This window comes from Clostridioides sp. ZZV14-6345 (assembly GCF_020657775.1).
GTDB classification, from domain to species: domain Bacteria; phylum Bacillota; class Clostridia; order Peptostreptococcales; family Peptostreptococcaceae; genus Clostridioides; species Clostridioides difficile_D.
This window is the reverse complement of record NZ_JAGWCX010000004.1, coordinates 1-57,671: the sequence shown is the minus strand read 5'-3', so window position 1 is coordinate 57,671 and position 57,671 is coordinate 1. Positions and strand designations below refer to the sequence as shown.

General features: G+C 29.6%; 57 protein-coding genes, 1 tRNA gene, 2 pseudogenes and 1 riboswitch (1 of these 61 running past the window's edge). Of the genes and pseudogenes, 52 read left to right on the top strand and 8 right to left on the bottom strand.

The annotated features are described in order from the left end of the window. From KGF39_RS01825 to KGF39_RS01810, 4 genes are all read left to right on the top strand, one after another. Positions 1-793: the 3' portion of a nitroreductase family protein gene (locus KGF39_RS01825; RefSeq protein ID WP_227820962.1), read on the top strand. It extends 77 nt beyond the left edge of the window; the window shows 793 of its 870 coding nt (coding positions 78-870); the start codon falls outside the window, past its left edge; the stop codon is at positions 791-793. Positions 794-1,001: 208 nt separating this feature from the next. Further along, positions 1,002-1,868: an AraC family transcriptional regulator gene (locus KGF39_RS01820; RefSeq protein ID WP_227820961.1), complete on the top strand. Its 867-nt coding sequence runs from the start codon at positions 1,002-1,004 to the stop codon at positions 1,866-1,868. 154 nt (positions 1,869-2,022) lie between these two features. Then, positions 2,023-2,220, top strand: a complete 198-nt coding sequence (locus tag KGF39_RS01815) for a helix-turn-helix transcriptional regulator (protein ID WP_227820960.1) — start codon at positions 2,023-2,025, stop codon at positions 2,218-2,220. Between the two features lie 2 nt (positions 2,221-2,222). Further along, positions 2,223-2,666, top strand: coding sequence for a hypothetical protein (locus KGF39_RS01810; protein WP_227820959.1), 444 nt, complete (start codon positions 2,223-2,225; stop codon positions 2,664-2,666). 374 nt (positions 2,667-3,040) lie between these two features. Here the strand turns inward: KGF39_RS01810 and KGF39_RS01805 are convergent, their stop codons facing one another. The 4 genes from KGF39_RS01805 to KGF39_RS01790 form a co-directional block, all read right to left on the bottom strand. Continuing rightward, positions 3,041-4,111: a hypothetical protein gene (locus KGF39_RS01805; protein WP_227820958.1), complete on the bottom strand. Its 1,071-nt coding sequence runs from the start codon at positions 4,109-4,111 to the stop codon at positions 3,041-3,043. Positions 4,112-4,225: 114 nt separating this feature from the next. Continuing rightward, positions 4,226-5,419: an alginate O-acetyltransferase AlgX-related protein gene (locus tag KGF39_RS01800; protein WP_227820957.1), complete on the bottom strand. Its 1,194-nt coding sequence runs from the start codon at positions 5,417-5,419 to the stop codon at positions 4,226-4,228. A gap of 16 nt (positions 5,420-5,435) precedes the next feature. Further along, positions 5,436-6,845: an MBOAT family O-acyltransferase gene (locus tag KGF39_RS01795; RefSeq protein WP_227820956.1), complete on the bottom strand. Its 1,410-nt coding sequence runs from the start codon at positions 6,843-6,845 to the stop codon at positions 5,436-5,438. Between the two features lie 539 nt (positions 6,846-7,384). Continuing rightward, positions 7,385-7,467: transfer RNA gene (locus KGF39_RS01790), tRNA-Leu, on the bottom strand. 318 nt (positions 7,468-7,785) lie between these two features. On the opposite strand from KGF39_RS01790, the gene polA reads away from it, so the two are divergent. From polA to KGF39_RS01655, 27 genes and pseudogenes are all read left to right on the top strand, one after another. Next, positions 7,786-10,434: a DNA polymerase I gene (gene polA, locus KGF39_RS01785; protein WP_227820955.1), complete on the top strand. Its 2,649-nt coding sequence runs from the start codon at positions 7,786-7,788 to the stop codon at positions 10,432-10,434. Between the two features lie 8 nt (positions 10,435-10,442). Next, positions 10,443-11,045: a dephospho-CoA kinase gene (gene coaE / locus KGF39_RS01780; protein WP_054273152.1), complete on the top strand. Its 603-nt coding sequence runs from the start codon at positions 10,443-10,445 to the stop codon at positions 11,043-11,045. After that, a complete protein-coding gene (locus tag KGF39_RS01775) occupies positions 11,038-11,592 on the top strand; it encodes a lytic transglycosylase domain-containing protein (protein ID WP_054273153.1) in 555 nt (184 codons plus the stop codon). Before coaE ends, KGF39_RS01775 begins: the two co-directional genes overlap by 8 nt. Continuing rightward, positions 11,592-13,310: an ABC transporter substrate-binding protein gene (locus KGF39_RS01770; RefSeq protein WP_227820954.1), complete on the top strand. Its 1,719-nt coding sequence runs from the start codon at positions 11,592-11,594 to the stop codon at positions 13,308-13,310. The genes KGF39_RS01775 and KGF39_RS01770 overlap by 1 nt, the downstream gene beginning before the upstream one ends. 72 nt (positions 13,311-13,382) lie before the next feature. Next, positions 13,383-13,595 (top strand): cation transporter, encoded by a 213-nt coding sequence (locus KGF39_RS01765; protein ID WP_227820953.1) that lies wholly within the window; start codon positions 13,383-13,385, stop codon positions 13,593-13,595. 201 nt (positions 13,596-13,796) lie between these two features. Next, positions 13,797-14,396 carry a hypothetical protein gene (locus tag KGF39_RS01760; protein ID WP_054273156.1) on the top strand — a complete coding sequence of 200 codons (600 nt, stop codon included), beginning with the start codon at positions 13,797-13,799 and terminating at the stop codon, positions 14,394-14,396. 276 nt (positions 14,397-14,672) lie between these two features. After that, positions 14,673-15,044 (top strand): VOC family protein, encoded by a 372-nt coding sequence (locus tag KGF39_RS01755; RefSeq protein WP_107595051.1) that lies wholly within the window; start codon positions 14,673-14,675, stop codon positions 15,042-15,044. Positions 15,045-15,175: 131 nt separating this feature from the next. After that, the gene (locus KGF39_RS01750) at positions 15,176-16,456 is read left to right on the top strand and encodes a C40 family peptidase (RefSeq protein WP_227820952.1); all 1,281 of its coding nucleotides are present in this window, start codon (positions 15,176-15,178) and stop codon (positions 16,454-16,456) included. Positions 16,457-16,566: 110 nt separating this feature from the next. Then, complete coding sequence (locus KGF39_RS01745; protein WP_227820951.1) at positions 16,567-17,511, top strand: hypothetical protein; 945 nt, start codon at positions 16,567-16,569, stop codon at positions 17,509-17,511. 215 nt (positions 17,512-17,726) lie between these two features. Further along, entirely contained in the window at positions 17,727-19,064 is a 1,338-nt protein-coding gene (gene rsxC, locus KGF39_RS01740; RefSeq protein ID WP_227820950.1) for an electron transport complex subunit RsxC, read from the top strand. Between the two features lie 22 nt (positions 19,065-19,086). Further along, positions 19,087-20,064, top strand: a complete 978-nt coding sequence (locus KGF39_RS01735) for an RnfABCDGE type electron transport complex subunit D (RefSeq protein WP_227820949.1) — start codon at positions 19,087-19,089, stop codon at positions 20,062-20,064. Next, positions 20,064-20,633, top strand: a complete 570-nt coding sequence (locus KGF39_RS01730) for an RnfABCDGE type electron transport complex subunit G (RefSeq protein ID WP_003419043.1) — start codon at positions 20,064-20,066, stop codon at positions 20,631-20,633. Before KGF39_RS01735 ends, KGF39_RS01730 begins: the two co-directional genes overlap by 1 nt. 12 nt (positions 20,634-20,645) lie before the next feature. Beyond that, on the top strand, positions 20,646-21,239 hold the full coding sequence (locus KGF39_RS01725) for an RnfABCDGE type electron transport complex subunit E (protein WP_003419045.1): 594 nt from the start codon (positions 20,646-20,648) through the stop codon (positions 21,237-21,239). A gap of 14 nt (positions 21,240-21,253) precedes the next feature. Next, complete coding sequence (gene rsxA, locus KGF39_RS01720) at positions 21,254-21,829, top strand: electron transport complex subunit RsxA (protein ID WP_003419046.1); 576 nt, start codon at positions 21,254-21,256, stop codon at positions 21,827-21,829. 15 nt (positions 21,830-21,844) lie between these two features. Then, a complete protein-coding gene (locus tag KGF39_RS01715) occupies positions 21,845-22,816 on the top strand; it encodes an RnfABCDGE type electron transport complex subunit B (RefSeq protein WP_227820990.1) in 972 nt (323 codons plus the stop codon). Between the two features lie 219 nt (positions 22,817-23,035). Then, entirely contained in the window at positions 23,036-23,620 is a 585-nt protein-coding gene (locus KGF39_RS01710) for a Maf family protein (RefSeq protein WP_227820948.1), read from the top strand. Positions 23,621-23,664: 44 nt separating this feature from the next. Continuing rightward, the gene (gene radC, locus KGF39_RS01705) at positions 23,665-24,324 is read left to right on the top strand and encodes a RadC family protein (protein ID WP_227820989.1); all 660 of its coding nucleotides are present in this window, start codon (positions 23,665-23,667) and stop codon (positions 24,322-24,324) included. A 69-nt stretch (positions 24,325-24,393) separates the two neighbouring features. After that, entirely contained in the window at positions 24,394-25,455 is a 1,062-nt protein-coding gene (locus KGF39_RS01700; protein ID WP_285891573.1) for a rod shape-determining protein, read from the top strand. A 9-nt stretch (positions 25,456-25,464) separates the two neighbouring features. Next, a complete protein-coding gene (mreC, locus tag KGF39_RS01695) occupies positions 25,465-26,358 on the top strand; it encodes a rod shape-determining protein MreC (protein ID WP_227820987.1) in 894 nt (297 codons plus the stop codon). 14 nt (positions 26,359-26,372) lie between these two features. Continuing rightward, complete coding sequence (gene mreD, locus KGF39_RS01690; RefSeq protein WP_227820947.1) at positions 26,373-26,861, top strand: rod shape-determining protein MreD; 489 nt, start codon at positions 26,373-26,375, stop codon at positions 26,859-26,861. An 11-nt stretch (positions 26,862-26,872) separates the two neighbouring features. After that, positions 26,873-29,851 carry a penicillin-binding transpeptidase domain-containing protein gene (locus KGF39_RS01685; RefSeq protein WP_227820946.1) on the top strand — a complete coding sequence of 993 codons (2,979 nt, stop codon included), beginning with the start codon at positions 26,873-26,875 and terminating at the stop codon, positions 29,849-29,851. 97 nt (positions 29,852-29,948) lie between these two features. Continuing rightward, positions 29,949-30,632 carry a septum site-determining protein MinC gene (minC, locus tag KGF39_RS01680; RefSeq protein WP_227820945.1) on the top strand — a complete coding sequence of 228 codons (684 nt, stop codon included), beginning with the start codon at positions 29,949-29,951 and terminating at the stop codon, positions 30,630-30,632. A gap of 23 nt (positions 30,633-30,655) precedes the next feature. Further along, on the top strand, positions 30,656-31,453 hold the full coding sequence (gene minD, locus KGF39_RS01675) for a septum site-determining protein MinD (RefSeq protein ID WP_054273170.1): 798 nt from the start codon (positions 30,656-30,658) through the stop codon (positions 31,451-31,453). Between the two features lie 17 nt (positions 31,454-31,470). After that, positions 31,471-31,755, top strand: a complete 285-nt coding sequence (minE, locus tag KGF39_RS01670) for a cell division topological specificity factor MinE (protein WP_054273171.1) — start codon at positions 31,471-31,473, stop codon at positions 31,753-31,755. Between the two features lie 85 nt (positions 31,756-31,840). Continuing rightward, positions 31,841-32,971, top strand: coding sequence for a rod shape-determining protein RodA (rodA, locus tag KGF39_RS01665; RefSeq protein WP_227820944.1), 1,131 nt, complete (start codon positions 31,841-31,843; stop codon positions 32,969-32,971). A gap of 40 nt (positions 32,972-33,011) precedes the next feature. Continuing rightward, the gene (gene mgsA, locus KGF39_RS01660) at positions 33,012-33,425 is read left to right on the top strand and encodes a methylglyoxal synthase (RefSeq protein WP_227820943.1); all 414 of its coding nucleotides are present in this window, start codon (positions 33,012-33,014) and stop codon (positions 33,423-33,425) included. Between the two features lie 309 nt (positions 33,426-33,734). Then, positions 33,735-33,986 (top strand): annotated as a pseudogene (locus tag KGF39_RS01655) (transglutaminase domain-containing protein); the annotation flags it as partial. A 212-nt stretch (positions 33,987-34,198) separates the two neighbouring features. Here KGF39_RS01655 and KGF39_RS01650 read toward each other — a convergent pair. After that, a complete protein-coding gene (locus tag KGF39_RS01650) occupies positions 34,199-35,392 on the bottom strand; it encodes an FprA family A-type flavoprotein (protein ID WP_227820942.1) in 1,194 nt (397 codons plus the stop codon). Positions 35,393-35,710: 318 nt separating this feature from the next. On the opposite strand from KGF39_RS01650, the gene KGF39_RS01645 reads away from it, so the two are divergent. From KGF39_RS01645 to KGF39_RS01605, 9 genes are all read left to right on the top strand, one after another. Beyond that, positions 35,711-37,555, top strand: a complete 1,845-nt coding sequence (locus tag KGF39_RS01645) for a TIGR03960 family B12-binding radical SAM protein (RefSeq protein ID WP_227820941.1) — start codon at positions 35,711-35,713, stop codon at positions 37,553-37,555. A gap of 1 nt (position 37,556) precedes the next feature. Continuing rightward, entirely contained in the window at positions 37,557-38,258 is a 702-nt protein-coding gene (locus KGF39_RS01640) for a TIGR03936 family radical SAM-associated protein (protein WP_227820940.1), read from the top strand. Positions 38,259-38,275: 17 nt separating this feature from the next. Continuing rightward, entirely contained in the window at positions 38,276-39,697 is a 1,422-nt protein-coding gene (locus KGF39_RS01635) for an Rne/Rng family ribonuclease (RefSeq protein WP_227820939.1), read from the top strand. Positions 39,698-39,798: 101 nt separating this feature from the next. Next, entirely contained in the window at positions 39,799-40,110 is a 312-nt protein-coding gene (gene rplU / locus KGF39_RS01630; RefSeq protein ID WP_227820938.1) for a 50S ribosomal protein L21, read from the top strand. A gap of 14 nt (positions 40,111-40,124) precedes the next feature. Further along, on the top strand, positions 40,125-40,442 hold the full coding sequence (locus tag KGF39_RS01625) for a ribosomal-processing cysteine protease Prp (protein WP_054273178.1): 318 nt from the start codon (positions 40,125-40,127) through the stop codon (positions 40,440-40,442). Between the two features lie 13 nt (positions 40,443-40,455). Then, positions 40,456-40,746: a 50S ribosomal protein L27 gene (gene rpmA / locus KGF39_RS01620; RefSeq protein ID WP_003419086.1), complete on the top strand. Its 291-nt coding sequence runs from the start codon at positions 40,456-40,458 to the stop codon at positions 40,744-40,746. Positions 40,747-40,856: 110 nt separating this feature from the next. Then, positions 40,857-42,134 (top strand): GTPase ObgE, encoded by a 1,278-nt coding sequence (obgE, locus tag KGF39_RS01615; protein ID WP_227820937.1) that lies wholly within the window; start codon positions 40,857-40,859, stop codon positions 42,132-42,134. Between the two features lie 29 nt (positions 42,135-42,163). Then, on the top strand, positions 42,164-42,532 hold the full coding sequence (locus KGF39_RS01610; protein WP_003419089.1) for a YhbY family RNA-binding protein: 369 nt from the start codon (positions 42,164-42,166) through the stop codon (positions 42,530-42,532). A 91-nt stretch (positions 42,533-42,623) separates the two neighbouring features. Next, positions 42,624-42,730: riboswitch (SAM riboswitch) on the top strand. Between the two features lie 102 nt (positions 42,731-42,832). Beyond that, positions 42,833-44,035, top strand: coding sequence for a homoserine dehydrogenase (locus KGF39_RS01605; RefSeq protein WP_227820936.1), 1,203 nt, complete (start codon positions 42,833-42,835; stop codon positions 44,033-44,035). Between the two features lie 122 nt (positions 44,036-44,157). Here the strand turns inward: KGF39_RS01605 and KGF39_RS01600 are convergent, their stop codons facing one another. Both KGF39_RS01600 and KGF39_RS01595 read right to left on the bottom strand, forming a co-directional pair. Then, positions 44,158-44,724, bottom strand: coding sequence for a tyrosine-type recombinase/integrase (locus KGF39_RS01600; RefSeq protein WP_003419093.1), 567 nt, complete (start codon positions 44,722-44,724; stop codon positions 44,158-44,160). 267 nt (positions 44,725-44,991) lie between these two features. Further along, positions 44,992-46,251, bottom strand: a complete 1,260-nt coding sequence (locus KGF39_RS01595) for a sporulation integral membrane protein YlbJ (RefSeq protein ID WP_227820935.1) — start codon at positions 46,249-46,251, stop codon at positions 44,992-44,994. 124 nt (positions 46,252-46,375) lie between these two features. Here KGF39_RS01595 and KGF39_RS01590 point away from each other — a divergent pair. Beyond that, a pseudogene (locus KGF39_RS01590) lies at positions 46,376-46,586 on the top strand (FadR/GntR family transcriptional regulator); the annotation flags it as partial. A gap of 173 nt (positions 46,587-46,759) precedes the next feature. Here the strand turns inward: KGF39_RS01590 and KGF39_RS01585 are convergent. Next, a complete protein-coding gene (locus tag KGF39_RS01585; RefSeq protein WP_227820934.1) occupies positions 46,760-48,040 on the bottom strand; it encodes a nucleotidyltransferase in 1,281 nt (426 codons plus the stop codon). Positions 48,041-48,495: 455 nt separating this feature from the next. On the opposite strand from KGF39_RS01585, the gene KGF39_RS01580 reads away from it, so the two are divergent. From KGF39_RS01580 to fabF, 11 genes are all read left to right on the top strand, one after another. Further along, positions 48,496-49,692, top strand: coding sequence for an acetate/propionate family kinase (locus KGF39_RS01580; RefSeq protein WP_054273188.1), 1,197 nt, complete (start codon positions 48,496-48,498; stop codon positions 49,690-49,692). Positions 49,693-49,784: 92 nt separating this feature from the next. Beyond that, entirely contained in the window at positions 49,785-50,309 is a 525-nt protein-coding gene (locus KGF39_RS01575) for a YceD family protein (protein ID WP_054273189.1), read from the top strand. A gap of 23 nt (positions 50,310-50,332) precedes the next feature. Then, positions 50,333-50,509: a 50S ribosomal protein L32 gene (gene rpmF, locus KGF39_RS01570; protein ID WP_003419113.1), complete on the top strand. Its 177-nt coding sequence runs from the start codon at positions 50,333-50,335 to the stop codon at positions 50,507-50,509. Between the two features lie 204 nt (positions 50,510-50,713). After that, the gene (gene fapR, locus KGF39_RS01565; protein ID WP_003419115.1) at positions 50,714-51,271 is read left to right on the top strand and encodes a transcription factor FapR; all 558 of its coding nucleotides are present in this window, start codon (positions 50,714-50,716) and stop codon (positions 51,269-51,271) included. A gap of 10 nt (positions 51,272-51,281) precedes the next feature. Next, a complete protein-coding gene (plsX, locus tag KGF39_RS01560; protein ID WP_227451217.1) occupies positions 51,282-52,304 on the top strand; it encodes a phosphate acyltransferase PlsX in 1,023 nt (340 codons plus the stop codon). 25 nt (positions 52,305-52,329) lie between these two features. Then, the gene (locus tag KGF39_RS01555; protein WP_107594180.1) at positions 52,330-53,316 is read left to right on the top strand and encodes a beta-ketoacyl-ACP synthase III; all 987 of its coding nucleotides are present in this window, start codon (positions 52,330-52,332) and stop codon (positions 53,314-53,316) included. A 108-nt stretch (positions 53,317-53,424) separates the two neighbouring features. Next, positions 53,425-54,354, top strand: a complete 930-nt coding sequence (fabK, locus tag KGF39_RS01550; protein ID WP_054273192.1) for an enoyl-[acyl-carrier-protein] reductase FabK — start codon at positions 53,425-53,427, stop codon at positions 54,352-54,354. 15 nt (positions 54,355-54,369) lie between these two features. Further along, positions 54,370-55,320: an ACP S-malonyltransferase gene (fabD, locus tag KGF39_RS01545; RefSeq protein WP_227820933.1), complete on the top strand. Its 951-nt coding sequence runs from the start codon at positions 54,370-54,372 to the stop codon at positions 55,318-55,320. Further along, positions 55,320-56,069 (top strand): 3-oxoacyl-[acyl-carrier-protein] reductase, encoded by a 750-nt coding sequence (gene fabG, locus KGF39_RS01540; protein WP_227820932.1) that lies wholly within the window; start codon positions 55,320-55,322, stop codon positions 56,067-56,069. The genes fabD and fabG overlap by 1 nt, the downstream gene beginning before the upstream one ends. 63 nt (positions 56,070-56,132) lie before the next feature. Next, positions 56,133-56,357 carry an acyl carrier protein gene (gene acpP, locus KGF39_RS01535; RefSeq protein WP_003419132.1) on the top strand — a complete coding sequence of 75 codons (225 nt, stop codon included), beginning with the start codon at positions 56,133-56,135 and terminating at the stop codon, positions 56,355-56,357. Between the two features lie 29 nt (positions 56,358-56,386). Then, positions 56,387-57,625, top strand: a complete 1,239-nt coding sequence (fabF, locus tag KGF39_RS01530; RefSeq protein WP_227820931.1) for a beta-ketoacyl-ACP synthase II — start codon at positions 56,387-56,389, stop codon at positions 57,623-57,625. Positions 57,626-57,671 lie beyond the last annotated feature (46 nt).

Below are 57,671 nucleotides of genomic sequence, written 5' to 3'. Positions count from 1 at the left end.
TAGTGAAATTAAGAAATACTCAGAATCTTGCAAGAAACTAGTTCCAGAAATAGATGTTGATATAAGAGTTATGAATAGAAGTGATGTTTTTGACAATTTAGATAAAGTGGCAGGATATAAAGGGAATATGATAGATTCTCCAAGTTATATTATAATATTATCTGATGTAAAAGATAATTACATTGAAAATTCAGGGTACATAGGAGAAAATATAATCTTCAAAGTAACAGAACTTGGAATAGGTTCTTGTTGGGTTACTTTTGAAGATAGCAAAAAGGTAAGAGAAAAACTTGGAATTAATTCAGATAAAGAGGTAACAGGAATTATAGCTATTGGATATGGAGAAAATGTAAGTAGCACTAAAGTATTAAATGCTACAAAGACTGGGGGAAATTATTCAAAATCTGATATGCAAGTTGTAACAGATAATGGTTCTTCTAGACTAGGGGTAGAAGATGTTGTTTATATGAATGAATGGGGAAATAATGCAAATATAGAAATATTAGAAGAAAGAGCACTTCTTGATGCATTTCACTATGCAAGATTAGCTCCATCTACATTAAACAGACAACCATGGAGATTTATAGTTGATGGAGGTACTGTAGTTTTAGCAGTTCGAAAAGATGGTCATACTAATTTATATGAAGAAAAAATAGATGTAGGTATAGTTATGCTTTATTTTGCAACAATAATAAGTGCAACTATGTTTGAGTTAAAATGGAATTTAGGTACTCCAGATAAAGATTATAAAGTACCAGAAGACTATAAGATAGTTGGATATTGTAATATATAAGGTAATTTAATAATTAATTTAACTACACTTAAATTAATTTTTATAAAGAGTTCAATAGCATTCTATAATATAATGTTATTGAACTTTTTTATTTATTACATCTATGAATAAAAAAATACCTGTGAATTTAAATGCTTACAATTTTGTGCATGAATAGAGAGGTATATTATTTTATTAGACTGTATACTTTGCTTGGAGGTAATATCAAATGGAATGGATAAATAAATTAAATCAAGCTATTACTTATATTGAAGATAATCTTGAAAGTGGAGTAGATTATGCAGAAGCAGCAAAAATCGCATGTTGTTCAACCTTTCATTTTCAACGAATGTTTTCATATATTGCAGATGTGCCATTGTCTGAATATATTAGACGAAGACGTATGACTAAAGCGGCATTTGAACTACAGAATAGTAACATTAAAATTTTAGAACTATCCGAGAAATATGGTTATGATTCACCAACATCTTTTAATAGAGCTTTTCAAAATATACATAATATTTCCCCATCTGCAGCTAGGGCAAAGGGAGTTGTTTTAAAAGCATATCCTAAGATGACATTGAGTATTTATGTAAAAGGGAATGTAGAAATGCAATATCGTATTGTAGAAAAGAAAGGATTCCGTATTGTTGGTATAAAAGAAAGTATGAATATGATTGTAGAAGAGTGTTTTGATAAAGTTCCTAAGCTATGGGCTAAATCCATAAAAAATGGAACAATTGATAAACTTTCAGAGTTAATAAATAACGAACCTCATGGATTGCTTGGAGTTAGTGTATGCACAAATAGTAAAGGGTTAGATTATTATATTGCTGCTCCAACAGATAAGCCTGTATTAGAAAATACTCATGAATACTTAATACCATCAGGTACATGGGCAGTATTTGAATGTGTTTCTCCAATGCCAAATGCTTTGGCAATACAGGAATTGCAAAAAAGAATTATTACTGAGTGGTTACCAAGTTCTGGATATGTGTATGCTAATTTACCAGATATTGAACTTTATCCTAATGGCGATATCAATGCTCCTAATTATACTACAGAAGTTTGGATTCCAATTCAGAAGCAATGTTAAAATTAATAAATAACATGAAATTCTAAAATTACAGGCTTAAAATAGCCTGTTATTTTTTTGTAAATATGGAAAGCAAGCTTGACATAAATGGAATATAGTTGTATAATTATGGAAAGTAAACTTTCCATAATTAAGATATTAAAGGGGTACAGATGTGAAAAATAGATTAGAAGAAATAAGAAAAGAAAGAGGCATAAAACAAGAAGAACTTGCCTCTGCTTTGCAAGTATCAAGACAAACTATAGGTTCATTAGAAAATGGTAGATATAATCCTTCTATCATCTTAGCTTTTAAGATATCTAGATACTTTGATATGAGTATTGAGGAAATATTTATTTATGAGGAGGAGTAAAAATGAAAAAGAATATGTTATATGTTGGAATTGTATATTTTATTTGTGGAATTTTACTTGTTTTGTTGGCTACATTTACTGAGTTTTCATTTGAGGCTTTTATTTGGGGATTATCTGGAGCTGCTTTAGGTCCTGGGGTATGGATGATTTTTCAATATATGTATTGGAGTAAACCTGAAAAAGCAGTAGAGTATGAAGAAAAGATAAAAAATCAAAGGATAGAGATGAATGATGAAAGAAGAATTATGTTACGTGATAAATCTGGACGTATTACTAATCAAATCATGTCTTATGTTTTCGTAATTCTTATATTTATTGTTTCTATATTGAGTGTATTTTCTGTAGTGGTAATAAGCAATTGGGTTTTAGTTGTTCTTGGACTGCTTATTTTATTTCAATTTATTTGTGGTGTTGTTGTATATAATAAATTAGATAAAAAGTTGTAATAAAAAGTTTAAATTCATAATAAAAATGTTGGATTTTTAAACTTTAGATTCTTAAGGCAGTTTTTGAATGTATCTTTATATACAATTATATAAATTTATAAAAAGCCATAAGTATATATTGTATTTTGTGGCTTTTTGTGGTTAAAGATTATAGATTGCAGTAGAGAAAGAATTAAAAAGTAATGAATTAATTAAGATTCCATATCATACAAATTATAAAATTGTTTCTCAACTAATTTATCATAAAGATAAATGGTTGTCTAAGAATCTTTGTGATTTTATTTCTATTGTTAAACAGATGTGCTAAATTATCATATAGATTAGGGATTGTTGGGAGCTCCTTTTTTATACAAAAAAGGAGTTAATTCAAATTGTTATACTATTCCCTTGTCAATCATTTCTTGTATCATTCCAGCAAATCCAAAGCTATTATACATAAATAAAACTACATCCGTATTACTGTTTTTAATTATCTCATCATAAGTCATATCTATATTTTTAATATATCTAGGATCTAGTATTTCGAGTTCCTTAAAAGTATCAGCCAACATCCAGGTCATAGGTGCTTGATACGAATCTCTAAATATAAGGGCCTTTTTATTAGTTAAAGAGCTTGAATTTCTAATTTTAAGTATGTTACAATCACAACCTCTCATATAAGCTCCACCATAGTCCCATTCTTTTTTATCTTTTAATTTTGCTTTTATGATATTTTCATTAATCTCAGTGTCTTTAGTACCATTACTAATAAAATATTTGTACTTTGCATCACTTATTTCAACATAGCTTATAGACTCTTTTTTCTTAAGTGGATATCCCATCTTTTTGTTATAACTACCTATAAAGACCTTGTCATTTACATATCGAGTACTGTATCTTTTTAAATGGTTATCTATTTCTGATTTAGATAAGCCAAGGTCTAATTTATCAAGCATAAACTTATACTCTTCAAATGCACCTAACGAATTTCCGTGATGGTCTGTTTTTAAAAAGAAGTTTTCTCTTTCTTTTTCGGTAAAACTTCTATAAAAGTAATCATCTGTATCTAAGAAATTTATATCTGTTAACTGCTTTTCTAAGTTTTCTTTGTTAATATCTATATTATTTTTACCTTCTATATCACTTGGATATAAGTGCTTAAGCATATTTGTCTTATGAGGAAGTGAAACAAAGTAAAAATCCTTTTTACTATTTAAGTTACTCAAGTTATTAATGGCTTTGGAGTAAGATTTTATATGATAATCAGGTAATAATTTAGCAAATTTGCCTAATAGCCATCCATCCTCAGTTAGATAATATTTTTGTTTAATTTTTTTATTTTGACTCTGCGTAATATGAGCATTAAAAACTTCTTTCATTGTAATATAATTTTGTTTATTATTAAAGCTAATTAAGCCCATCAATAATATCACTGATACTATAAGTATATTATGTCTTTTATTCAATATTCTATATCTCCTTCCTTTTATTTTGATTAGCTTATTTTTACCAAAGCAATAAAAAAATAAACAATAAAAAGCCTCTATTAAATTTTGAATTTAATAGAGGCTTTTTATTGGCTACTTTATTCCTTTATCTATCATTGAATCTATCATTGAATCAAACCCAGAACTATTATACATAAACATTACAATATCTGCATTACTTTCTTCAATTATTTCTTTGTATGTTTTATTTATTGAGCTTATATTTCTAGGGTCTGCTATTTCTACTTCTTTAAACATATCAGCAAATAAAAGTGTTGTAGGAGCCTGATATGAATCTCTAAATATTAGTATTTTTTTATCTACTAATGCTTTAGGATTTTTTATAGTTAATATATTAGTTTTAGCTCCTCTAATGTATGCACCACCATAATCCCACTCTTTATCATCTCTTTTAGTTGCATAAACTTCTTTTTCTTCTTTTTCTTTCCCATTTATATCAAATTTATAATCTTGGTTGTCTTTTGTCATATAAACTATATATTCATTTTCTTTAATTAGCATATCTATATTTTGATTATAACTTCCTACAAACTTCTTATCAGTAACTATAGACTTTTTATAGCTGTTAAAATGCTTGTCCAAATCTTGCTTAGATAGACCTAAGTCCATATTTGATGCTATCATCTTGAAGCCTTCAAATGCTCCATATCCAGTCCAGTGATGGTCAGTTTTAAAATATAAATTTTCTCTTTCTTTATCTGAATAGTTACTTAAAAAATACTCATCCATGTCTATATATTTAATTAAATCTGGATTTAATGTATTTTTAAAATTCTTTAAATTTGTATCTATATTATCCATATTATCAGTATACTTAGGATATAAATGCTTTAGCATATTAGATTTATGTGGCATCATTGTAAAATACACATCTTTTCCCATATCTTTACTTAGGCCAGATAAGTAATTAATAGACTTTTTATATCTACTCAATTGGTTTTGGTCTAAAGTTTTTGGAAACATACCTAATATCCAGTTATCTTTTCCTAAATAATAGTTACCTACCTTAGTTTTATTTAAACTAGCTTGAGATTTTGTATTTATTGATATCATTTCATCTCTAAATGGAAAATGGTCATTAAAATACTCTTCAAATTTAGCTATGTAGTTACCTTTTTTTAAATTTTCTATGGTCGGTAATTTTGCAAGATTTCTATTTTCAGTTATACTTAATTTTTTCTTTGGAAGTGTAAAGCTTAATATAAAAAATCCAAATATTATAATTAAAAATGAAATGGCAACAACCCTTGGTTTATTTTTATTCATGTCTATACCTCCAAAATTAGAATCTAAAGTATAAGAATGGATTATAAGTTGAGCTACTTAACATTACCATTACAATAAACATACAAGCAACAATGAAAGCCATATTAGCAACTTGACACACTATGCCATTTAGTGTATTTTCATTATTTTTAGTTACTAATGACTTTATAACTTCTACAATAGGAGTTGATAGAAGGATTGCCCCAACAATTACATACCAATATTCAATCATAAATACATTGAATGCATTGCTGATAGCTGGATAATTTCCAGCACCAAACATAATGCCTATAAATTTAATAGCTTTTGGTAAATCATCTACTCTAAAGAATACCCATCCAATCATGACTATAAGAAGTAAATATATGTGTCTTATAATTCTTGGCATCTTATATAGAAACTTTTCTAAGAATGCTTTTTCTACTGATATTAATATTCCATAATATAGACCCCATATAATAAAAGACCAACTAGCTCCATGCCACATACCAGTTAAACACCATACTACAAATAGATTTCTATATAGTTTTGCCCTAGAAACTCTACTTCCACCTAATGGGAAGTACACATAGTCTTTAAACCAAGTACCTAAAGATATATGCCATCTTCTCCAAAACTCAGATACTGTTTGAGATATATATGGATAGTTGAAGTTTTCTAAAAACTCAAATCCAAACATCTTACCTAGACCAATAGCCATATCACTATAGCCACTAAAGTCATAGAATATTTGAAATGTATAACAAACTATACCTAGCCATGCCTCAAGTCTTGATAAATCTCCAGCTGACTTATTAAATACACCATCTGCGATTATACCTAATTGATTTGCTAGAATTACCTTTTTTCCAAGACCAGCAACAAATCTGTTTACGCCTTGAGTAAATTTGTCCCAATTGTGTTCTCTATGCTCAATGCTATCTGCCACAGTCTGATATCTAACAATAGGACCTGCCACAAGTTGAGGGAATAAACTTATGTATAATGCTAGATTAGTTAATTTTCTTTGTACTTTAGCATCATTTCTATATACATCTATTACATAGCTCATTATCTGGAATGTAAAAAATGAGATACCTAAAGGTAATTTAATCTCAGATATAGTTATATTTGTATTGAATAAAAAATTAATATTATCTACAAAGAAATTGCTGTACTTGAATACACCAAGAATAGATATATTGTAAATCACAGAGAGTATAACCCATATTTTTTTATCTTTACTGTCAGAAACTTTAATACCAAATATATAATTAACTATTATTGATAGCGTCATTAAAAGTATATATTTTGGTTCTCCCCATGCATAGAATGCAATACTTGCTAGAAGTAACATAGCATTTTTATACTTAGGATTCACCAAATAATAGCAAATGAGTGTGACTGGAAAGAATAAAAATAAAAATATTAAACTACTGAATATCATATTAGACTCCTTATTTTTTATATTTACCACTTCTTTTCTTAACCAAATAAATTATATCTTTATTTAAAATATATAGCAAAGGAAGTATTTTCAAGTTTTAAGTAGTTAATTGTACAAATTTAACTGTGTTTTTGCAATTTTAATTAATATATATGTAAATTTTGATTTTTTACATAATTTTTTTAAAATGATATAATATTATAATGAATTAATAAAGCTCTTATAATAAAACAATAAAGAAAAATCAAGGATATATTACTTAACTATATGTGTTTGCCTTTGGTTGTGGCTCTATACAGTTCATTAAGATAGATATTGTTTATATCTATAATTTCAAAAAGAACTCTTTATTAAGTATTGGGGTCAGAATACTTTCAGATATGCTTTATTACAAGTTTGTTTTAAATGACAAATACTTTAAAATAATATCGAATCGTTATACTGAATAATGATGATTGATATGCAAGGCTAGAAAACAAAGATGAAAAAATATTACAATAAAAAAACTCTTTAGTATATACTAAAGAGTTTTAATTTATTGGTGCCGCTGATGGGACTCGAACCCATATGGTTTCCCGTACGATTTTGAGTCGTATGCGTATGCCAGTTCCGCCACAGCGGCTTATATTTTAAATCCGAGTTACTTGTATATCCTACCAAATTTTCCAAGAATATGCAAGAGGAATATTGAATACAAAATACTCATCAAACTGTAAAACATTATAAAAACTTATGAATCAACAGAGTTGATTTTGAGTCCTTTGTATTTATCAATTCCACCACTCGGGCATGTCATGTATATTATTATAGCAAAAAAATATATTATTTGCAACATATTTAATTTTAATATACTATTATTATTATGGGAATATTAAATAACAGTATATTGGTATATAATATATATGTTACAAAAATAGATAATTTTTAGGAGTGATACAATTTGGAAAAAAAATTAATTATAATAGATGGAAATTCAATAATAAATAGAGCTTTTTATGCTCTACCAGAGATGAATAATAAAGAAGGGTTAAAGACCAATGCTATATATGGATTTACAACAATGCTATTTAAAATGATAGATATATATAAACCAACACATATAAGTGTAGCTTTTGACAGGAAAGCACCTACATTTAGACATTTAGAATATAAAGAGTATAAGGCTGGAAGAAAGGGAATGCCAGATGAATTGGCAGAACAATTACAGCCATTAAAGGACCTTTTAGATAAATTTAAAATAAACAGGTTAGAAATAGATGGCTATGAGGCAGATGATATTATAGGAACTGTTTCTAAAAAAGCAGAAGATAATGGATATCAGGTATACATAGTAACTGGAGACAAAGATGCTATTCAACTTGCCTCAGATAATACAACTACTCTTATAACAAAAAAAGGAGTTGGAGAAGTAGAAGAATATAACTTTAATTCTGTGATTGAAAAATATGAGATGACCCCAACACAGTTTATTGATTTAAAAGGTCTTATGGGAGATAAGTCGGACAATATACCTGGAGTACCTGGAATAGGTGAAAAAACAGGTATAAAGCTTATAAAAGAGTTTTCTAGTATAGAGAACTTAATAGAGAATACAGATAAGCTTAAAGGTAGTGTAAAAAAGAAAATAGAAGAAAATAAAGAAATAGCTATTCAAAGTAAAAGACTTGCAACTATTATAAGAGATGTACCAATAGAAGTAAATTTAGATAGTATGATTTTTGGTGATTATGATAAAGATGAACTTTTAGATAAATTTAGATATTTTGGATTTACAAGTCTATTATCAAGACTAGTTGATTTAGTAGATTCAGATGATACAAAACAAGTAGAAGAAAAAATAGAAATATTAAAATTAAAAGACATAGAAAAATTTATAGATGAAGTAAATAAAAAAGGACAAGTTATTTTAAAAACTGTTAGAGGACAAGGTAATATACTTGAAAAAAATATAATATATATTTTTATAAGTGTAGATGGAGAAAAAATATATTATATAAATTCAGATGAAATAACAAAATTAGATAGCGTACTTTCAAATAACGAAATCAAAAAATATGGATATAATTTAAAAGATGATTATATATCTTTAAAACCATATAATATAAATTTAGAAAATATGTATTTTGATATAACAATAGCTGAGTATTTAATAGATTCAACTTCATCTACTTCATATGATTGTAGTGCAATAGCTATGAAGTATTTATCAAAAAAGGTTAAATCAAAAGAAGAATTATTAGGAAAAGGTGTTAAATCTAAAAACTATGAAGATTTAGAATTTGAGGATTTAGCTGAGTATATGGGTCAAATAATATGCACAGTTAAAGAAACAGTTCCTATGATGGAAAGAAGTCTAATAGATATGAGTATGGATGGTCTTTTTTATCATGTAGAGATGCCTTTAGTAGAAGTTTTAGGGCATATGGAGTATGAAGGTATAAAAGTAGACAAAAGTATATTGAATGAATTGAGTGTAGAGTTTAAAGAAATAATAGCTACACTAGAAAAGGAAATTTATGAATTATCAAAAGAGCCATTCAATATAAATTCACCAAAACAATTGGGTGTTATATTATTTGAAAAATTAGAGCTTCCAATAATTAAAAAAACTAAAACTGGATACTCAACTAATGCAGATGTTCTAGAAAAATTAAGAGATAAACATCCAATAATAGATAAGATAACTGAGTATAGACAAATAGTAAAGTTGAATTCTACTTACGTTGAAGGGCTTTTGAATATAATAAATCCAGAAAGCAATAGAATTCATTCATCATTCAATCAAACTATAACAACTACAGGAAGAATTTCATCTACAGAACCAAATCTTCAAAATATACCTATAAAAATGGAAATGGGTAGAAAAATAAGAAAAGTGTTTATTGCAGATGATAACTGTAAGTTGGTTGATGCCGATTACTCACAAGTAGAGCTAAGAGTTCTTGCACATATGAGTCAGGATGAAAATATGATAGAAGCATTTAAACATCATGAAGATATTCATACCAAAACAGCTTCGCAAGTTTTTAATGTTCCTATGGAAGATGTTACTAGTGAATTGAGAGGTGCAGCTAAAGCTGTAAACTTTGGTATTATATATGGTAAAAGTGACTTTGGCCTAGCTGATGATTTAAATATACCTGTTCCAAAGGCGAAAGAATATATCGAAAGTTATTTTGCTAAATACCATAAAATAAAAGAGTTTATGGACACAACAGTAGAAAAGGCTAGTGAGGATGGATATGCTGTAACAATTTTAAACAGAAGAAGATATATACCAGAAATAAAGTCAAGTAATTTTATGGAAAGAAATAGAGGAAAGAGATTTGCAATGAATGCACCAATACAAGGAAGTGCAGCAGATATAATAAAAATTGCTATGATAAATGTTCATAAAAAATTGGAAGAGAATAATTTGAAATCAAAACTTATACTACAAGTTCACGATGAATTGATAGTTGAAGCAATTGATGATGAAATAGATATAGTTAAGAAAATAGTAAAAGAAGAAATGGAAAATGCCGTAAATATGGATGTTCACTTAGATGTAGATTTAAATGTAGGTAGTTCTTGGTATGAGACAAAGTAGGTGATTTTATGTTGATATTAGGACTTACAGGAGGAATAGGCTGTGGAAAAAGCAGCCTATCAAATATATTTAGGAATCTTAACATTTCTATAGTGGATGCTGATATTATATCTAGAGAAATATTTGATGATAAGTTGTTATTAGAAAAAGTGTTTGACCATTTTGGACAAAATATAAAAAATGATGATGGAACTCTAAATAGAAAAGCTCTTGGTAAAATAGTTTTTAATAATGAAGAAAAACTTAAGGAGTTAAATAATTTGACTCATCCACGAATAAGAGAAAAAATAATAAGTGAAATAGAAGAAGTAAGAAAAAAAGGTGAAAGTATAGTAGTATTAGATGCAGCAATATTGGTAGAAAGTGGTTTTTTAGAGATGGTTGACAAGCTATTAGTGGTTACTTGTAAACAACAAGTACAAATTAGTAGAATACAAAAGAGGGATAATTGTAGTGAGCAAGAAGCACTTAGTAGGATAAATTCACAAATGAGCCAGGAAGAAAAATCCAAATATGGTGATTATATAATAGATAATTCGGGAACAATAACTGAATTAGAAAGTAAAGCACATAAATTTATTGAGTACATGAAGGAGAATTGGCGTGAATAGTAAGAAAGTATTGATTCTATCTATTTTTATAATCTTATTTGGAGCACTATTAATGGAAAGCAAAGTAATACATAAATTTTTATATCCTAAAAAATATTCAGAATATGTAGAAAAGTATTCTAAAGAATTTAATTTAGATGAAAATATAGTTTACAGTGTTATAAAAGCCGAAAGTAAGTTTAATAGTTCTGCTGTTTCAAAAAAAGAAGCAAAGGGATTAATGCAAATATTAGATATAACTAGAGATTGGGGAGCAGAGGAATTAAATCTAAAAAATGTCGATATTTTCGACCCAGAGACTAATATAAGACTTGGTTGTTGGTACTTAAATAAGTTATACAAAGAGTTTGGTAAATTGGATTTAGTAATAGCTGCATATAATGGTGGTTCAGGTAATGTGAGAAAATGGTTAGAAAATAATGAATATAGTAAAGATGGAGAAAATCTACATGATATACCCTTTAAGCAAACTTCAAAGTATGTAGAAAAAGTTAAAAATAATTATAAACATTATAATGAGATATATGGCAAGAAAGGAAAAAACTAATGAAGAGAATAAAAGTCTTAACAGTTATTTTAGCTATAACTCTTATGGTAGTTGGTTGTAGTAATACTAAAACAAAACAAAGTAGTAGTGATTCAAGTTTAAAAAGTCAAAGTTCTATAGATGCTAAATATATAAACTTAACTATGGTAACTCCAAAAACCATAAACCCTATAATTAATACTGATAAATCTGTTGGTTATATAATGAATTTGGTTTATGATGGTTTATTTACTATAGATGAGAACTATAATGTGACTCCTCAATTAGTTAAGGAGTATAATATAGCTCAGGATGGAATGAGTATAGATATAAAGCTAAAAGATGCAAAATGGCATGATGGAAAAGCTGTTACTTCAAATGATGTAAATTATACTATTGGTTTAATTCAAAAAAGTGCAGATAGCCCATATAATGAACTTATCAAAAATATAGCTTCTGTGAATATTAAATCAGATAAAGATTTTACAATAAAATTTAAAGCTAGATATGCTTTTTCTATTGACAGTTTAATTTTTCCAATAGTATCTCAAAATCATTTAGATTCTAAAGATGTAAATGACAAGAATAATAATATGATTGGAAATGGGAAATATAAAATAGAATCATATACAGAAAGAGAAGGAATGGTTTTATCTGTAAACAAAGATTATTATGAAGAAGTTCCAAATACCATGAAGAATATAAAAGTGGGTATGGTGCCTAATGAAGATGCAAGAACCTCTATGGTTATGGCTCTTGATAGTGATATAACCAATGTTAAATTAAATGATTTAAGTAAGTTTCAAGAAAAAGAATTTAATATAACAAAATATCAAGGTAGAGATTATGAGTGTGTATTATTTAATTATAATAATCCTTTTTTCAAAGATGTTAATTTTAGAAAAGCAATTGCACATTCTATAAATAAAGATAGAATTATTAGTGAAGGTTATATGGATGATGCTACTCCAGTTAATTTTCCACTTAATTCAAAGTCAAAATATTATAATAGCGAAATGAAAGATTTAGAGTTTAATAAAGATAAAGCAATAGAGTGTCTTGCTAAAGTAGAATATGCAAATGTAAACTTAGTAAATCCAAAGGACAATAAAGCAGAAAAAAATCAAAAAAAATCACCTAAAAAGAATACAAAGAAACTTACTCCAGAAGAAGAAGCAAAAGCTAAAAAAGCAGAAGCTGATAGAATCAAAAAAGAAGCTGAGGATAAGAAAAATAGAGAAAAAGAGGAAGTAAAGAAAAGACTTTCTGAGATGAATTTAAAAATAATAGTAAACAGAGATAATAGTGAGAGAATAAAAACTGCAAATATAATAAGTGAAAATTTAAAAGCTATAGGAATAAATAATACAATAAATCAGCTATCAGATAAAGATATGGAAAATGCCCTTAATTCTAAAAACTATGATTTAGCGTTGGTTGGATGGAAACTATCAAGTGTGCCAGATGCAAGCAGTATCATAGCAAGTAGTGGATATACTGATGATAAGTTGAATGGATATATGTCTGCACTTACAAGTTCTGCATCTGAAATTGAAACAAAAAAAGCATACAAAAATGTACAGACATATGTAAAAGATAATGCAACATTTATAAGTTTAGCTATCAGAAACAACTATATTGTAAGTAATAGTAGATTAAAAGGCAAAATTACTCCAAATGATTTTGATGTATATGAGGGAATTTCTAATCTAGATATAAAACCGAATGAATCAAATTAAATTATTGATTGGTATTTAAAAAGTTTAAACTATATGGTAAAATACCCTTGTAGGGTATAAGGAGGTAATTAAATGAAGAAGAAACTATTAGTAGAAGGTATGAGTTGTGGTCATTGTGTAAATCATCTTAAAACTGCATTAACAGAAGATATAGATGGTATTGAAGTTTTAGATGTAAATTTAGGAAATAAGTGTGCATCTGTAGATATGAAAGATGATGTATCAATTGAAAAACTAAAAGAAGTAATAGAAGAGTTAGGGTTTGAATTAAAGGGAATTGAATAGAAGATAATAAACTAAAAAAAGACCTCTATTGGGGGAGTAATAGAGGTCTAAAAATGGGGGAGATTGAGTATGTTTGATTTTACATTACTATTATCTCCCCTTTTAAATTAATATATACATAAAAAGTAAAAAAAATTTTGTGATGAATCACATTTCTTAAGCTTTTTGAATATACTATAAATAGCTAAGGGAGGGAGTATCATGGAATCTAGGGGATATAAAGAAGATTTAAAAAAAATGATACTTGATATGGCCCACAAAGAACTTGAGAGTTATGTATCACAAAAAGGAGCAAAAAAATACTTTGAAGGTAACCTGGATAAGATTATTAATAATAACATTAAAAAATTCAATCAAAGTATTGGTCTTAATAGAGTATATTTAAAAATGTTAAAAAAGTGTGCATATCAAGAAAGTGTAACTTCAATATCAAGAACCATAAAGAAAGAAGCATTATTTAAATCAAAAAAAGAGCTATTTGCCTTTTCAGAGTACTTAAAACTTGATATTAACAAGAGACTTTCATATAATCAAATTTTAAGAAAAATATCAAGATATATATACTATAATAGAAGTTCATATGCTCAAAAATATGTTGTTTTCAAAAGAGGAGATGAAGAATATCTTTTAGAACCTGAGAAAATAAAAGATGAATTAATATCAAGCTATAGATCAAAGACTAGGGAAGATATGAAGTCAATAGCAAAACTTTTGGATATAGAAGTAGAAGATGATTATAATGCTGAAGATATTAGAAAAAAAGTAATAAATTATATTATCAAAGAAAAGATTAAAAATTAAAGCTTTAATTGATTTACTTGGAATTAAATGAAGTGAGATATTAATTATAAAAATTTTAAAGAATAAGTTCTGTTAATTTGCATGATTAAATATAACTTGGTTATAAATTTTATGCGTTTGAGAGAGCTTATTCTTTTTTTGACATATTCCTTTAAATAATTTACCATTATTTGGTAACTAAACCGTATTATTCAAATTTTTAACTTAATGTGATTTAAATAAATTTATAATAATGATATAATATAAAAAAAATAAAAATTGGAGGGTGATTTCAAAATGAAGTTTAATTTTTGCCATAATAATTTCAATGTCACTGACCTAGAGAAAAGTTTAGATTTTTATAATAAAGCTTTAGGTCTTAAAGAAGTAAAGCGTAAGGAAGCAGAAGATGGAAGTTTTATATTAGTTTATTTAGGAGATGGCATTACTAGTCATACATTAGAATTAACTTGGCTTAGAGATTGGGACAGACCATACAATTTAGGAGATAATGAATTTCACTTAGCTTTAGAAGTTGAGGAGTTTGATGAGGCAAAAAAACTTCATAAAGATTTAGATTGTATATGTTTTGAAAATGAAAGTATGGGAATTTATTTTATAGCAGACCCGGATAATTATTGGATTGAAATACTTCCTAAAAATCATTAATTTTAAGGATATATTTATAATTTCTTTACAATTAATAATAGAATAAGTTATCATTAAATTATAGGTACTAAAAATGGATAATAATGTTATGACTTTATGATTATAAAATTTTTTTGGGGGGAGTGATATTAGTGAAGAAAGCTATAGCAGCTTTAGGAATTGGAGCAGTGGCAGTATCTGTTAGCTCCATAAATGCAAGTGCTCTTGAAAAAGGTATAGTAACAGCAAGTGCCTTGAATATAAGAAGTGGGCCAAGTACTAATTGTGACAAAGTAGCAAAATTATACAAAGGAAAAGCTGTAGAGATTTTAGAAAAATCTAATGGATGGTATAAAGTAAGAGTATCGGGTTCTATTGTTGGATGGGGAAGTGCAAAATACATATCAACAAGTGGTTCATCTGAAAGCACATCAAATCAAAGTAATTCAACTTCAAGTGGAACAACTGTAAGTGGAAATGGCAAGGTAAATGTGAGTTCTAGACTGAATATAAGAAGTGGTGCAGGTACTAACTATTCATTAGTTGGTAAGGCAAATAATGGAGATGTAGTAAAATTATTAGAACAAAGCAATGGATGGTATAAAATAAAGCTATCAAATGGGGTTACTGGGTGGGCTAGTAGTCAATATATTTCTAAAACATCAGAAGATGTTGGGACAAATAATTCCAATAATTCAAACTCAAATACTACTAATAATTCTGATAAAAAACCATCTAGTGAAGAGTCAATTGAAGGTAAAAATGGTAAGGTAACATCTACTGTAAGCTTAAATGTAAGAAGTGGTCCTGGGACAAGCTATTCTATAATAGGAAAATTAAATGGTGGAGATGTTGTTGAATTAAAAGCTAAGAATAGTGGATGGTATAAAGTAAAGTTATCAAATGGAACAACTGGATGGGTGAGTGCTAACTATATTTCTGAGACTAATGAAGGTACAAAAGAAAATTCAAATTCATCATCTAATCAGAATTCTCAATCTAATAGTAATTCAAATTCATCATTTACTGGAAATTCAGATAAATCTACAGCAAAAGGCTCAACAATAGTAGACTTTGCGTATACTCTTATTGGAATACCATATCAATGGGGAGCATCAGGACCTGATAAATTTGACTGCTCTGGATTCACACAGTATGTTTTTAAAAACTCTGTAGGTATTTCTATTCCTAGAGTTTCTAGAGAACAAGCTAAGTTTGGAAGTTCAGTTTCTATGGGAAATTATGCACCAGGAGATTTAGTTTATTTTGATACTGATGGTGATGGAACAACTAATCATGTAGGTATATATGTAGGTAACAGTAGATTTATTCATTGTAGTGGTACTCAGACTAATCCTAATAAGGTTAAAGTGGATAATTTAACCAGTTCATATTGGTCTAAAGCACTACTTGGGGCAAGAAGATTTGCTTAATAAATATGATTTCTTATTAAAAAATTAGAACAAATAATTATTTGTATTCATAAATTGTGACTCTTAAAAATATACTTTATTAATAATATAATTTTGGGAGGGACAAACTAATGAATAGAAGAAAAACGATATACAGAGGATTTAATAATAATAGACATAAGATTGATTTGCGTAAATACGTTATAACGATTGCTTGCTTGTGTCTAATCGGCTATTATTCTTATACAAAAATAAAAGATAGTAAGATATTGGAGTATGTATCGGCTAAAATACCATTTCTAAATAATTCATCAGATATAACTTATAAAGATATATCTGATGAATTAAATTCAATAAAAAACGGAAAAAAATCTAAATCACAAACCAATTCAGATGATAAACAGAAAACTAATCCAGAAAAAACAGTAAATAATGCTAAAGAACCAGAAGAAGTTAAATTAGCCACTATAGAAGGGTGGGATATGTATACTATTCAAGTTGCTGCAATAGATAATAATGATGATTTAAAAAAAATACAAACATCATTAGTTAATAATGATATACCTTTTTCAGTTATGGAGAAGGAAGGTGTAAAAAAAATACAGACATATTCTTCTTTTGATGAAAATGATGTTAGAAAGCATATAAGTAGTGTAAGAAAGGTATTTCCAGATGCATTTTTATCACATTTAGATGCACCTATGTTATCTTTAGAATATACAAGTAATTATGCTTATATAGAGAGTATATCCAAAGAATTAAATAAATTAATAACAAACTTTAAAGAAGAATCAAGTTTTTGGTCGAATGCTGAAAATAATGTAGATATGGAAAAATATAATACTATTTTGACAAATAGAAAGGCAATATCACAAAATATATCAAAAGAGGCTGAAAAGATTGATTATTCTGAAATGAGTTTATTTAAAGATAATTTAATAGAGTATGTAAAGAATGTGAATGAAAAAATTGATACAGCTTCAAAAGCTGCAAATGAAGAAAAATATAGCGTAAGTGAAAGTCTACTTTTATCATCTATGCAAGAGTATTCTATGTTCATAAATTCTATAAAATAAAATACAGAAAATTTGGACTTTAGAAAGCTATACGAAAGGGATTGTTTAATTAAGCAATCCTTTTCCTGATTTTGGCTTAATATAGGGATGTTGATTTATAAAATAAATTATAAAAATACGGATATTTTTTTAACAATTGTTAAGATTTTTTAATATATATAGTATACTTATAGAAGACAGAAAAAATGTTTTTTTATAGATAAGGGGGTAAAACAATGAAACTCTTAACTTTTAAGGGAGGGATACATCCTCCATATAGAAAAGAGTACTCTAACACAAAGGCACTTGAAAAAGCTCAAGCTCCAAAGATAGTTTACATTCCTCTTCAGCAACATATAGGGGCACCAGCTAAACCTATTGTTGAAGTTGGTGAAGAAGTAAAGTTTGGGCAAAAAATAGGTGAACAACAAGGTTTCGTTTCATGTAACGTTCATTCTTCGGTATCAGGTAAAGTTATTGCTATTGAACAACATGAAGTACCAGGTGGTTCAGCTCAATGTGTAGTTATAGAAAATGACTTTAAGGAAGAATTACATGAAAGTGTTCAACCAAAAGGTCAGTTAGAGGATTTGAGCAAAGAAGATATAGTAGGTATCATAAAAGAGGCAGGAATAGTAGGTATGGGTGGAGCTACATTCCCTAACCATGTAAAAGTATCTCCTCCACCAGATAGCAAAGCAGAAGTAGTTATATTAAATGGTGCAGAATGTGAACCATATTTAACTGCAGACCACAGATTGATGGTGGAAAATCCAGAAGATGTTGTATTTGGTTTAAGAGCATTAATGAAGGTATTAGATGTTAAAAAAGGATTTATAGGAATTGAAACAAATAAACCAGATGCTATAGAAGCAATTCAAAATGCAGCTAAAGATTATAGTGAAATCGAAGTTGTTGGTCTTCAAGTGAAATATCCACAAGGAGCAGAAAAACAACTTATTTATGCGTGTACAGGCAAAGAAGTTCCATCTGGTGGATTACCAATAGCAGCAGGTGCAGTTGTTGACAACGTTGCCACAGCAGCACAAATAGCTAAATCTATTAAAACAGGTATGCCTTTGGTAGAAAGAATCACTACAATAACGGGTAGTTGCATAAAAGAACCAAAGAACCTAATAACAAAAGTTGGAACATTAGTTTCAGAAATAATAGAACAATGTGGTGGATTTAAAGAAGATAAGAAGGTTGGTAAGGTTATAATGGGTGGACCTATGATGGGAATAGCCCAGTATACTACTGAAATAGCAACTAATAAAGGTTCTTCAGGAATTTTATGTTTGGATGAGGAAGAATCACGTACTCCAGATATTCAAAACTGTTTAAGATGTGGAAGATGTACAGATGTATGTCCATCATTCTTACAACCACTTTTCATAAGTGCATATTCTTTAAAAGATGACTATGACACAGCTGAATATCATAGAGCAATGGATTGTATAGAATGTGGGTCTTGTTCATTTATTTGCCCGGCAAGAAGGCCATTACTTCAATCTATAAGATCAGCAAAGAGAGAAATAGGAGCAAAGAGAAGAAAGCAAGCTGCTCAGAAATAAAGAAAGTTAAGGGGGAAAAACGATGGAAAATAAGTTGATAGTATCATCTTCTCCTCATGTGAGAAGTAATGAAGATACTTCATATATAATGAAACAAGTTATTATAGCACTCCTTCCAGCAGCAGTAGCAGGAGTATACTTCTTTAGACTTAATGCTTTGAGTGCTATGTTTTTTTGTATACTTGGTACAGTAGGTACTGAATTTTTATATCAAAAATTTACGAAGCAAAAAAGTACTATAGGAGATTTTTCAGCTGTTGTCACAGGATTATTATTAGCATTTAACGTACCAGCATCACTTCCTTGGTGGATGTGTCTAGTAGGAGGAATATTTGCAATATTAGTAGTTAAAATGGTATTTGGTGGAATTGGATGTAACTTTGTCAACCCAGCACTTGCTGCAAGAGCATTTTTATTAGCATCATTTCCAGTAGCAATGACTGCTTGGACTCAACCAGGTGTTAACTGGATAGGTAAAAATTTAGATGCAGTTACTACAGCAACTCCATTAAGCTTTTTGAAAAATGGAGCTGCGGGATTAGCAGACCTTTCTAATAATGGAATTAGTCTTGCTGATATGATGATTGGTAATATTGGTGGATGTATAGGTGAAACATCAGCAATATTATTATTATTAGGTGGAGTATACCTAATGTATAAAGGCATAATAAATTATGTTATACCAGTATTTTACATAGCAACTGTATTTATATTAACATTCCTTTTAGGTGGATTTAATATAAGTTTCGCAATATATCAACTGTTTGCTGGAGGACTTATGTTAGGTGGATTCTTCATGCTTACGGATTATACAACTTCGCCTATGACTAAGAAAGGTCAAATAATATACGCTGTATTAGCTGGTCTTATAACAACTGTTATAAGAATGTATGGTGGATATCCAGAAGGTGTATCTTACTCAATACTACTAGTAAACTGTCTTGCTCCACTTATAGATAAGTTTGTTAGAAATAGAGTGTTTGGGGAGGTGGCTAAATAATGAATAGTATGGTAAGACTAGGTGGGACTTTACTTGCTATAAGTGCTATAGCCGCATTAGCACTTGGAGCTACAAACCAAGTTACAGCTCCAGTAATAGAACAAAGAAATATACAAGCAAATAATGAACTTAGAAAAGCAGTTCTTCCAGAAGCAAAAGAATTTAAAGAAATGGACAAAAGTACTTATAAAGACCTTGGAGATGGTCTTATAGCTGAAGTGTATGAAGGATTAGATGGTTCTGAAGTAGTTGGATATACTTTAAAAGCTAAACCAAGTGGATATGGTGGAGAAATTGAAGTTATGGTAGGTATATCATCTGAGGGTCAAGTTACAGGCGTTGACATTGGTAATATGTCAGAAACAGCTGGACTTGGAGCAAAAGCTAAGGATGATGCATTTAAAGGTCAATACAAAGGAAAAACTGCTGAACCTCTTGAAGTAGCAAAAGGAAGTACGACAGCAGATAATCAAATATTAGCAATATCAGGTGCAACTATTACATCTACAGCAGTTACTACAGGAGTAAATGCCGCTATAGATGTTTTCAATAGTGCTCTTAATAAATAAGGAGGGTTAATTATGAATTTAGCTAAAGTATTTAAAAATGGGCTAATAGATGAGAACCCAACATTTGTTCAAGTTATAGGTATGTGTCCAACACTAGCCGTTACAACTTCAGCAATAAATGGAATCGGTATGGGTCTTTCAACAGCAGCAGTTTTAATATGTGCAAATTTAGTTATATCTTTAATAAGAAAAATTACGCCAGATAAGATAAGAATACCTATATTTATAGTAGTTATAGCTACATTTGTTACAATAGTAGGTATGCTTTTAAAAGCATATGTTCCTGCCCTTGATAAGGCTCTTGGTATATATATACCATTAATAGTTGTTAACTGTTTAATACTAGCTCGTGCAGAAAGTTTTGCTTTCAAAACTGGAGCTATGCCTTCAATAGTTGATGGTGTGGGTCAAGGGCTTGGATTTACTGTTGCACTTACAATAATAGGTGCAGTAAGAGAATTACTTGGAAATGGTAGTTTATTTGGAATGACACTATTTGGAGCATCTTTCCAACCAGTATTAATATTTATATTACCACCAGGTGCATTCTTAACATTAGGATTCTTATTTGCAGGATTTAATAAATTAAGAAGTAAAAAAGCGTAGTGGAGGTGTAATAAATGAATTTAATACTTTTATTTTTAAGTATCGTTCTTGTTAATAACGTTATAACATCTCAGTTCTTGGGTATATGTCCTTTCTTAGGCGTTTCTAAGAAAGTTGATACAGCAGTAGGGATGGGAGTTGCAGTTACATTCGTTTTAACTCTAGCTTCAATTATAACTTATTTTATACAAATTTTATTAGTAAAAACTGGAACTGGATTCTTACAAACAATAGCTTTTATATTGGTTATAGCTTCTATAGTTCAGTTCGTTGAAATGGTAATTCAAAAGATGAGTCCATCTTTATATCAAGCATTAGGAGTTTATTTACCTCTTATAACTACAAACTGTGCAGTTCTTGGTATAGCTCTAGTTAATGTTCAAAAAAGTTATAACTTAGTAGAAACAATAATAAACGGATTTGGAGCCGGAGCTGGATTTACTTTAGCAATAGTAATATTCGCAGGTATAAGAGAAAGACTAGAGTTAGCTGATATACCAGAAGCATTTAAAGGTTTCCCTATAACACTTATATCAGCAGGTTTAATGTCAATAGCTTTCTTAGGATTTACAGGACTTATAAAGCTATAAAAAAGAGGGGTGAAAATAGTGATACTTACAGCTGTATTAGTTTTAGGAATTATGGGCTTAATCTTCGGGATAGTACTAGATTTTGCATCTAAAAAGTTTGCTGTAGAAGTAGACGAGAGAGTGGAAGCTATACTAGGAGTACTTCCAGGAGCCAACTGTGGTGGTTGTGGATTCCCAGGTTGTGGAGGTCTTGCAAGTGCAATAGTTGAAGGAAAAGCACCAGTTAATGGTTGCCCTGTAGGTGGAGCAGATGTTGGTGCAAAAGTTGGAGAAATAATGGGAATAAGCGCTGAAGCAGGTGAGAAACAAGTAGCAAAAGTTATTTGTAAAGGAGCTTGTTCAAGTGCAAAAGATAAATATGAGTACGAAGGAATATCAGATTGTAGAGCAGCAAATGTTTTAAATTCAGGAGCTAAAATGTGTAAATTTGGATGTTTAGGTCTTGGAACATGTAAAGATGCTTGTAAATTTGATGCTATTTCTATAGTTGATGGAGTGGCAGTAATAGATGAAGAGAAATGTGTAAATTGTGGAAAATGTAAAGAAGTTTGCCCTAAGGGTATAATAATCACAAAACCAGAAAGTCAAGAAGTGGTTGTAGAGTGTAACAGCAAGGAATTTGGTAAAGCTGTTAAGGAAAAATGTACTGCTGGATGTATTGGCTGTGGAATGTGTGTAAAAGCTTGTAAATTTGATGCTATAGTATTTGAAAATAAAATAGCTAAGATAGACCCTAGCAAGTGTGTAGGCTGTATGGAATGTGTAGCAAAATGCCCTACAAAAGTAATATCAGGTGATATAACTAAGAAAAAGAAAGTTACTATTGACCAAGAACTTTGCGTTGGATGTACAGTATGCAAAAAACAATGTAAGTTTGATGCAATAGAAGGAGAATTAAAAGAAAAACATAAGGTAGATGCTGATAAATGTGTAGGATGCCATTTATGTATGGAAAAATGTCCAAAGAAAGCTATTAAAATTTTGTAATATGGACAAAATAAGGATATGGAATAATTTCCATATCTCTAATGGGTACATAAAACAGAGGTATGGAATAATTTCCATACCTCTATTTTATGTATATTTATTCTAATGGTAATAAATATAACAATAGTGTAACAAAAAAGGTTCGACATTTCTGTTGAATTTTTTACAATATAGTGATAGACTAAATAGGTACAAATTACGTACAAATGAGGTGAATAAATGAATATAATCTTGGCATCAGCCTCTCCAAGAAGGAAAGACATTCTAGAGAATACAAATGTAAGATTTGATATAATTAAAAATGAAATTGATGAGATTATATTGGAAGGTGAAGCACCAAAACATTTAGTTATGAGGTTAGCTTTTGAAAAAAGCATGTCTGTAGCATCTGAACATAATGAAGATATTGTTATTGGAGCTGATACAGTTGTTGTTTTAGACAATGCTATTTTAGGAAAACCGAAAGATAAGTCTTGTGCAAGAGATATGCTAAAAAGACTATCTGGAAGAGAGCATCAAGTCATAACAGGTATTAGCTTAATAAACTTGTGCGAAGATAAAAAAGTAATTGACTATGTAATCAGCAATGTAAAATTTAAAACGTTATCAGAACAGGATATTGAGGATTATCTGAAAACTAATGAGTCATTCGACAAAGCAGGTGCTTATGGTATACAGGGATATGGAGCTTTGCTAGTTGAAGAAATTATAGGAGATTATTTTAATATAGTTGGACTTCCAATTTCGAGGCTAGGCGACCTATTAAAAAAACATTTTAGTGTAAATCTTTTTTATGGAGTGTGATTTGTCTGAAAAAGTCATTTAATTCAACCATCAAGGTAAAAGAAATGGCACCAGAGGAAAGACCCAGAGAAAAGATGCTTGTTGAAGGAGTAAAAAGCTTATCAAATACTGAGTTGTTGGCTATACTTTTAAGAACTGGCAACAAGAATAAAAATGCTATTGAGTTAGCCAACTATATAATAAATAGAGATATTCAGGGTATTAGACATTTAGAAGACATGACAATAGAGGAGCTGTGTAATATAGATGGAATTGGGTTATCAAAATCGACCCAAATTAAAGCAGCTTTAGAACTAGGCTCTAGAGTAGCTAGTTTTAAACCTATGAAGTATAAAATAAAGAATCCTTGGGATATACAGAGGTATTATATGGACAGCCTGAGGTATTTAAAAAAAGAGGTTTTTAAAGCGGTTCTTTTAAACACAAAAAATGAGATAATATCTGATGTAGATGTATCTGTAGGGACTTTAAGCTCGTCATTAGTCCATCCTAGAGAGGTTTTTAAAGAAGCTATAAGAAGGAGTGCAAGTAAGATAATAGTGATGCATAATCACCCTTCAGGAAGTGTGGAACCATCAAGAGAAGATAAAAATATCACATCAAGACTTGTTAAATGTGGAGAAATAATTGGAATAGAAATAATAGACCATGTAATTATTGGAGATGGATTATACTTTAGCTTTAAAGAAAATATGATAATTTGACTTTATATGTGATAAAATAAGAGAAGAATGTTTTAAACATGATTCTTAATAGTAGGAAGGAGTAAAATCATGGCTAAGGGAAAAAAGAAAGAAAAAAAAGGTTTTTTTAGTTTTAATAAGATGACAAAGGATATGGGAATAGATTTAGGGACTGCAAATACATTAGTTTACATAAAAGGACAAGGTATTGTTGTTAGAGAGCCATCAGTTGTCGCAATAAGAGATGACAGTAAGGAAGTATTGGCAGTAGGTGAAGAAGCAAAAAAAATGATAGGTAGAACACCAGGAAATATAGTAGCTATAAGACCTATGAAAGATGGTGTAATAGCTGATTTTGATATAACTCAATCAATGATTAGTTATTTCATACAAAAAGCAGCTGACAAAAAAGGTGTTGTAAGTCCAAGAATAGCTATATGTGTTCCTTTTGGAGTTACAGAAGTAGAAAAGAGAGCTATAGAAGAGGCTGCAAGACAAGCAGGAGCTAAAGATGCATTCCTTATAGAAGAGCCAATGGCAGCTGCTATAGGCGCTGGATTAAAAGTTGAAGAGCCAGAAGGTAATATGGTAGTTGATATTGGTGGAGGTACTTCAGAAATAGCTGTAATATCTTTAGGAGGAATCGTTACTGCTAAATCTATAAGAATAGGTGGAGACGAGTTTGATGAGTCTATAGTTGCTTATGTAAAAAAAGAATACAACCTTATGATAGGTGAAAGAACTGCTGAAAATGTTAAGATTAGCATAGGTTCTACATTTAAAGATGATGAAGAAATAAATATGCAAATAAGAGGTAGAGATTTAATTTCAGGATTACCTAAAACAATAGAAATATGCTCTACAGAAGTTAGAGAAGCATTAAAAGAACCTGTAAGTTCAATAGTAGATGCAATAAAATCTACACTGGAAAGAACTCCACCAGAATTAGCATCAGATATAATGGAAAACGGAATAATGTTAACAGGAGGGGGAGCTTTGCTTAGAGGTCTTGATAAACTTATTACACAAGAAACTGGTATGTCTGTACAAATAGCAGAAACACCTCTTGATTGTGTTGCGCTTGGAACAGGGAAATCTGTTGAAGACCAAGAAATCTTTGAAAAAGTATTAATGATGAATACTAAGAATTAGAAGTTGGTGATGGCCTTGAGATTTGACAAGAACAAAAATGAGAAAAAAAGGATTAATGTTAAAGTGATAGCAACGGGCGTAGTTGCTATCACTTTAATTGGAATTGTGGGTATATCAATTGGTAAATTTTCTAGTGGTAGTCCTGTAAACTTAGGAGTAGCTTCAGATGCTATTATAAGTGTAGGTAAAGGAATAAATGATGGATTTTCTTTTATTAAAAATGGTTTTAAAGACATAGCAGAATTTAAAGATAATTCTAAAAAGGTAAAAAAATTAGAAGAAGAAAACGAAAAACTTAAAAAAGACATGATAGCTTTAAATGCCAAACTAGATAAAACAGAATCACTAGAAGAGTTAAAAAAGACACTTAACTTTGTACAAGAAGAATATAAGGCGACAAGTATTTCTACAAGTGTTGTTGGTAAAAATGATGGAAACTGGTATGAGAGTTTTGTTATAGGTGCAGGAAAAAATTCAGGTGTAAAAAAAGAAAGTATAGTTATGAATGGCAGTGGGTTAGTTGGTGTAGTTTATGAAGTTTCCAACAATTATAGTAAGGCAATTTCACTATTGGATTCTAAGGCATCTGTAAGTTTTAAACTAGCAAAGGATGCCAATGCTAAAGGTACAATTACTCAAAATACTACTTTAGACAATAAAGATAGTTATAATAGTAAAGGGTATTTGCAAGGATATATGTTTGACTCGTCATATAATGTAATTCAAGGAGATATAATAACAACATCAGGTCTTGGATTCTTCCCAGATGGTATACCAATTGGTGAAGTTGAAAAAGTAGTTGATGATAAAGATAAGTCATTAAAATATGTAGTTGTAAAACCGTATGTTGATTTTAAGAATATAAATGACGTTGTAGTCATAGAACCAAGAAATATAGGATAAAGGGGATAAAAACAATGAAAAAAGTTTTACTTTGTCTATTGGGGATTGTGCTTATGACTATAGAAAATAGTATAACAAATTATATAGATATTTTTGGCATAAGCTTTAATTTAGTCCTTATGTATGTAACTATAATCTCTCTTTACTTAGATGAATTAGAGGGTGGGATTATAGCAGCAATAATAGGGATTATTAAAGACATAACCGTTGGCGGAATTCTTGGTGTAAATGCATTAATTTTGTTTATTATTGCATATGCAATTGGACACATGAGAGACCAGCTATATAAAGGTAGTTATATTATTACTTTTGTTTTAATTTTTATAGGCAGTTTAATTGATTCAATTGTCAATATAGGTACATCTAGTATAATTTATCAAAGCTATAACATATCAACACTTTTTGTAAAAGGTTTACTAGTAGCACCAATAGTGAATAGTTTAATTGGTTTAGTAATATATCGCTTATCTAAAAGAGCAGTTTTAAAACTTAAAGAAGATTAGTTGGTGATTTCATGGAAGAAAATAAACAAGTTGATAGACTAAAAATAATTAAAATAGTCATGAGTGTGATATTTTTAGCTATTTTAGTAAAAATAATCTACATGACTACATTTAAATATGAATATTACAATGAGTTAGCTGAGAATAAAACATATAAAAAGTTGGCAATAGAAGCTCCAAGAGGAGAAATAAAAGATAGATATGGGAGATTGTTGGCAGGAAATAAAAACTTATTTACTGTTCAAGTTTCAGGTAACGATATTAATAAGAAAGATACAAACAAACATTCAAGAGCAAATGAAATATCATTAAAACTTATAAATTTGCTGGAGAAAAATGGTGAAGAATATGTAGATGAGTTTCCTATATATGTAGAAAATGGAAAGTACTATTATACATATGACAGAGATATTAGAGAATATAAATCAGAAAATGGTATTCCAAGTGATTATAATGCTAAAGAAAGTTTTTATTATTTAGTAGATAAACTTATATCAGCTGGAATATTGTCTCAAGAAGATAAAAGATTGGATGCAACAAAATTACAGGCAAAACTAAATGAAAATGGATACTATCCACCTATTTTAGTTAGTAAATGGATGTTCACAGCAGAAAGAGATAAGATAGATTGGTTGGCTAGTTATAAGATAAAAGAAACTAAACTAAGTGCCAAAGAAGCGTTTGAAAAAGTAAGAAATAGTGATGCGTTAGAAATTGATAAAAGCTTAAGTGATGAAGATGCAAGGAAAATAATGGTTGTAAGGGATTTGATAAAATCAAAAGGATATTCTCAATATAATCCAGTAACTATTGCAAAAGATGTAGGAGAAACTACAATTGCCCAAATTGAGGAGCGTGCTATGGACCTTGTAGGTGTTTCGATAGCAGTTGAACCAGTAAGATATTATCCTAATGGGACATTAGCTTCACATATGTTAGGATATGTAGGAAAAATGCCATCCACTCAAATAGAATCATACCTTCAGAAAGGTTATGAAACTGGAGATATGGTAGGTCTTGCAGGAGTAGAAAAAAGTAACGAAAGCAGACTAAGAGGAACTGATGGTTATAAAATGGTTAAAGTTGACGCATTGGGTAGAATCAGTAAAGAAATTGAATCTAAAAAGCCTAAATCAGGAAATACTGTATACCTTACACTAGATAAAGATTTGCAAGACGTTTCAGATAATGCATTAAAACAGATAATCGAAGTTGCTTCTAAAGGTGGTACCTTTAAAAGTAAATTTGGGGACAAACCAATTAGTGCATATGCAGGAAAAGCACAATCAGCAGCTCTTATAGTTATTGATGTTAAAAATGGAGAAGTACTAGCTTCATCAAGCTATCCTAATTATGACCCAAATAAATTTGCAAAGGGTATTTCTACAGAAGACTATAAAGCACTTCAACCAAAAAATCCAAATGACTTACTAGCAGGAAGCCCTCTTTTAAACTTAGTTACACAAGGGGAATTCCAGCCAGGTTCTTCATTTAAGATGGTAACTTCAATGGCAGCCTTAGAAAATGGCTTAAATCCAAACTTTACTATAAATGACCCTGGGGTTATCATGTTAGGTAAAAAATCTTTTGGTGACTATGTGTGGAACCATGGTAGAGGAAATCATGGTATGACAAATTTATATAAAGCTATACAAGAGTCTTGTAATATATATATGGCAACTATTGGTACAGGTAAGATATGGCCCGATGGAAAAAGTATTGGTATAGATATGAATGCAAGTAAGATACTTGAGTATGCAAAATTATTTGGGTTAGATGGAAATACTGGGCTTGAAGACGAAGTAGAGGAAAGAGCAGGTAAGGTGCCTAGTACAGAGGATAAATTAAAATCAACACAAGCATTGTTAAAATCAGCTTTAGATAGAGAAATGGCCAATGACTTTGTTGATATAACTAGGGATAAAAATCCTAAAGAATACGAAAAAAGAATCGATGAAATTGTAAGTTGGGCAGCTGAAAAGAAAACTCCTGGTAGAGTAGAAACGATGAATAGATTGAAAAAATTGGATGTTAAAGAAAATAGAGTGAAAGATGTAGCGGATATGGCAGTATTTAGTTACTTTAACTTTGCAAAATGGAGTACTGCTGATACATTCAACTTAGCTATAGGGCAAGGTGAAAATGCCTATACACCAGCTCAAATATCAAGATATGTAGCTGCTATAGCAAATGGAGGTAATTTAGTAGAATTATCTGTAGTTGATAGAGCTGTCTCAAGTGATTATTCATCAGTAAAAATCAATGACCAAAAGAAAGTAGAAAAAATACCTTTCAAAAATTCTGATAATCTAAAGGAACTAACAAAAGGTATGAAATTGGTTTCGAGACAAGGTACAGCAAAAAGTGCTTTTGCTGATTTCCCAATAGATGTAGCAGCAAAGACTGGTACAGCTGAGAAAAGTGGGAAAATACCTACAGATAATGAATATGAATATTTAAAGAGTCATATGTCATCTTATAATGTTAACCTAGATGATGCGATTAAACTAGCTAATAATATGAAAGTAGAAAAAGAAAAAGAACTTTCGTTAGCTAAAGAAAAGGAAATAAAAAAGAAATTAGAGAATAAAGATTTAAAAGACGAAGAAAGAAAGAAATTAGAGGAAGAATTAGAAGATGGAGTAAAAGTTAGATTAGAGGATACTGATAAAGTAAATTCTTCATATCTAAGAAAAGCTATAAAAGAATTAAATCCAAAAATAACAGATGACCAAATAGATAAATTTAAACAAGATTATGGTTCTTTTACGTGGACTGTTGCTTTTGCTCCAGCAGATGACCCAGAAATAGCTGTTGTATGCGTAATTCCTCAAGGTGATTCAAGTGTATTCTCACTTTTACCAACTAGAGAAGTTATTGGAACTTATATGGGATTAGAGCAAACTAATAGTAAAAATGACAACAAGACGAATGATGCTAACAATTCTTCTGACGAAAATATAAATTTCGAGTCACAAATTAATAGATAGCTCAATCTATGTATAAACTTTAGCTTTATATAGAAAAAATAAAAGGGTTTAAAACGTATTTGAAGAATATAAATGATATATCACTCTGGAGGTTGTTATGTCTTTAAGAGAAATTTGTAGTCAAGAACTAGTAGAATTCAAGGGTAATAAAAGAGGGATAATAGTAAATATAAAAAGAGAAGCTCCATTTGAGGAAATACAGGAAAAAATAATAAACAAATTGGAAGCGTATGTTGGCTTTTTTAATGGGGCTAAAATTAGTAAAATTAATAGTGATTGTTTAACTGACATGGAGATTCTAGAACTAAAAGAAGGAATTACTTCTAGATTCGATGTGGAATTTGTTGAAGATCAAAAAGTTGAAGAAAATAGTAATTTTCCAACAAAATATGTCACTACCCTAAGATCTGGTGAAAATATTGAATTTGAAGGCGATGTAATTATATTGAATGATATGAAACCTGGCTCAAAAGTCCTTTCAAAATCAAATACAGTTGTTATGGGAGATATAAATGCTGGCGCTAAGGTTGTAGCAGGAGGCAATGTTTTTGTAATGGGTAAAATAGAAGGTTTTGTACATGCAGGTGCAGAAGGTAATGAATTTGCATATGTTGTTGCTGGAAATCTTAATCCTAAAATATTACAAATAGCAGATAATATTGCAGAAGCACCAGATGATGAAGAAAATTATGAAATTGAATCAGAAATTAGCCCAGAAATAGCCTTTGTAAGTAATGGAAGAATTGTAATAGAAAGCTATTTGTCAAAGTTAGACAAATAGAAAGAAAAATAGGGGGTAGTATTATGAGCGAAGTTATAGTTATAACATCTGGTAAAGGTGGGGTTGGAAAAACTACTACCGCAGCAAACTTAGGAACTGCGCTAAGCCTAGAAAATAAAAAAACAGTAGTTGTAGATGCAGATATTGGACTTAGAAACTTAGATGTAGTAATGGGTCTTGAAAATCGAATAGTTTATGACATAGTAGATGTAGTTGAAGGAACTTGTAGGCTTAAGCAAGCTCTAATAAAAGACAAAAGATTTGATAATCTATATTTATTACCAGCAGCACAAACTAGAGACAAAAATGCTGTATCAGTTGAGCAAATGATTGACTTGTGTGAGAAACTAAAAGAATCTTTTGAGTATATAATAATAGACTGCCCAGCAGGTATTGAGCAAGGATTTAAAAATGCAATAGCTGGAGCAGATAGAGCCATTGTGGTTACAAATCCAGAAATATCAGCTGTAAGAGATGCTGATAGAATAATAGGTTTATTAGAAGCAAATGAAATAAAAGAGATAAGATTAGTTATAAATAGAATTAGAAATGATATGGTTAAGCGTGGAGACATGATGGACAAACAAGATATAATAGAAATATTAGCAATAGATTTATTAGGCCTTGTTCCTGATGATGAAAGTATAATTATATCAACAAATAAAGGTGAGCCAGCCATACTTGATTCTAAGTCACTTGCTGGTCAAGCATACAAAAATATCGCAAAAAGGATACTAAATGAAGAAGTTCCTCTACTTGATCTTGAAGTTGAAGATGGATTCTTTGGTAGACTTAAAAAAATGTTTAGCATGGCTAAGTAGCAAAGGAGGATACATCTGTGTTAGATTTATTTAGAGTTTTTTCTAACGAAGCTAAAACTAGTAAATCTGTTGCTAAAGAAAGGTTAAAACTAGTTTTAGTTCATGATAGAGTAGATTGTTCACCACAACTTTTAGAGATGATAAAAACAGACATTTTAAAAGTAATAGCTAATTACGCAGAAATAGAAGAAGATGGGCTTGAAATAAAAATGTCTAAATGCAGAGGTGAGCATGATGACAAACCTGTATCTGCATTAGTTGCTAATATACCATTAAAGAATATTAAAGATAGATGTATGTAATTAGTGCTTAAAAGGGGGGATATCCTTATTGGTATATGCCCCTTTTATTTAATTATATGTTTAAAGATAGAAAGACGGTGATTCTTTGAAAAAAATCAATATTAATTATAAGTCGACAATTAAGTTGATAAAACAGTTAGACTGGAAACTTATAGTTACAGTATTAGCTATCTTTATTTTTGGGCTTGTTATACTTAGTAGTGCAACACATGCTAATTCAACAGGTTCATATAATCAATTGATTAAACAAGGGCTAGCTTTTGTACTTGGTATAGGAATGATTATAGTCATACTATTTTTTGATTATAATCTTTTGGGAAGGTATTACAAAGCTCTTTATATAATAAGTCTTATTTTGTTAGCCATCGTTTTATTACCTGGAATTGGGACAGTAAACGGTGGGGCTAGGTCGTGGATTAACTTAGGACCACTTGATTTGCAGACATCTGAAATAGTTAAACTAACATTTGTACTAAGTTATGCAAAGATACTTGAATCCAAAAAGGATAAATTAAATACATTAAAGGAAGTTATGCCTGTTGTAGTTTATTCGCTTCCATTTATCGGATTATTAATTGCACAGCCAGACTTGGGAACAGGGATTGTATTTTGTTCTATGATATTTGCAATGCTGTTTACAGCAGGTCTTAGCTCAAAGTTGATAAAAAGAGGAATAATCATACTGTTGCTATCAATGCCACTGATGTATTTAATGATGGCAGACCATCAGAAGATAAGAATAGAAGCCTTTTTAAATCCAGAAGATGTAACGCTAAAAGGAAACTATCAAGTTATGCAATCTCTGATTGCAATTGGTTCTGGAGGTATGACAGGTAAGGGATTATATAATGGAAGTCAAAATCAAGAAGACTTTTTACCTGTGCAAGATAGTGACTTTATATTTGCTGTTGTAGGTGAAGAACTTGGTGTAATAGGAATGGCAGTAATGATAATTCTATTTATGATATTCCTATTAAGGCTTTTAGTAATTGCAAGAGATGCAAAAGATTTTTATGGAACCCTCATCGTGGTTGGCGTTATGGGAATGTTTGGTTACCAGATAATCCAAAACATAGGTATGACCGTTGCGTTAATACCAGTAACTGGAGTAACATTACCCTTTGTAAGTTATGGAGGTAGTTCGTTACTGACATCTTTAGCAAACTTAGGATTAGTACTAAATGTATGTATGAGAAGAAAGAAAATAAATTTCTAAATTTAAATACATTTAAACATAAATTGAGGAGATTAGGTATATGAATATAGCATTAGTAGCGCATGACCAAATGAAAAATACTATGGTCGGATTTTGTATAGGTTATGAATCAATTTTAAAAAAGTATGGACTATATGCAACTGGAACTACAGGAAAAAGAATAATGAATGAAACTGAATTAAGTATAAATAGATTGGCATCTGGTCCTTTAGGTGGAGACCAACAAATAGGTTCTTTAATAGTAACACAAGAGATAGATTTAGTTATTTTTTTAAGAGACCCATTGACGTCTCAGGCTCATGAAACAGATATACAAGCATTGATAAGACTTTGTGATGTTTATCATGTTCCAATAGCTACAAATCTAGCTTCAGCAGAAATATTTATAAAAGCTCTTGATAGGGGAGAACTATCATGGAGAGAAGTTAGAAAAAGTAAAAATCAACGAGTTTAAAAAAGTAAATAGTATACAAAAATTAGGAGATGTATCAAATAAAAATTTGAATCATCTCCTTTCTATATAAAAATAGAAATGATATTTCTAGAAATTAATAATCTAGCTGATAATTATTTAGAAAAAAAGTACTATATCACTGATTTTTCTCATTTGATATATATACATATAGTCCAATACAAGTATAACAGATTATCTGTTTCTTTATATTATTATAGATATAATCGTGCTTCCTAATATAACTATACTTTCCCAAAAATGTATTGAATATACAAATTATAATCTGTATAATATTGTTAGGTGAGAATGTATACAATTTCTGTAATAGGGTTTATGAATACACCATATGGTATGGTTGCATTAGCTCCAGATGGTGAACCTGTTAGTTATCCTTTTGAATATGATAAGCCATTTTCTTTAGATTTTACTGGTAAGAACCTTTCTGCAGCAGAATTATCAAAATATTGTAAAAAAAATAATATAATTATTAAAGTAGAAATTGGTGAAACAACATCTAATTCTGGAATAGGGCTAGTAGCATATGCTAGATACGTGAATTAATACAAGTATACGAGTATACAAATAGAAAAGACTATAAACAATGCACCCTCTTGGTGGGGGTGCATTTAGCATTATATCAGTTATTTTGGAAAATAAAAAAGGAGTTGAAGTTAAAATTAGATTAGAAAAAGTCAATTTTAAGACAACTCCATTTTAATTTATTTTTAAATATAAAATCATTTATTTTAAATAATATTATGTGTGATTAATGGCTATTTAACTAATTTTGCAAATTCTGCACCAAATGCCATACACTCTTTTAATGTCTCTTCACTAGGGAAGAATTTTTTCTTAAGAGATTCTACAGGCATTTTGAATGACATAGATTTAAGTAAAGTTTCAGCCATAGTTATACCTTCACCACTCCAACCAAATGAACCAAATACTCCTGCTATCTTGCCTTGGTTAGCCATTGGGTCTATAACAGAGAATAAATCCCACATAGGTTTAACCATAGTTTTGTTTATAGTTGGAGAACCTAATAGTATTACTTTTGATACTACTAATGTATCGTGCATTTCTGTTAATGTCATATCTTCTAAATCATATAATTCAGCTTTTGCACCTTCTTTATCAAGTCCTTCTTTTATCTTTTTAGCCATCTCTAAAGTATTGCTATAAGCTGATAAGTAGAATATAGAAACTTGGTTCTGATTAGTCGTATTAACAGCTTCTGTAGACCACTCAACATATCTTTTAACAGCAGCCATTGGGTCTTTAGTAAGCATTGGACCATGAGAAGTCAATATAGTATCAAATTCTATGTTTAGTTCTACCACCTTATCTACAGCACTTAAAACATGCTTAGCAAATGGCTTAACTATACAATCATAGTAGTGTTTAGCTGATTTTAGATAATCTTCACTATTCACTACATCTGCATCAACACTTGCAAAGTGACAACCAAATGCATCACAAGTTAAAAGAGTCTTCTCCTCTTCAATGTAAGTAAACATTGTATCAACCCAATGTAAGAATGGAGCAGTTATAAATTTAAGGTTTCTTTTACCAATATTTAAAACTTCACCATCTTTTATTACATGACAGTTAAAAGGTCTATTTATTTGACCATCTAAGTATAGTTTAGCAGCTTTAGTACAATAAACTTCTATATTAGGATTTATATCTAATAAATATTTTAAACTACCTGCATGGTCTGGTTCTGTGTGATGAATTACAACATAGTCAATTTTAGCTATATCAGTAACTTCTGATAGATTACTTAAGAACTCATCTTTAAAATTTGCCTTTACTGTGTCAAATAAAACCGTTTTTTCGTCCTTGATTAAATAAGAGTTGTAAGTTGTCCCAAACTCAGTTTCCATTATTATGTCGAATACTTTTAAACCTTCATCTACTACGCCAGTAAAGTAGATATCTTTTTTTACTTCAAAAACTTTACTCATTTTTAACCCTCCTAAAATTTATCATTATATAAGTAACATACCCCATTTTGAGGTGAATGAAACAAAAGATGTCATGATAAGTCATGTAAAACAATAGTTTTATGTTTATAATATATCATACTTTGTAAAAAATTTGTATTTCAATAAAAATTTAATGGAAAATATTCTTAAATATTTTTAGACACTCTATTTTGTGAATAATATAGATTTTAAATTCAATATTTTAGTTATATTTTTGATAGAAAATATTTTATCGTGTATAATATTAATTATAAATAAGAATAAAAATAAAGAGCTTGTTTGGAGGAATTTTAATAAATGAATAAAGTAGACTTGAAAAAAATCTTAAAAAAAGTAGAAAAGCCTGCTAGATATCTTGGAAATGAAATAAATTCAATTCATAAAGATACTAGTAATAGTGAATTGATAAGATATGCACATTGCTTTCCAGATTTATATGAAGTTGGTATGAGTCACTTAGGAAGTCATATATTATATGATGTAATAAATAAGGATGAAGATGTATTTTGTGAGAGAGTGTATTCTCCTGCAGTTGACATGGAAAATATAATGAGAGAAAAAAGTATACCATTATTTGCATTAGAGTCAAGAGAGCCTATAACAAACTTTGATTTTGTCACTTTTACACTTCAATATGAACTTTCATATACTAATATCTTAAATATATTAGATTTAGCCAATATACCAATATTAAAAGAAGAAAGAACCTTGGAAGATCCATTTATAATGGTTGGTGGTCCTTGTGCTTATAATTCCGAACCATTAGCAGATTTTGTAGATGTAGTAATATTAGGTGAAGGTGAAGAGGTTAATTTAGAAGTAGTAAATGAGTATAAAGAATGGAAGAAAAATAAAACGACTAGAGAAGATTTTTTATATAAAATATCTAGTATAGAAGGAGTATACATACCAAGTTTTTATGATGTCAAGTACAATGAAGATGGTACAGTTCAAAGTGTAATTCCTAATAGAGAAGGGATTACTAAAAATCCTACTAAAAGGATAATAAAAGATGTTGAAACTGTAGATTATCCAGAAAAACTAATAGTACCTTATATAGATACGGTTCATGATAGAATAGTACTAGAATTATTTAGAGGATGTACTAGAGGATGTAGATTCTGTCAAGCAGGTATGATATACAGACCAATAAGAGAAAAGAGTGTTAAAAGACTTAAAGAAATATTAGATAAATTAGTTAAGAATACTGGATATGATGAAATATCATTATCATCACTTAGTACGAGTGATTATAGTAAGTTATCAGAGTTGACTGATTATCTGGTAGATGAATATGCATCTAATAATATTGGAATTTCGCTTCCATCCCTTAGATTAGATAATTTTTCAATGGAAATTGCTGATAAAATACAACAAGTAAGAAAATCTGGGCTTACTTTTGCTCCAGAAGCAGGAACTCAAAGACTTAGAGATGTTATAAATAAAGGTGTTACAGAAGAAGATTTGGAAAAAGCAACAGAAAGAGCTTTTGAGATGGGGTGGAATAGTGTTAAGTTGTATTTTATGATTGGTTTACCAACTGAAACTTATGATGATTTAGATGGAATAGCTAAGTTAGCCTATAAAGTTATTGATATTTATAGAAAAGTAAATGGAGGAAAATTAAAGAGAAGTTTTGGTGTTACAGTAAGTACCTCTACATTTGTACCAAAGCCATTTACACCTTTCCAATGGCATGGTCAAGACACTACAGAAGAAGTGGTTGAGAAACAAAAACATTTAGTAAATAAATTGAGAAACAACAATATAAAATACAATTACCATGATTCAAAAACTAGCTTAATGGAAGCTGTAGTAGCTAGAGGAGATAGAAGAATAGGAAAGGTAATATACGATGCCTTTAGACTAGGTGCAAAATTTGATGGATGGGCAGAACATTTTAATTTAGATATATGGAAAGAAGCTATGCAAAAGAATAATCTTTCTATAGATTTTTATGCACATAGAAATAGAAACTATGAAGAGGTATTTCCTTGGGACCATATAGATGTAGGTATTAGTAAAAAATTCTTGATTAGAGAAGATGAAAATGCTAAAAAAGAAAAAATCACTTCTGATTGTAGACATAATTGTAATGGATGTGGAATAAATATACATGATATAGGAAGGGGGCTTTGCTAATATGAGTAAGATAATAAGAGTAAAATTTAAAAAAGAAGGCGATATGATATATATATCACATCTTGACCTTCAGAGATTATTGCAAAGAGCATTTAGAAGAGCTGAAATAAACTTATCACATTCTCAAGGATTTAATCCTCATCCTAAGATGAGTTATGGCAATGCTTTGGCTTTAGGGACAGAGAGTCAAGGTGAGTATGTAGATATTGAGATAGAAGAAGACGATTTATCAGTAGAGGAGTTTTTAAGTAAAGTATCAGTTCAACTTCCAGAGGGGATAGAATTTATCAAAGTAAAAGAAATTGATAGACAAATACCTTCTCTTTCTTCTGTGATAGATTATGGAGAGTATCTGTTTAATATAGATTTGAAAAGACCTCTGACTAAAGAGTTTGTAAAAAGAAAAGTAATAGATTTTATGAACAATAAAGAAATAATCATAACAAAAAAGAATAAAAAAGGGAAGATGGTCGAAGTTGATATAAGACCTATGATAAGAACTTTTGATGTTTTAAATTTAGAAGATGAACATATTACTCTTACTGCTACTATAGCTACAGGCTCAAAAACTAATTTAAATACTAATATACTTATTCCAAAGATATTAGAGATGTTTGAACTTGATATTGACCCATTAGATGTTGATATATTGAGAAGAGATTTGTATGTATTAGAAGATGGGGAATTAGTGACTCCTATGTAAGCTCGAGAGGTGAAGTTGTGAAAAAGATAGTTATTGAGTCCTTAATAGGGTCTCAGAAAACAGCAGTACTTAAAGATGGAAAGTTGGTAGAACTTTTTGTTGAAGATAATTTAAATAAAAAGACTGTATCCAATATATATCGTGGAATTGTAAAAAAAGTTATACCAGGAATAGAAGCTTGTTTTGTGGATATTGGATTTAAGAAACTTGCTTATTTACAATTAAAAAAGGGAAGTTCTATAAAATCTGGTCAGGATATTTTGGTTCAGATAAATAAGGAAGAAATAGGAACTAAAGGTGCAAAATTAAACACTGAGATTAGTATTTCTGGAAGGTATATAGTCTATATACCTTCCAATGATAGAACTACAATATCAAATAAAATTACTGATGAAAAAGAACGATTTAGACTAAAAAAAATTACTAAGGCAGTAAATAAAGAAAATTTAGGATTAATAATAAGAACTGAGGCTCAGGGTTGTACTCATGATGAAATAAAGAAAGATATAGAAGAGTTGAAATTAAAGTATGAAAATATATTAAAAGAGTATAAACTTGGTATAGGACCAAAATTATTATATAAGTCTTTAGATTTTGCAACCAAATATGTAAAAGATAATGTGAATGATGATATTGATTCTATAGTTACCAATAGTTATGATAAGTACTCTGAACTTAAGTCTATTTTAAAGTGCATCGATAAGACTTATGTTGATAAACTAGTTATTGAAGAAAATAGAGATGTATTTGATTTATATAGAATAGAATCTCAAATAGAAAAATTATTAAATAAAAAAGTATGGTTGAAGAGTGGAGGGTACTTAATAATTGAAAAGACAGAAGCTCTTACAGTTATAGATGTAAATACAGGCAAGTTTGTTGGGTCTGGAAAACTTGATGAAACAGTTTATAAAACGAATCTTGAAGCTGCAAAAGAAATTGTAAGACAGCTTAGAATTAGAGATATAGCTGGAATAATAATAATTGATTTTATCGACATGCATAAAAAGAAGCATCAAAATGAGGTTTTACACATCCTAGAAGAAGAATTTAATAAAGATAAAAGAAAAGCTGAAGTATTAGGTATGACAAAACTTGGTTTAGTAGAAGTTGCTAGGCGTAGAGAAAAAGAGTCTATTGATAAGTATTATTTAATGGCTTGTCCATGTTGTGATGGTGAACAAACAATAAAATCTGTACATCATATGGTAGATAGCATTGAAAAAGAAATTATGAGAATAAGTGAACATACAATATATAAAAATATAATAGTAGAGTTTAATGATTTTATTTTTGAACAGATAAAAGAATTTTATATGGATATAATTGATAAAATTGGTGAAAAATATAATATAAAGATTTCTTTAAACGCAAATAGTACATTAAAACACAATAAAACCAACGTTATTTTAGATAAAGTAGTTGACAATAAAATGTAAATATTTTATAATTAATAATTGTAATGCCGCACAGTAAAGGTTTAAATCTTCCTAATGAAGTACCTTGTACTGGCGAGTTTGAGACCGAGGAGGTGTATTTAATGTACGCTATAGTAAAGACTGGTGGAAAGCAATATAAAGTTTCTGAAGGTGATGTATTATTCGTTGAAAAATTAGAAGCTAACGCAGGTGATGTTGTTACTTTAAACGAAGTATTAGCTTGCTCTAAAGATGGAGAATTAAAATTAGGTTCTCCAGTGGTAGAAGGAGCATCTGTTCAAGCTAAAGTTGTTGAACAAGGTAAAGCTAAGAAAGTTATAGTTTTCAAGTATAAAGCAAAAAAAGATTACAGAAGAAAACAAGGACATCGTCAATCATACACTAAGATAGTTATAGAAAAAATAAATGCTTAGTTATTGGTTAAGTTATGATAAAGGTTAAATATTATTATAATGATGATTTCTTATTACAAGGTTTTTGTTTAAAGGGACATGCTGATTTTGCTGAAATAGGCTATGATATAGTATGTGCTGCAGTTACTTCTAATGCTATTGCAGTTATAAATTCTTTAGACAAATTACAAAAGATTGAATTTGAAAAAGTAGTAGGAGAAGAAGGTCATATAGAATGTATAGTTAAAGATACACATATAAAAGACGCACAATTATTACTAAATCACTTTCAATTAGCGGTTGGAGAAATTAAACGGGAATACCCAAAAAATATAAAAATTTTAAAAAAGTAGGGGGTGACTCCATATGTTAAACATGAATTTACAATTATTAGCATCTAAAAAAGGGGTAGGTTCTTCTAAAAATGGTAGAGATTCTATATCTAAAAGATTAGGTGTTAAGAGATTCGATGGTCAATTAGTAACTGCTGGAAGTATAATAGTTAGACAAAGAGGAACTAAAATACATCCAGGAACTAATGTTGGAAAAGGTAGCGATGATACTTTATTTGCATTAGTTGATGGTACTGTTAAATTCGAAAGAAAAGACAAGAAGAGAAAAAAAGTTAGTATATATCCAGTAGCAATAGCTGAGTAATATACATAAAAGGAGTGTTGAGGCACTCCTTTTTCTTATAATACTGATGAATTTATAATAGTATTTTTGGTAATGCTAATTAAAAGTTTTTAATTAAGTAGGTGAAGAATTTGTTTATAGATAAAGCAAGAATATTTGTTAAGGCTGGAAATGGTGGAAATGGTTCGGTAGCATTTAGAAGAGAAAAATATGTTCCAGCAGGTGGACCAGATGGTGGAGATGGTGGTCGTGGAGCAAGCATCATATTTGAAGTTGATTTGGGTCTTAGAACTCTAATGGACTTTAAGTATCAGAAAAAATATCAAGCTCAAAATGGTGGCGACGGAAGTAAAGGTAAAAGAGCTGGTAAAAATGGAGAAACTTTAGTATTAAAAGTACCATCAGGTACAGTAATAAGAGATGAGGCTACAGGTCTTGTACTAGCAGATTTAAAGAAAGAAGGAGATACAGCTATAGTTGCAAAAGGTGGTATAGGTGGTAAAGGGAATCAACACTTTGCAAATGCAGTAAGGCAAGCTCCAGCTTTTGCAAAATCTGGTACAGATGGAGAAGAAAGATGGATAACTCTTGAACTTAAAATGATAGCAGATGTAGGTCTTTTAGGATTTCCAAATGTAGGTAAATCAACATTTCTATCAGTTGTAACTAAAGCTAAACCAAAAATTGCAAACTACCATTTTACAACATTGACACCAAATTTAGGTGTTGTTCAAACTAAATTTGGAGATAGCTTTGTACTTGCAGATATACCTGGAATTATAGAAGGTGCTTCTGAAGGTGTAGGATTAGGTCATGAGTTTTTAAGACATGTTGAGAGAACAAAGGTATTGATACATATTGTAGATATATCTGGATTAGAGGGAAGAGACCCTATTGAAGATTTTGACAAGATAAATGATGAGCTTAAATTGTACAATGAAAAACTTTCAAAAAGACCACAAGTTGTAGTTGCAAACAAGTTTGATATATTAGAAGATGAAAGTAAGTTTGAGAAGTTTAAGAGTGAATTAGAAGGCAGAGGATATACAGTATTTAAAATGTCAGCAGCAACTCGTGAAGGCATTGACGATGTAATAGCCTATGTTTCTAAAATGCTAAAAGAAGTAGAAGATGTAGAATTAGTTTCAGAAGAAGAAATGTATAGACCAGAACTTGATATTGGTACTGAAGAAGAATTAAGTATAGATATTGAAGATGGTGTGTATGTAGTTACAGGTAAAGCACTTAGAAGAATAATGTATTCTGTAAATTTTGATGATATGGAATCACTTCAATATTTCCAAAAAGCTATGGAAAGTCAAGGTGTTTTTGATAGGCTTAGAAAAATGGGAATAGAAGATGGAGATGTAGTTAGAATTTACGAATTAGAATTTGAATTTTACAATTAAGTTTAGTATAGAATTATAGAGGTGAGAATATGTTAAAAGGAAAACAAAGAGCGTATTTAAGATCTTTGGCAAATACTTTAAAGCCTACTACACAAATCGGTAAAGAAGGTGTCACAGAAAGTTTCTTAGAGCAATTAGATGGTATGTTAAGAACTAGAGAATTAGTAAAAGTTACTATATTAGAAAATGCTGGTCTTGATGCTAAAGAAACTGCTAATGCAGTATGTGAAGCTTTAAGAGCAGAATTTGTGCAAGCTATTGGTTTTAAATTTACTATTTATAAGAGAAATATTGAGGAACCTAAGATACTTTTCCCAGGACATGAACAGGCAAAAGCCAAGACTAAAAATAATAATGTTACAAAAAAAGGTAAACCAACTAAAAGAGCAGTTAGATAATAGTCTATGTTCTTTTAGGGAAATAAGTTAAAAAAATAGTGACAATTGGTAGAAATTGTATTATACTATTAAACATAAATTTAAATTAGCAATCTTATCAAGAGAGGCAGAGGGACTGGCCCTATGAAGCCCGGCAACCAGTATATTTTACTATACATTGGTGCTAAATCCTGCAGCAGTTATGCTGAAAGATGAGTATAAACCCGTCATATGGCTTGAGTTTATACTCAAGCTTTTTTAATTAGTATATTTATACATATAAATAATTTAATATAATCAAAATGATGGGGGTATGTAACAGTGAAGATAGCAATATTAGGGTATGGAACAGTAGGAAGTGGATTAATTGATTTAATAGAAAATAATACTTCAAAAAGAGATATAGAAATTGCTGGAATTTTAGTTAAAAATAAAGAAAAATATAAGTCTAAGAAGTATTTTGATAAGATAACAACTGATATAGAAGATATATTTAATAAGGATATTGATATACTAGTTGAAGTAATTGGAGGATTAAATCCAGCTTTTGATTATGTAACAAGAGCGTTAAATAAAAAAATACATGTAGTGACAGCTAATAAAGATTTACTGGCTGAAAAAGGTAGCGACCTTATAGAATTGGCTAATTTAAATGACGTTAGCATCAAATTTGAAGCATCTGTGGCAGGTGGTATACCAGTTTTAAAACCATTGATAGAATCACTGGAAGGCAATAACATAAAGAGCATAAATGCTATTTTGAATGGAACTTGTAATTTTATATTATCAAAGATGTATGATGAAAATTTACCATATGATGTGGCTTTAAAACAAGCACAAGAGTTAGGGTTTGCAGAAGCTAATCCAGATGCAGATGTTTTAGGATACGATAGTGCTAGAAAATTATCTATACTGTCTACTTTATCTTATGGGAAAATAGTATATTGGAAAGATTTGTTATTAGAAGGAATAACTTTAATAGATGAAAAAGATATAGAATATGCAAAAAAATTAAATTGTAAGATAAAATTGGTTGCTAGAAGTAAGTATGAATCAGGAGAAGTAAGTGGATTTATTAGACCAGCATTAGTGGATAATAATAATATGCTTTCAAAGATAGATAATGAGTTCAACGTAGTTATTTTAGTGGGCGACTCAGTAGGTGAACTTTCTTTTGTAGGTAAGGGAGCTGGAAGGGGTGCAACAGGTAGTGCTGTTTATGCTGATATTATAGATATAATAGATAATAGAAGTTCCAATATAAAGTCTTTTTCAAAAGGGAAACTGGATTTAAGTGGTCTTATAGAAGATGAATGTAGTGCTGTAGTTAGATTTAGTGAATATAATAAAGATGGGATTTTAAAATGTTTAGATAAATACATAAATAGCTATGATATCATAGATAACGAAGAACTAGCGATTTTTGTAAATGCAAAGTCAGAGCATGAAATTGATAGATTTTTGGCAGATGTAAAAAGAAATAATTACAGTAAATCAGTTAAAAAGTTATTGAAGATAGATTAAAGTATTAATATAGGAATTATAAAAATTGAAGGTGAAGTAAATCAAAATAGTTATTTTGTTTTACTTCACTTTTTTAGTATCTGGTGAATTAATAAGATAATAGAAAAATATATACGTTATAATTACCCAATAAAGAAATTTTCACTGGCTTCATTGATAGCTTGCTGAGTTACCCTTATATATCGCTGTGTAGTGGCCACAGAACTGTGATTTAAGAGTTCCTTAACCAATTCTAAGTTGTTGTTACTCTTTTCAAATTGAGTGGTAGCATAGAGCTTTCTAAAGCTATGTGTGCTTATATTATACAAATTTAAGTGTTTACAAATTATCCTCAACTGCTTTTGAATAGCTTTTGTTTTTATGTTTACTAAGTAGTCATTTGATTTAAGATTATACTTTCTTGCATGTTCATTTATGGATTCAATTATATTTTTATTAACTGGTCTATACTGCAATTTACCTGTCTTTTTTTCATTTATTTCCAACATATTACCTTTAAAATTACCTATCTTTAATCTTAAAATATCTGATATTCTTAGACCTAAATTAGCTTCTAACATTAGTGCCAATGCAACTTTAGGATTTTTTCTAAATCTTTTTTCAACGCCATTTTCACTATAAGTAAAGCCCGTATGTAATAGTTCCATTATCTTTTTATATTCGTCTATTTCTATAGGTCTTGTTGCCATTTTCAACCACTCCTCTTAGTTTGATTTGGTAAGTTTAGGTCGGTATTTATTATATAATATAAATGAAATATTATATAATGGAAAAATATTCCAGTAAACTTATATAAGTGTGATATATGTGATTAAGGAGAATTTTTTGAAAAATGTTTCTAATAAAATTATAAAATTGTGATGAAATAACTTTGTTGTAAAACTAATTAAAAAGGTTATTAAAATTATGACAAATATAATAAAAAAATGGAAGTATTTAGTCAATTATTGTTAGTTTTATTTTTTTCGTAAGAATTTCTTAATAGAAAAAGTATTTTTATATCTTATTAGTTTCCCGCTTGTAGATAAATTTTTCATATGCTTTTTAGCAATAAATAAAGCTGAAATTAGATAAATTATTACTACAATTTGAAGAATTGTGTCATAATAGCTGAGATAATAAAACCAGATTAAGTTATTATATATAACATTATATGTATCAGCAAAGCTAGAAACTAACACCGTAGAATTTGCAATTGGATAAAGTATAAATATAAAGAGAGCAGCTAAAATTCCATGAGCAAACTTGCTTAGTATGTATAATTTTAAGTCTATGTCTGTTTTTGATAAAAATGTACAGCATTGAGCCAGTATGGATAATCCACTAAATCCTATCAAAAAGCTAGCTAAAGACGCTCTTAGGATTTCTGGAGCACTTGTTATACTAGATACCTTATTGCAACCTATAGTGATTTCAAATAGACCACTTACGAATGCTTGACAGAGTTCTTTACTAACACCTAAAAATGAAAGAGGTAAATATATAATTGATGCTATTAATGAGATTACATTAAAAAGAGATAGTATTTTAAATACTACTGAAAAAACAATTACAAATCCACCAACTGTAAGTAATGTATTTACTCCATTAAATACAGCATTTCCAAATAGAACAAAAAAACCATTCCCACTTGAATTCCTAATATTAATTATGTTTTTTATGTTTGTTTTTAAATCTAATTTTGTCTTTGGAAGACTTTCATTACCATAATTTCTAAAGAAAAGACCAACTAATATAGTCCCTAGATAATGGCATAGAATCATTAAGTAACCTAAGTTTGAATTTTGGAACATACCTGTGCCAACTGAACCTATTATGAATAAAGGTCCTGATGTAGAACAAAACGACACAAGTCTTTGTGCCTCATGCTTAGAAATTTGCTTATTACTTCTAAATTCAGAAGCCAAACTTACTCCTACTGGATAACCAGATACTGTAGATATAGCAAAAGCTAAAGCACTCTTTCCTGAAACATTAAACACAAGTCTAGTCAAGGGATTGATAATAAACCCTATAATATCCACTATTTTTAAATCAACAATTAAGTTTGCCCCAATTATAAATGGTAGTAGTGATGGAACTAAAACATTAGACCATATAGAGAAACCCTCTCTTGCAGATTTTATAGCTTCATTTGGGTGCAGGATAATGCCTAAAACTAGAACTCCAACTATGATAGCTGGAGCAAAAAAAGCAATAATTTTATTTTTTTTCATAATATCACCTATAAATTTGAGTTATAAGATATTATATTAAAAGTAATAAAAATATATGAATGTAATGGCTTAAGATATATAATAGATATATATTACAACAACGATTATCATATTGGAGGAAAAAATGTTTAATAGTTATAGCTAGTAAAAAAGTTTATGAACAAGTAATTGAGCAAATACAATATAAAATACTAAATGGAGAGTTAAAAAAGGGTGATAAATTACTATCAGAAAGAGAATTATCTGAGCAAATGAATGTAAGTAGAACTTCCATCAGAGAAGCTATTAGAGTACTAGAAACTACGGAAGTGATAGAAAGTAGACAAGGTGAAGGAAAGCTATAAAAACTTTAGGATAGCAATATTTACTTAAATTTGTAAATCAACATAATATTTAAGTTAATGTTACCATCCTAAAGGTATGTGTATATAGATAAAGTAAGTTTTATTTTTTTGATGAAATATTGATGAAATAATTTTTATAAGTTAGATAAGATTATTTTAAAAATCTATTTTACATAAATTGGACGAGTGTAAAAATCCATAGGACCTTTTATTAAGTCTTTATTATTTTTATAATATACTGAGTTATATATATTTGTAGATTTTATATCATAATTTATGAGTGTTTTAAAAATTATATTATCTAATGAAAATGATATATTTGAAAATTTGTTTATTATTTCTATTTCAGATTTGTTTTTTATCTCTTTTAGGATTTCTCTGCCTTTATCATTAAAAGCAAGTATTCTTATATAAGGGATAGTATCTATATTTTTTACAAGTTGCATATCACTTTTTTTAATACCTAACAATATATTATTTAAAGTTCGTTTAATTTTGGTTAAAGTATATCGCTTAGATTTAATTGATAGCTGTAGCTCATGTATAGATTTAGATGTAAAAATATCTTTATAGATTCTATTTTCTATGCCTTCATTTACTTCAAAATAATCTTTTAAAGTGTCTATATCTCTAAGTATGATTGTTTTTAAAATATCAAAGAAGAAGTCATCAAACATAGGTAAAAAACCATTATCTATTTTTTTATTTAGGATATTATAAGTTTTTTGTGGAATAACATTTTTTAAGTGACAAATGTTTATATTTTCTTTAAGTGAAGCCCTTATAGCAGTAGCAGAGCAAATATTACTACCAATTTCTTCAGAATTATATTCTGATTGAACTCTGGATATAGTAAATGGTTTTATATTGCTATTCAAATGGATGAGATTTTTTATATATTCTATTCCAAGTATATTGTTTGATGAATTTAATGTTTTTGATAATTGTTCCTTTGAAGAATTCTTTATAAAGTTATTTTTTTTGTTTTCATGTATATAATCAAAAAGTGCATTAGCTCTAGCTGTTGGAAATAACAGACCGTCATCTAAATACTTTTTTAAAAATAACTTAAATTCATCTGGTTCATTTGCTAAAATTTCAGCGATATTATAAAGAATTTCTGTATCTCCTTCTTCACTACCAAAACATATAGAATTTATACAGTTTAGTGAATTTAAAATTGTTATAGCTCCATGAGAAAAAATTTCAGCACTTTGGCAAGCAAATAAAGTTGGTAATTCTATAACTAAGTCTACACCATTTTCGACAGCAATTTTTGCTCTAGTATATTTATCAAATAAAGCTGGTTCACCTCTTTGTAGAAAGTTTCCACTCATTATTGCCACAGTATGTGTTGCACTTGTTTTTTCTATAGATTTAGATAAATGATATATGTGTCCATTATGAAATGGGTTGTATTCAACTATTAATCCAAGTATATTCATAAAATACTCCTTTTATCTTTTGTTAATATATATCATAATTTATTACAATATATATAAATTTTAAAATTTAATTACAAAACTAAAAAACGTAAAAAAAATTATAAAAATGTAGAAATACTACATAGTAAAAAATTAGTTAAATGTTATTAAAATAACTTTATTAGACCTTTATATTATATTATTATAGCAAATTGGAAAGAATAATCTACATTAAGTTAATTTGTTAAGATATTATTAGTAAAATACACAATTTACCATAATAGAAATATGATATAATATAAAAAAAAAGTATATACTTTTATATTAAAAGGTGATATATTATTTATGAAAATCGTTTAATGTATACAATAATATATCTATACAAAATAATAAAAGATAGAGGTTTATTTAGACATTTATTACAAATCAAAACTTATTACATATTATTTATAAAAAAATCTAAGGAGGAAATAATAATGAAAATATTAGTATTAAACTGTGGGAGTTCTTCATTAAAATATCAATTAATAGATATGAGTAATGAAGAAGTTTTATGTATAGGATTAGTTGAGAGAATAGGAATAGAAGGTTCTATACTAAAACATGAAAAAGCAGGTAGAGATGATAAATACATTGTTGAACAACCAATGAAGGACCACAAAGATGCAATAGCATTAGTTTTAGAAGCTGTTGCTCATCCAGAATTTGGTGCAGTTAAAGAAATGAAAGAAATAGATGCAGTAGGACATAGAGTTGTGCATGCTGGAGAAAAATTTGCAACTTCAGTAGTAATAACTCCAGAAGTAGAAGAAGCTTTAAAAGAATGTATAGATTTAGCTCCACTTCATAATCCAGCAAACATAATGGGAATAGATGCTTGTAAAGCTATACTTCCAGATGTACCAATGGTAGGAGTATTTGATACTGCTTTCCATCAAACAATGCCTAAATCTTCATACTTATATGGTTTACCTCATGAGTTATATACTAAGTATGGGGTAAGAAGATATGGATTCCACGGAACTTCTCATAACTATGTATCTCAAAGAGCAGCAGAGATATTAGGAAAAGATATAAAAGATTTAAAAATAGTAACTTGTCACCTAGGAAATGGTGCTTCTATAGCTGCTGTTGATGGTGGAAAATGTGTAGATACATCTATGGGATTCACTCCATTAGAAGGATTAATAATGGGAACTAGATGTGGAGATATAGACCCAGCTATATTACCTTTCTTAATGAGAAAAGAAGGTTTAGATGCTGATGGATTAGATAAATTAATGAACAAAGAATCTGGAGTATATGGAATGACTGGAATTTCTAGTGACTTCAGAGATATAGAAGATGCAGCTAAAAATGGAGATGAAAGAGCTCAAGCAACACTAGAAGCTTATGTTAAAAAAGTGCAAAAATATATAGGTGCTTATGCTGCTGAGATGAATGGATTGGATGTCGTAGTATTTACTGCAGGTGTTGGTGAAAATGGAAAGGCTATAAGAGCAGACATCGCTTCTAATATGGAGTTTTTAGGAATGAAATTAGATAAAGAAGCTAATGATGTTAGAGGAAAAGAAACAGTAATATCTACTGCTGATTCTAAAGTAAAAATGCTTTTAATACCAACTAATGAAGAATTAATGATAGCTAGAGATACATTAAGATTAGTAAAATAATTTAAGTAAACTGATGCCTATCAAGTAAAAATACTTGACAAACAAATGCTAGATTTGTATAATAAATTTGGTGATATGTTGAGGTGAACTTAATGAAAGTTAGCATAGAAAAAATAAATAGAAAAGAAACTGACAAAATAGACTTGAATTTTTGTGAAAAAATTGATACTATTAGTTATTGTGATGAGATTTACAAATTAGTATCACCTGTAAATTTAAAAGGGAAAGTGTCAAAGACTAATAAAGGTTTATATCTAGATGTAGATGTCAATTTTACAATTGTTGACAATTGTTCAAGATGTCTTAAACAAGTAGAAATACCACTAGAGTATTCTATACAAGGTTTTTTAGTAAAAGAAGAAGATTATGATGAAGATGAATTTGAGGAATTTGATCCTTTTATATTCGATGGTGAAGAAATCGACCTTATTGATATAATAGAACAGACATTAGATTTTAATGTACCTCATAAAGTTCTTTGTAGTGAAAACTGTAAAGGTCTTTGTCAAGTATGCGGGGCAAACTTAAATGAAGAAGAGTGTTCTTGCAGTGAAATTACAAACGATGAGGAATACATAGATCCTCGTTTTGCTAAATTAAAAGATTTATTTAATTAAATTTGACTAAGGAGGTGGCGTAAATGGCAGTACCAAAGCGTAAAACGTCTAAATCAAACACAAAAATGAGAAGAGCAGCTAACTCAAAGATGGAAGCAACAGGATTTGTAAGTTGCCCACAATGTCATGAGCCAAAATTACCACATAGAGTGTGTCCAGACTGTGGATATTATAAAGGTAAAGAAGTTGTGTCTAAGTAATAGCTTCTAAAAAACATGTAGAGTATACTCTACATGTTTTTTTTGTACATATAAAAAAAAAGATGATTTACTAGAGAAATAAGTGGATTTTATGCATATTAAAAAATAGAAAAATAATAATATAAGTATTGAAAATTTTTGTGTGTTACTATATACTACTATTAGTAGCTGGTACTAATTACAGCTATAAAATTTGGAGGGAACATGAAAAAGAAAAGTAAAGCCCAAAGACAAAAAGAGCTTATAGATATGCTAAAGACGGATCCTTTTTATACTGATGAAGAATTATCAAGTCTGTTTGATGTAAGTATACAGACTATAAGATTAGATAGAATGAGTCTAAACATACCAGAGCTAAGAGAAAGAGTAAAATCAATAGCAGAAACTCAGAGTTCAAAAGTAAAGACTTTAGGAGTAAAGGAAATTACAGGAGAAATCATTGATTTATCTGTAGGGCGATTAGGTATATCTATGTTAGAAGTTACACAAGACATGATTTACTCTAAGACTAATACTTTAAAAGATACGTATATATTTTCTCTAGCAGATTCATTGGCAATGGCTATAATAGATGCACCTAAAGTTATTATGAGAGTTGCAAATGTAAAAAGTTTTAAATTGATAGAACAACAAGATAGGCTTATAGCAAAAGCAGAAGTGTATAGAAATATAGATAAAAAACACTATGTAAAAGTTGTTATCAATAATAAAGCTCAAGAGCAAATATTTAGAGGGAAATTTATCTTTGAAGAATTAGATTAGGAGGGAAATTATGAAAATAGTAATCGATGGAATGGGTGGAGATAATGCACCTAAATCTAATGTAGAAGGCGCAGTAAATGCTATAAAAGAATATCAAGTTGATTTAATAATCACAGGAGATAAAGATTTATTAGAAAAGGAATTTTCAAATTATGAATTTGATAGAAATAAACTAGAGATAGTTCATACTACTGAGATTATAGAAAATGAAGATAAACCAGTAAAGGCTATAAGAAGTAAAAAAGATTCATCTATGGTAGTAGCATTAAATCTTGTAAAAGAAGGAAAGGCAGATGCTATAATATCAGCTGGAAATACAGGAGCCTTGCTTGCTGGTGGATTATTTGTTGTTGGTAGAATAAAAGGAATCGATAGACCTTGCTTATGCTCAGCAATACCGAATGTAAAGCGAGGAATGACACTTATAGCAGACTGTGGCGCAAATGCAGATTGTAAACCTAAAAATCTAGTAGAATTTGCAGCTATGAGTAATATTTATTCAAGAAAAGTTTTAGGTCTTGAAAATCCTAAGGTAGCATTAGCAAATGTTGGACTAGAAGAAGGCAAAGGCAATGATTTAGTTAAAAAGTCATATGAAGAAATTAAAAAATTAGATTTAAATTTTATAGGGAATGTAGAAGCTAGAGAAGTTATAAATGCATACACAGATATAATCATATGTGATGGATTTACAGGTAATATATTACTTAAATCTGCTGAAGGTGTAGCTCTTTCAGTTATGAGTCTTATAAAGGAAACTTTTATGGCAAGTACAAAAAGTAAAATAGGAGCATTACTTATAAAGGATGATTTAAGAAAATTAAAGAGCTTTATAGATTATTCTGAGTATGGAGGAGCTCCACTTTTAGGTTTAAATGGAGGAGTTATAAAAGCTCATGGTAGTTCTGATGCTAAAGCTATAAAAAATGCTATAAACCAAGGAATAAAATTTTCAAAAGGAAAAGTTGTTGAAGATATTAATCAATTTATAAGCAAATATAATGAAGAAAATAAAAATAACGAAGATGAGTAAACTCGTTTTGGAGGTTTAATATATAATGAATACAAAGGCTGGAATATTGGGAGTAGGAAGTTATCTACCTGAGCAATCATATGATAATTTTCACTTCGAAAAGATAATGGATACATCAGATGAGTGGATAAGTACTAGAACTGGTATTAAGGAAAGAAGATTTGCCAAAGAGTCTGAAGCAACTTCTGACCTAGCATCTAAAGCTGCTTTAAAAGCTATAGAATGTGCAAAGTTAAATGTAGAGGATATAGAGTTGATTATATTAGCAACAATTACTCCTGATATGTCTTTGCCTTCAACTGCATGTATAGTACAAGATTTAATTGGAGCAGTAAATGCTACTGCATTTGATATATCAGCAGCTTGTTCTGGATTTGTATATGGAGTAACTATTGCAAAGCAATTTGTGGAAACTGGTTGTTATAAAAACGTACTTGTAATAGGAGCAGAAACTTGTTCTAAGTTTTTAAATTATGATGATAGAACAACAGCAGTATTATTTGGAGATGGTGCTGGAGCTGCTGTTATTGGACCAGTAAGTGAAGGTGGAATACTATCTGCACATATGGGTTCTGATGGTAAAGGAAAAGATTGTTTAAAAGTACCTGCAGGAGGTTCAAGACTTAAAGCAAGTAAAGAGACTGTAGAAGCCAATCTACATACAATAGAAATGGCAGGTAGTGATGTGTTTAAATTTGCAGTTAGAAAGATGGCAGAAGCTTCTTTAATAGCTCTTGAAAAAGCAAATTTAAATACAACTGATATAGACTATTTAGTACCACACCAAGCTAACATAAGAATCATACAAGCTTCTTCTAAGAGGTTAGAACTTGATATGAAAAAAGTCTATGTAAACATAAATAAGTATGGAAATATGTCTGCTGCATCTATACCAGTAGCGTTAGATGAAGCTTATAGAGAAGGAAAAATTAAAAAAGGCGATAATGTAGTTTTAGTTGGCTTTGGTGGAGGTCTAACTTGGGGGGCTTCAGTTGTCAAGTGGACTTTATAGTATAAAATATCTAAGATGCTTTAATTAATAACATTAACTTTATATAGAAAATAAGGTTGATTAACAATAAAAAGTTTACTTTTATGATTTCAAGTGAAGGAGAATTGTATGAATAAAATTTGCAAAATATTAAATATAAAATACCCAGTTATCCAAGGGGGAATGGCATGGGTAGCTACTGCATCATTAGCAAGTGCTGTATCTAATGCAGGAGGGCTTGGAATAATAGCAGCAGGAAACGCACCAAAAGAAGCTATAAAGAAAGAAATTGTTGAGTGCAAAAAGTTAACAGATAAACCTTTTGGGGTAAATGTAATGCTTATGTCACCATTTGTTGATGATATAATTGACTTAATTATAGAAGAAAAAGTTCAAGTTATTACTACTGGTGCTGGAAATCCTGCAAAATATATGGATAGATTAAAAGAAGCTGGGACAAAGGTTATTCCTGTAGTACCTACAATAGCTTTGGCACAAAGAATGGAAAAGCTAGGAGCTACAGCAGTAATAGCAGAAGGAACTGAAGGTGGAGGACATATAGGAGAACTTACTACTATGGTTTTAGTTCCACAAGTTGCTGATGCTGTAAGCATACCTGTAATAGCTGCTGGAGGAATTGTAGATGGTAGGGGAATTGTTGCTTCATTTGCATTAGGTGCTAGTGCAGTTCAAGTAGGAACTAGATTTATTTGTAGTGAAGAATGTTCTGTACATTCAAACTATAAAAATTTAGTACTAAAAGCAAAAGATAGAGATGCAATTGTAACAGGAAGAAGTACTGGTCATCCAGTAAGAACATTAAAAAATAAATTATCGAAAGAATTTTTAAAGATGGAACAAAATGGAGCTACTCCTGAAGAATTGGATAAAAAAGGTACAGGAGCTTTAAGATTTGCAACAGTAGATGGAGACATAGAAAGAGGTTCATTTATGGCAGGTCAAAGTGCTGCTATGGTAAGAGAAATAACACCTTGTAAAGAAATTATAGAAACTATGGTAAATCAAGCAAAAGAGATTATGCCAACAATAGAACTGTAAATCAGGAGGAGCAAGATGGGAAAAGTTGCACTAGTATTTCCTGGTCAAGGAGCTCAATATGTAGGTATGGCCAAGGATTTATATGAAAATAATGATGTTGCTAAAAGTGTAATAGATGAGGCTAATGAAGCCTTAAAAATGGACTTAAAAAATCTTATGTTTAACGGAAATGGTGAAGAACTTTCTAAAACTGAAAATACTCAACCTGCTATGGTTACACATAGTGTAGCAGTATTAAAAGCAGTACAAGCTCAAATAGATTTAAAATATAGTGCATGTTTGGGTTTATCTTTAGGAGAGTATAGTGCATTGGTTGCAGCAGATGCAATTGACTTTAAAGATGCTGTATGTTTAGTTAAAAAAAGAGGTAAGTTTATGCAAGAAACAGTTCCAACAGGTGTTGGAGCCATGGCAGCAATATTAGGTCTAGATAGACGTGTACTTGAAGATGTAGTTAAAGATATACAAGGAGGTATTGTAGAAGTAGCAAATTACAATTCTCCTGGACAAATAGTTATATCTGGTGAAAATGAAAAGATAGAAGAAGCAATGGTAAAATGCAAAGAAGCAGGAGCAAAAAGAGCAGTTAAATTAAATGTAAGTGGACCTTTTCACTCGTCAATGTTAAAAGAAGCAGGAGTAAAATTAGCTGGTGAGTTAGAAAAAGTTAACATAACTAAACCTAAAGTTGATGTAGTGGCAAATGTAAATGCAGATTACTATAAAAATGAAGGTAAAGACCTACTTATAAAACAAGTAAGTTCATCTGTTCTTTGGGAAGACTCTATAGAAAGACTTTTAAATGATGGATATGATACTTTTATAGAAATGGGATCTGGAAAAACTTTAAAAGCATTTATCAAGAAGATAGCTTCTAATAAAAAAGTAAGTGTCAATATTTATAATATAGATGGTATAGATTCTCTTAATGAATTTGTACAAATTTATAGAAATGGAGAGATATAATGATAAATCTTACAGGACAAGTAGCAGTTGTTACTGGTGGCTCTAGGGGTATAGGAAAAGAAATAGCAAAAAAACTAGCATCTTTTGGAGCTGATGTAGTAATCAATTATACTTCTAAAGAAGATGAAGCACTAAAAACTAAAAATGAAATAGAAGACATGGGTGTAAAGTGTACTTCTATAAAATGTGATGTGTCTAAATCTGATGAAGTGAATCAAATGATAGATTCTGTTGTAAAAGAATTTGGAAAAATTGATATATTGATTAATAATGCAGGTATAACTAAAGATGGTTTGCTTATGAGAATGAAAGAAGAAGATTTTGATAGAGTTATAGATATAAACTTAAAAGGTGTATTTAATTGTACAAAAGCAGTTACTAAACCTATGATGAAAAAGAAGTATGGAAGAATAATAAATATGACTTCAGTAGTTGGAATTATGGGTAATGCAGGACAAGCTAATTATTGTGCATCAAAAGCAGGTGTAATTGGATTTACAAAAGCTTCTGCAAGAGAATTGGCATCAAGAAATATAAATATAAATGCAGTAGCACCTGGATTTATAGAAACAGATATGACTAAAGTACTAAGTGATGATGTAAAAGAATCAACACTAGCAAACATACCAAAGAAGTCTTATGGTAAACCAGAAGATGTAGCCAATGCCGTAGCATTTTTAGTTAGTGATATGTCAAGTTATATAACAGGACAAGTAATAAATGTAGATGGTGGAATGGTAATGCAATAATAAAAAATAATAATTTAAAAAGTAGAGAAATCTATTAAAATAAAAAATCTTAGGAGGTACACAATGTTTAATAAAGTTGTAGAAATAATAATAGAGCAATTAGGAGTAGAAGATAAAGAAATAACTATGGAAACATCACTAATGAAGGATTTAGAAGCAGATTCATTAGATGCAGTAGAAATAATAATGGCACTTGAAGATGAATTTGGTATAGAAATACCAGATACAGAAGCAGAAAACTTCAAATCTATAGGAGATATAGTTAAGTATATAGAAGCTAATAAATAGTCGAGCTTTAAAAAAAGTGGAGGTATCCGATGAAGAAAAGAGTAGTAATAACAGGACTTGGATGTGTTACACCGTTGGGAACGGGAAAAGAGGAGTTCTGGAGCAATATAAAATCTGGAGTATCTGGTATAGATAAAATAACTAATTTCGATGCTAGTACGTATCAAACTCAGATAGCAGGAGAAGTTAAGAATTTTCATCCAGAAGAATATATAAGCAAAAAAGAATTGAAGAGATTAGATAAATTTGCTCAATTTGCAATAGTATCTGCAAAATTAGCAGTTAAAGATGCAAATCTTGATTTAGATAAAGTTGATAGAGAGCGTGTTGGTGTTATAATAGGTTCTGGAATAGGTGGAGTTGAAGCAATAGAAACTCAGCATAAAATTCTTTTGGAAAAAGGAAATAAAAGAGTAAGCTCACTTTTTGTACCTATGATGATAGGAAATATGGCAGCTGGTCAAGTTTCAATATTTTTAGGCGCAAAAGGACCTAATACTAATGTGTGTACAGCTTGTGCATCAGGGACTCATTCAATAGGTGATGCTTTTAAGGTTATACAAAGAGGTGATGCAGATATTATGGTAGCTGGGGGTTCTGAAGCTGCTGTAACAGGTCTTGCTTTTGCCGGATTCTGTAATATGAAGGCTATGTCAACTAGAAATGATGATCCTAAAACTGCATCACGACCATTTGATAAAGACAGAGATGGTTTTGTAATGGGAGAAGGAGCAGGTATCGTTATATTAGAAGATTTGGAACATGCTTTAGCGAGAGGTGCTAAAATATATGCAGAAGTAGTTGGATATGGTTTAACTGCTGATGCATATCATATGACAACTCCGGCTGAAAATGGAGAGGGAGCAGCCAGATCTATGAATATGGCTTTGGAAGATGGAAATGTTCCATTAGAAGAAGTAGATTATATAAATGCTCATGGTACTTCAACTTATTACAATGATTTGTATGAAACTATGGCTATAAAGACTGTATTTGGAGAAAAGGCATATGATTTATGTGTATCATCAACTAAATCTATGACTGGTCACTTACTAGGAGCATCAGGTGCTATAGAAGCTGTTGTTTGTGCTATGAGTATAGAAGATAATTTTGTACCTCCAACTATAAACATACAAGAAGTTGGAGAAGATTTGGACTTAGATTATGTTCCAAATCAAGGTAAAGAAAAAAATATTAGATATGCACTATCAAATTCTTTAGGATTTGGTGGACATAATGCTACAATAGTACTAAAAAAATATGTATAATTAAATATTAAGTATAAAGTTAAAATAAGTACTTATTTTAACTTTA

Bases quoted from the DNA above. Each gene is read 5' to 3' on its own strand.
- KGF39_RS01820 (WP_227820961.1), top strand. From the start codon at position 1,002: ATGGAATGGATAAATAAATTAAATCAAGCTATTACTTATATTGAAGAT.
- KGF39_RS01810 (WP_227820959.1), top strand. From the start codon at position 2,223: ATGAAAAAGAATATGTTATATGTTGGAATTGTATATTTTATTTGTGGA.
- KGF39_RS01800 (WP_227820957.1), bottom strand. From the start codon at position 5,419: ATGAATAAAAATAAACCAAGGGTTGTTGCCATTTCATTTTTAATTATA.
- KGF39_RS01795 (WP_227820956.1), bottom strand. From the start codon at position 6,845: ATGATATTCAGTAGTTTAATATTTTTATTTTTATTCTTTCCAGTCACA.
- coaE (WP_054273152.1), top strand. From the start codon at position 10,443: ATGTTGATATTAGGACTTACAGGAGGAATAGGCTGTGGAAAAAGCAGC.
- KGF39_RS01770 (WP_227820954.1), top strand. From the start codon at position 11,592: ATGAAGAGAATAAAAGTCTTAACAGTTATTTTAGCTATAACTCTTATG.
- KGF39_RS01765 (WP_227820953.1), top strand. From the start codon at position 13,383: ATGAAGAAGAAACTATTAGTAGAAGGTATGAGTTGTGGTCATTGTGTA.
- KGF39_RS01760 (WP_054273156.1), top strand. From the start codon at position 13,797: ATGGAATCTAGGGGATATAAAGAAGATTTAAAAAAAATGATACTTGAT.
- KGF39_RS01755 (WP_107595051.1), top strand. From the start codon at position 14,673: ATGAAGTTTAATTTTTGCCATAATAATTTCAATGTCACTGACCTAGAG.
- KGF39_RS01745 (WP_227820951.1), top strand. From the start codon at position 16,567: ATGAATAGAAGAAAAACGATATACAGAGGATTTAATAATAATAGACAT.
- rsxC (WP_227820950.1), top strand. From the start codon at position 17,727: ATGAAACTCTTAACTTTTAAGGGAGGGATACATCCTCCATATAGAAAA.
- KGF39_RS01735 (WP_227820949.1), top strand. From the start codon at position 19,087: ATGGAAAATAAGTTGATAGTATCATCTTCTCCTCATGTGAGAAGTAAT.
- KGF39_RS01730 (WP_003419043.1), top strand. From the start codon at position 20,064: ATGAATAGTATGGTAAGACTAGGTGGGACTTTACTTGCTATAAGTGCT.
- KGF39_RS01725 (WP_003419045.1), top strand. From the start codon at position 20,646: ATGAATTTAGCTAAAGTATTTAAAAATGGGCTAATAGATGAGAACCCA.
- rsxA (WP_003419046.1), top strand. From the start codon at position 21,254: ATGAATTTAATACTTTTATTTTTAAGTATCGTTCTTGTTAATAACGTT.
- KGF39_RS01710 (WP_227820948.1), top strand. From the start codon at position 23,036: ATGAATATAATCTTGGCATCAGCCTCTCCAAGAAGGAAAGACATTCTA.
- radC (WP_227820989.1), top strand. From the start codon at position 23,665: ATGGCACCAGAGGAAAGACCCAGAGAAAAGATGCTTGTTGAAGGAGTA.
- KGF39_RS01700 (WP_285891573.1), top strand. From the start codon at position 24,394: ATGGCTAAGGGAAAAAAGAAAGAAAAAAAAGGTTTTTTTAGTTTTAAT.
- mreC (WP_227820987.1), top strand. From the start codon at position 25,465: ATGGCCTTGAGATTTGACAAGAACAAAAATGAGAAAAAAAGGATTAAT.
- mreD (WP_227820947.1), top strand. From the start codon at position 26,373: ATGAAAAAAGTTTTACTTTGTCTATTGGGGATTGTGCTTATGACTATA.
- KGF39_RS01685 (WP_227820946.1), top strand. From the start codon at position 26,873: ATGGAAGAAAATAAACAAGTTGATAGACTAAAAATAATTAAAATAGTC.
- minC (WP_227820945.1), top strand. From the start codon at position 29,949: ATGTCTTTAAGAGAAATTTGTAGTCAAGAACTAGTAGAATTCAAGGGT.
- minD (WP_054273170.1), top strand. From the start codon at position 30,656: ATGAGCGAAGTTATAGTTATAACATCTGGTAAAGGTGGGGTTGGAAAA.
- mgsA (WP_227820943.1), top strand. From the start codon at position 33,012: ATGAATATAGCATTAGTAGCGCATGACCAAATGAAAAATACTATGGTC.
- KGF39_RS01650 (WP_227820942.1), bottom strand. From the start codon at position 35,392: ATGAGTAAAGTTTTTGAAGTAAAAAAAGATATCTACTTTACTGGCGTA.
- KGF39_RS01645 (WP_227820941.1), top strand. From the start codon at position 35,711: ATGAATAAAGTAGACTTGAAAAAAATCTTAAAAAAAGTAGAAAAGCCT.
- KGF39_RS01640 (WP_227820940.1), top strand. From the start codon at position 37,557: ATGAGTAAGATAATAAGAGTAAAATTTAAAAAAGAAGGCGATATGATA.
- rplU (WP_227820938.1), top strand. From the start codon at position 39,799: ATGTACGCTATAGTAAAGACTGGTGGAAAGCAATATAAAGTTTCTGAA.
- KGF39_RS01625 (WP_054273178.1), top strand. From the start codon at position 40,125: ATGATAAAGGTTAAATATTATTATAATGATGATTTCTTATTACAAGGT.
- rpmA (WP_003419086.1), top strand. From the start codon at position 40,456: ATGTTAAACATGAATTTACAATTATTAGCATCTAAAAAAGGGGTAGGT.
- KGF39_RS01610 (WP_003419089.1), top strand. From the start codon at position 42,164: ATGTTAAAAGGAAAACAAAGAGCGTATTTAAGATCTTTGGCAAATACT.
- KGF39_RS01600 (WP_003419093.1), bottom strand. From the start codon at position 44,724: ATGGCAACAAGACCTATAGAAATAGACGAATATAAAAAGATAATGGAA.
- KGF39_RS01595 (WP_227820935.1), bottom strand. From the start codon at position 46,251: ATGAAAAAAAATAAAATTATTGCTTTTTTTGCTCCAGCTATCATAGTT.
- KGF39_RS01585 (WP_227820934.1), bottom strand. From the start codon at position 48,040: ATGAATATACTTGGATTAATAGTTGAATACAACCCATTTCATAATGGA.
- KGF39_RS01580 (WP_054273188.1), top strand. From the start codon at position 48,496: ATGAAAATATTAGTATTAAACTGTGGGAGTTCTTCATTAAAATATCAA.
- KGF39_RS01575 (WP_054273189.1), top strand. From the start codon at position 49,785: ATGAAAGTTAGCATAGAAAAAATAAATAGAAAAGAAACTGACAAAATA.
- rpmF (WP_003419113.1), top strand. From the start codon at position 50,333: ATGGCAGTACCAAAGCGTAAAACGTCTAAATCAAACACAAAAATGAGA.
- fapR (WP_003419115.1), top strand. From the start codon at position 50,714: ATGAAAAAGAAAAGTAAAGCCCAAAGACAAAAAGAGCTTATAGATATG.
- plsX (WP_227451217.1), top strand. From the start codon at position 51,282: ATGAAAATAGTAATCGATGGAATGGGTGGAGATAATGCACCTAAATCT.
- KGF39_RS01555 (WP_107594180.1), top strand. From the start codon at position 52,330: ATGAATACAAAGGCTGGAATATTGGGAGTAGGAAGTTATCTACCTGAG.
- fabK (WP_054273192.1), top strand. From the start codon at position 53,425: ATGAATAAAATTTGCAAAATATTAAATATAAAATACCCAGTTATCCAA.
- fabD (WP_227820933.1), top strand. From the start codon at position 54,370: ATGGGAAAAGTTGCACTAGTATTTCCTGGTCAAGGAGCTCAATATGTA.
- fabG (WP_227820932.1), top strand. From the start codon at position 55,320: ATGATAAATCTTACAGGACAAGTAGCAGTTGTTACTGGTGGCTCTAGG.
- acpP (WP_003419132.1), top strand. From the start codon at position 56,133: ATGTTTAATAAAGTTGTAGAAATAATAATAGAGCAATTAGGAGTAGAA.
- fabF (WP_227820931.1), top strand. From the start codon at position 56,387: ATGAAGAAAAGAGTAGTAATAACAGGACTTGGATGTGTTACACCGTTG.